Origin of the sequence: Sphingomonas eleionomae, assembly GCF_049889035.1 — a bacterium.
In the GTDB taxonomy this organism is placed as follows: Bacteria; Pseudomonadota; Alphaproteobacteria; order Sphingomonadales; family Sphingomonadaceae; genus Sphingomonas.
In genome coordinates, this window is sequence record NZ_JBLTWP010000004.1 from 165,600 (window position 1) to 222,078 (window position 56,479).

Annotated in this window: 53 protein-coding genes (2 of these 53 only partly in view); 30 read left to right on the plus strand and 23 right to left on the minus strand. The window is 66.4% G+C overall.

All coding sequences use genetic code 11. The features are described 5' to 3' along the window. The 7 genes from ACNI3Q_RS11995 to lgt all read right to left on the minus strand — a co-directional run. Positions 1 to 569, minus strand: partial view of an adenosine deaminase gene (locus ACNI3Q_RS11995; protein WP_426276980.1) — the 5' portion only. The gene continues 448 nt to the left of window position 1, outside the view; 569 of the gene's 1,017 nt are visible here — the first part of the coding sequence; its start codon is at positions 567 to 569; the stop codon falls past the left edge of the window. Between the two features lie 80 nt (positions 570 to 649). Continuing rightward, positions 650 to 3,181, minus strand: a complete 2,532-nt coding sequence (locus ACNI3Q_RS12000; RefSeq protein ID WP_426276982.1) for a glycoside hydrolase family 9 protein — start codon at positions 3,179 to 3,181, stop codon at positions 650 to 652. A 254-nt stretch (positions 3,182 to 3,435) separates the two neighbouring features. Beyond that, entirely contained in the window at positions 3,436 to 4,749 is a 1,314-nt protein-coding gene (locus tag ACNI3Q_RS12005; protein ID WP_426276984.1) for a cystathionine gamma-synthase family protein, read from the minus strand. A gap of 230 nt (positions 4,750 to 4,979) precedes the next feature. Then, on the minus strand, positions 4,980 to 5,768 hold the full coding sequence (gene pgeF, locus ACNI3Q_RS12010) for a peptidoglycan editing factor PgeF (protein WP_426276986.1): 789 nt from the start codon (positions 5,766 to 5,768) through the stop codon (positions 4,980 to 4,982). Beyond that, positions 5,765 to 6,274 carry a GNAT family N-acetyltransferase gene (locus ACNI3Q_RS12015; RefSeq protein ID WP_426276988.1) on the minus strand — a complete coding sequence of 170 codons (510 nt, stop codon included), beginning with the start codon at positions 6,272 to 6,274 and terminating at the stop codon, positions 5,765 to 5,767. Before ACNI3Q_RS12015 ends, pgeF begins: the two co-directional genes overlap by 4 nt. Then, positions 6,271 to 7,329, minus strand: coding sequence for a class I SAM-dependent methyltransferase (locus ACNI3Q_RS12020; RefSeq protein WP_426276990.1), 1,059 nt, complete (start codon positions 7,327 to 7,329; stop codon positions 6,271 to 6,273). The genes ACNI3Q_RS12015 and ACNI3Q_RS12020 overlap by 4 nt, the downstream gene beginning before the upstream one ends. A 4-nt stretch (positions 7,330 to 7,333) precedes the next feature. After that, a complete protein-coding gene (gene lgt, locus ACNI3Q_RS12025; protein WP_426276992.1) occupies positions 7,334 to 8,212 on the minus strand; it encodes a prolipoprotein diacylglyceryl transferase in 879 nt (292 codons plus the stop codon). 143 nt (positions 8,213 to 8,355) lie between these two features. On the opposite strand from lgt, the gene ACNI3Q_RS12030 reads away from it, so the two are divergent. From ACNI3Q_RS12030 to ACNI3Q_RS12045, 4 genes are all read left to right on the plus strand, one after another. Next, positions 8,356 to 10,602: a xanthine dehydrogenase family protein molybdopterin-binding subunit gene (locus ACNI3Q_RS12030; protein WP_426276994.1), complete on the plus strand. Its 2,247-nt coding sequence runs from the start codon at positions 8,356 to 8,358 to the stop codon at positions 10,600 to 10,602. Continuing rightward, on the plus strand, positions 10,599 to 11,606 hold the full coding sequence (hemH, locus tag ACNI3Q_RS12035; RefSeq protein ID WP_426276997.1) for a ferrochelatase: 1,008 nt from the start codon (positions 10,599 to 10,601) through the stop codon (positions 11,604 to 11,606). Before ACNI3Q_RS12030 ends, hemH begins: the two co-directional genes overlap by 4 nt. Before the next feature lie 31 nt (positions 11,607 to 11,637). After that, positions 11,638 to 12,360, plus strand: a complete 723-nt coding sequence (gene phbB / locus ACNI3Q_RS12040) for an acetoacetyl-CoA reductase (RefSeq protein ID WP_426276999.1) — start codon at positions 11,638 to 11,640, stop codon at positions 12,358 to 12,360. Between the two features lie 261 nt (positions 12,361 to 12,621). Then, positions 12,622 to 13,626 carry an esterase-like activity of phytase family protein gene (locus ACNI3Q_RS12045; RefSeq protein ID WP_426277001.1) on the plus strand — a complete coding sequence of 335 codons (1,005 nt, stop codon included), beginning with the start codon at positions 12,622 to 12,624 and terminating at the stop codon, positions 13,624 to 13,626. Between the two features lie 64 nt (positions 13,627 to 13,690). On the opposite strand, the gene rpmB is transcribed toward ACNI3Q_RS12045, so the two are convergent. Further along, a complete protein-coding gene (gene rpmB, locus ACNI3Q_RS12050) occupies positions 13,691 to 13,987 on the minus strand; it encodes a 50S ribosomal protein L28 (protein WP_260020276.1) in 297 nt (98 codons plus the stop codon). A gap of 113 nt (positions 13,988 to 14,100) precedes the next feature. Here rpmB and ACNI3Q_RS12055 point away from each other — a divergent pair, with 113 nt between their 5' ends. Beyond that, positions 14,101 to 14,550: a nucleoside deaminase gene (locus ACNI3Q_RS12055; RefSeq protein ID WP_426277003.1), complete on the plus strand. Its 450-nt coding sequence runs from the start codon at positions 14,101 to 14,103 to the stop codon at positions 14,548 to 14,550. Positions 14,551 to 14,644: 94 nt separating this feature from the next. On the opposite strand, the gene ACNI3Q_RS12060 is transcribed toward ACNI3Q_RS12055, so the two are convergent. Beyond that, a complete protein-coding gene (locus ACNI3Q_RS12060) occupies positions 14,645 to 15,325 on the minus strand; it encodes a YiaD family glycine zipper/OmpA-like lipoprotein (protein WP_260020274.1) in 681 nt (226 codons plus the stop codon). Between the two features lie 161 nt (positions 15,326 to 15,486). Between ACNI3Q_RS12060 and ACNI3Q_RS12065 the strand changes: the two genes are divergently transcribed. From ACNI3Q_RS12065 to ACNI3Q_RS12075, 3 genes are all read left to right on the plus strand, one after another. Further along, entirely contained in the window at positions 15,487 to 16,797 is a 1,311-nt protein-coding gene (locus ACNI3Q_RS12065) for a hemolysin family protein (protein ID WP_426277005.1), read from the plus strand. A 122-nt stretch (positions 16,798 to 16,919) separates the two neighbouring features. Next, positions 16,920 to 18,557, plus strand: a complete 1,638-nt coding sequence (locus ACNI3Q_RS12070) for a DUF1800 domain-containing protein (protein WP_426277007.1) — start codon at positions 16,920 to 16,922, stop codon at positions 18,555 to 18,557. A 3-nt stretch (positions 18,558 to 18,560) separates the two neighbouring features. Further along, positions 18,561 to 19,718 (plus strand): DUF1501 domain-containing protein, encoded by a 1,158-nt coding sequence (locus tag ACNI3Q_RS12075; protein ID WP_426277009.1) that lies wholly within the window; start codon positions 18,561 to 18,563, stop codon positions 19,716 to 19,718. Here ACNI3Q_RS12075 and ACNI3Q_RS12080 read toward each other — a convergent pair. Beyond that, complete coding sequence (locus ACNI3Q_RS12080; protein ID WP_426277010.1) at positions 19,715 to 20,170, minus strand: META domain-containing protein; 456 nt, start codon at positions 20,168 to 20,170, stop codon at positions 19,715 to 19,717. The genes ACNI3Q_RS12075 and ACNI3Q_RS12080 overlap by 4 nt on opposite strands. 146 nt (positions 20,171 to 20,316) lie before the next feature. Between ACNI3Q_RS12080 and rarD the strand changes: the two genes are divergently transcribed. From rarD to tatC, 11 genes are all read left to right on the plus strand, one after another. Next, positions 20,317 to 21,231, plus strand: coding sequence for an EamA family transporter RarD (gene rarD, locus ACNI3Q_RS12085; protein WP_426277012.1), 915 nt, complete (start codon positions 20,317 to 20,319; stop codon positions 21,229 to 21,231). 81 nt (positions 21,232 to 21,312) lie between these two features. Continuing rightward, positions 21,313 to 23,037 (plus strand): arginine--tRNA ligase, encoded by a 1,725-nt coding sequence (gene argS, locus ACNI3Q_RS12090; protein WP_426277014.1) that lies wholly within the window; start codon positions 21,313 to 21,315, stop codon positions 23,035 to 23,037. Further along, a complete protein-coding gene (locus tag ACNI3Q_RS12095) occupies positions 23,037 to 23,759 on the plus strand; it encodes an SPOR domain-containing protein (protein WP_426277016.1) in 723 nt (240 codons plus the stop codon). The genes argS and ACNI3Q_RS12095 overlap by 1 nt, the downstream gene beginning before the upstream one ends. A gap of 44 nt (positions 23,760 to 23,803) precedes the next feature. Next, the gene (locus ACNI3Q_RS12100; protein ID WP_426277018.1) at positions 23,804 to 24,811 is read left to right on the plus strand and encodes a glycoside hydrolase family 3 N-terminal domain-containing protein; all 1,008 of its coding nucleotides are present in this window, start codon (positions 23,804 to 23,806) and stop codon (positions 24,809 to 24,811) included. Between the two features lie 251 nt (positions 24,812 to 25,062). Continuing rightward, complete coding sequence (locus tag ACNI3Q_RS12105; RefSeq protein WP_260020265.1) at positions 25,063 to 25,887, plus strand: sulfite exporter TauE/SafE family protein; 825 nt, start codon at positions 25,063 to 25,065, stop codon at positions 25,885 to 25,887. A 29-nt stretch (positions 25,888 to 25,916) separates the two neighbouring features. Next, positions 25,917 to 27,041 carry a pyridoxal phosphate-dependent aminotransferase gene (locus ACNI3Q_RS12110; RefSeq protein WP_426277020.1) on the plus strand — a complete coding sequence of 375 codons (1,125 nt, stop codon included), beginning with the start codon at positions 25,917 to 25,919 and terminating at the stop codon, positions 27,039 to 27,041. A gap of 170 nt (positions 27,042 to 27,211) precedes the next feature. Continuing rightward, on the plus strand, positions 27,212 to 27,955 hold the full coding sequence (locus tag ACNI3Q_RS12115; RefSeq protein ID WP_426277022.1) for a segregation and condensation protein A: 744 nt from the start codon (positions 27,212 to 27,214) through the stop codon (positions 27,953 to 27,955). Further along, positions 27,942 to 28,532 carry an SMC-Scp complex subunit ScpB gene (gene scpB, locus ACNI3Q_RS12120; RefSeq protein WP_426277024.1) on the plus strand — a complete coding sequence of 197 codons (591 nt, stop codon included), beginning with the start codon at positions 27,942 to 27,944 and terminating at the stop codon, positions 28,530 to 28,532. The genes ACNI3Q_RS12115 and scpB overlap by 14 nt, the downstream gene beginning before the upstream one ends. Before the next feature lie 31 nt (positions 28,533 to 28,563). Further along, positions 28,564 to 28,797: a twin-arginine translocase TatA/TatE family subunit gene (locus ACNI3Q_RS12125; RefSeq protein WP_426277026.1), complete on the plus strand. Its 234-nt coding sequence runs from the start codon at positions 28,564 to 28,566 to the stop codon at positions 28,795 to 28,797. Between the two features lie 59 nt (positions 28,798 to 28,856). Next, positions 28,857 to 29,303, plus strand: coding sequence for a Sec-independent protein translocase protein TatB (tatB, locus tag ACNI3Q_RS12130; protein WP_426277028.1), 447 nt, complete (start codon positions 28,857 to 28,859; stop codon positions 29,301 to 29,303). After that, positions 29,300 to 30,064, plus strand: coding sequence for a twin-arginine translocase subunit TatC (gene tatC, locus ACNI3Q_RS12135; RefSeq protein WP_260020259.1), 765 nt, complete (start codon positions 29,300 to 29,302; stop codon positions 30,062 to 30,064). Before tatB ends, tatC begins: the two co-directional genes overlap by 4 nt. 90 nt (positions 30,065 to 30,154) lie before the next feature. Here tatC and ACNI3Q_RS12140 read toward each other — a convergent pair whose 3' ends face one another. From ACNI3Q_RS12140 to ACNI3Q_RS12150, 3 genes are all read right to left on the minus strand, one after another. After that, complete coding sequence (locus ACNI3Q_RS12140) at positions 30,155 to 30,289, minus strand: entericidin A/B family lipoprotein (protein WP_260020258.1); 135 nt, start codon at positions 30,287 to 30,289, stop codon at positions 30,155 to 30,157. Positions 30,290 to 30,545: 256 nt separating this feature from the next. Then, the gene (locus ACNI3Q_RS12145; protein WP_426277031.1) at positions 30,546 to 31,952 is read right to left on the minus strand and encodes a sensor histidine kinase; all 1,407 of its coding nucleotides are present in this window, start codon (positions 31,950 to 31,952) and stop codon (positions 30,546 to 30,548) included. Between the two features lie 188 nt (positions 31,953 to 32,140). After that, entirely contained in the window at positions 32,141 to 32,320 is a 180-nt protein-coding gene (locus ACNI3Q_RS12150) for a NepR family anti-sigma factor (RefSeq protein WP_426277033.1), read from the minus strand. A gap of 230 nt (positions 32,321 to 32,550) precedes the next feature. Here ACNI3Q_RS12150 and ACNI3Q_RS12155 point away from each other — a divergent pair, with 230 nt between their 5' ends. Continuing rightward, on the plus strand, positions 32,551 to 33,348 hold the full coding sequence (locus ACNI3Q_RS12155; protein WP_260020255.1) for a response regulator: 798 nt from the start codon (positions 32,551 to 32,553) through the stop codon (positions 33,346 to 33,348). Between the two features lie 278 nt (positions 33,349 to 33,626). Next, positions 33,627 to 34,256, plus strand: coding sequence for a sigma-70 family RNA polymerase sigma factor (locus tag ACNI3Q_RS12160; protein WP_260020254.1), 630 nt, complete (start codon positions 33,627 to 33,629; stop codon positions 34,254 to 34,256). A gap of 23 nt (positions 34,257 to 34,279) precedes the next feature. Here the strand turns inward: ACNI3Q_RS12160 and ACNI3Q_RS12165 are convergent, their stop codons facing one another. Next, the gene (locus ACNI3Q_RS12165; RefSeq protein WP_260020253.1) at positions 34,280 to 34,471 is read right to left on the minus strand and encodes a hypothetical protein; all 192 of its coding nucleotides are present in this window, start codon (positions 34,469 to 34,471) and stop codon (positions 34,280 to 34,282) included. Positions 34,472 to 34,540: 69 nt separating this feature from the next. Here ACNI3Q_RS12165 and ACNI3Q_RS12170 point away from each other — a divergent pair, with 69 nt between their 5' ends. The 7 genes from ACNI3Q_RS12170 (at position 34,541) to ACNI3Q_RS12200 (ending at position 41,483) form a co-directional block, all read left to right on the plus strand. Next, positions 34,541 to 37,237, plus strand: coding sequence for a bifunctional [glutamine synthetase] adenylyltransferase/[glutamine synthetase]-adenylyl-L-tyrosine phosphorylase (locus ACNI3Q_RS12170; RefSeq protein ID WP_426277037.1), 2,697 nt, complete (start codon positions 34,541 to 34,543; stop codon positions 37,235 to 37,237). Further along, positions 37,234 to 37,704: a peroxiredoxin gene (locus ACNI3Q_RS12175; protein ID WP_426277039.1), complete on the plus strand. Its 471-nt coding sequence runs from the start codon at positions 37,234 to 37,236 to the stop codon at positions 37,702 to 37,704. Before ACNI3Q_RS12170 ends, ACNI3Q_RS12175 begins: the two co-directional genes overlap by 4 nt. 21 nt (positions 37,705 to 37,725) lie before the next feature. Continuing rightward, positions 37,726 to 38,526 carry a ferritin-like domain-containing protein gene (locus ACNI3Q_RS12180; protein WP_426277041.1) on the plus strand — a complete coding sequence of 267 codons (801 nt, stop codon included), beginning with the start codon at positions 37,726 to 37,728 and terminating at the stop codon, positions 38,524 to 38,526. Positions 38,527 to 38,694: 168 nt separating this feature from the next. Beyond that, positions 38,695 to 39,858 carry a M23 family metallopeptidase gene (locus ACNI3Q_RS12185; RefSeq protein ID WP_426277043.1) on the plus strand — a complete coding sequence of 388 codons (1,164 nt, stop codon included), beginning with the start codon at positions 38,695 to 38,697 and terminating at the stop codon, positions 39,856 to 39,858. Between the two features lie 70 nt (positions 39,859 to 39,928). Next, the gene (gene erpA / locus ACNI3Q_RS12190; RefSeq protein WP_426277045.1) at positions 39,929 to 40,270 is read left to right on the plus strand and encodes an iron-sulfur cluster insertion protein ErpA; all 342 of its coding nucleotides are present in this window, start codon (positions 39,929 to 39,931) and stop codon (positions 40,268 to 40,270) included. Between the two features lie 14 nt (positions 40,271 to 40,284). After that, complete coding sequence (xth, locus tag ACNI3Q_RS12195) at positions 40,285 to 41,055, plus strand: exodeoxyribonuclease III (RefSeq protein WP_426277581.1); 771 nt, start codon at positions 40,285 to 40,287, stop codon at positions 41,053 to 41,055. Between the two features lie 164 nt (positions 41,056 to 41,219). After that, positions 41,220 to 41,483, plus strand: a complete 264-nt coding sequence (locus ACNI3Q_RS12200; RefSeq protein ID WP_426277047.1) for a hypothetical protein — start codon at positions 41,220 to 41,222, stop codon at positions 41,481 to 41,483. A gap of 222 nt (positions 41,484 to 41,705) precedes the next feature. Here the strand turns inward: ACNI3Q_RS12200 and ACNI3Q_RS12205 are convergent, their stop codons facing one another. After that, positions 41,706 to 42,863, minus strand: a complete 1,158-nt coding sequence (locus ACNI3Q_RS12205; RefSeq protein ID WP_426277049.1) for an N-acetyltransferase — start codon at positions 42,861 to 42,863, stop codon at positions 41,706 to 41,708. Between the two features lie 143 nt (positions 42,864 to 43,006). On the opposite strand from ACNI3Q_RS12205, the gene ACNI3Q_RS12210 reads away from it, so the two are divergent. Beyond that, entirely contained in the window at positions 43,007 to 44,110 is a 1,104-nt protein-coding gene (locus ACNI3Q_RS12210) for a fatty acid desaturase family protein (RefSeq protein ID WP_426277583.1), read from the plus strand. 27 nt (positions 44,111 to 44,137) lie between these two features. Here the strand turns inward: ACNI3Q_RS12210 and ACNI3Q_RS12215 are convergent, their stop codons facing one another. The 8 genes from ACNI3Q_RS12215 to lnt all read right to left on the minus strand — a co-directional run bounded on the left by ACNI3Q_RS12215 (position 44,138) and on the right by lnt (position 56,152). Continuing rightward, entirely contained in the window at positions 44,138 to 47,572 is a 3,435-nt protein-coding gene (locus ACNI3Q_RS12215) for an error-prone DNA polymerase (RefSeq protein WP_426277051.1), read from the minus strand. 118 nt (positions 47,573 to 47,690) lie between these two features. Further along, on the minus strand, positions 47,691 to 49,223 hold the full coding sequence (locus ACNI3Q_RS12220; protein WP_426277585.1) for a Y-family DNA polymerase: 1,533 nt from the start codon (positions 49,221 to 49,223) through the stop codon (positions 47,691 to 47,693). Beyond that, positions 49,138 to 49,932, minus strand: coding sequence for an ImuA family protein (locus tag ACNI3Q_RS12225; RefSeq protein ID WP_426277053.1), 795 nt, complete (start codon positions 49,930 to 49,932; stop codon positions 49,138 to 49,140). The genes ACNI3Q_RS12220 and ACNI3Q_RS12225 overlap by 86 nt, the downstream gene beginning before the upstream one ends. Before the next feature lie 155 nt (positions 49,933 to 50,087). Next, positions 50,088 to 50,768, minus strand: coding sequence for a tRNA (guanosine(46)-N7)-methyltransferase TrmB (gene trmB / locus ACNI3Q_RS12230; protein ID WP_426277055.1), 681 nt, complete (start codon positions 50,766 to 50,768; stop codon positions 50,088 to 50,090). A 50-nt stretch (positions 50,769 to 50,818) separates the two neighbouring features. Further along, positions 50,819 to 52,021 (minus strand): FAD-dependent oxidoreductase, encoded by a 1,203-nt coding sequence (locus ACNI3Q_RS12235; protein ID WP_426277057.1) that lies wholly within the window; start codon positions 52,019 to 52,021, stop codon positions 50,819 to 50,821. Positions 52,022 to 52,094: 73 nt separating this feature from the next. Next, complete coding sequence (locus ACNI3Q_RS12240) at positions 52,095 to 53,156, minus strand: hypothetical protein (protein ID WP_426277059.1); 1,062 nt, start codon at positions 53,154 to 53,156, stop codon at positions 52,095 to 52,097. Between the two features lie 155 nt (positions 53,157 to 53,311). Beyond that, positions 53,312 to 54,520, minus strand: coding sequence for a methionine adenosyltransferase (metK, locus tag ACNI3Q_RS12245; protein WP_426277061.1), 1,209 nt, complete (start codon positions 54,518 to 54,520; stop codon positions 53,312 to 53,314). Between the two features lie 81 nt (positions 54,521 to 54,601). Beyond that, positions 54,602 to 56,152 carry an apolipoprotein N-acyltransferase gene (lnt, locus tag ACNI3Q_RS12250; protein ID WP_426277063.1) on the minus strand — a complete coding sequence of 517 codons (1,551 nt, stop codon included), beginning with the start codon at positions 56,150 to 56,152 and terminating at the stop codon, positions 54,602 to 54,604. An 86-nt stretch (positions 56,153 to 56,238) separates the two neighbouring features. On the opposite strand from lnt, the gene ACNI3Q_RS12255 reads away from it, so the two are divergent. Then, a protein-coding gene (locus ACNI3Q_RS12255) for a VOC family protein (RefSeq protein WP_426277065.1) crosses the window boundary here: on the plus strand, positions 56,239 to 56,479 show its 5' portion. The gene runs 182 nt beyond the window's last position; 241 of the gene's 423 nt are visible here — the first part of the coding sequence; it begins with the start codon at positions 56,239 to 56,241; the stop codon falls past the right edge of the window.

Sequence of the window (56,479 nt, forward strand, 5' to 3'; positions counted from 1 at the left end):
GCATCGCGGGCGCGGGCAAAGACGCGGGCGAACTTTTCCGGCGGATGGCCAAGCTCGGACGAATCCAGCCCGACGCCGGTGATCCGGTCCAGCCACGGTTCGGCCTGGGCCAGGGTGGCAAAGGCCGCATCCTCGTCCAGGTGACGCAGGAAACAGAGGATCAGTTTCGAGGTAAGGCCATGCCGTTCCTCTGCCGCTGCCATCCCGGCCAGCAGGCCCTGCATGACCGTGTCGAACGGGATGCCGCGGTCGGTGTGCGTCTGGGGATCAAAGAAAATCTCTGCATGGACGACGCCGTCCGCCGCCGCCCGGTCGAAATAGGCGATGGCGAGATCGCGGAAATCCTCTGCAGTGCGCAGCACGTTCGCGCCCTGATAATAGATATCCAGGAAATCCTGCAGCCGGCTGAACTGATATGCCGCGCGGATATCCTCCACTGTGGCGAAGGGGATGTCGACGCGGTTGCGCCTGGCCAGCGCCATCATCAGCTCCGGCTCCAGGCTCCCCTCGATATGCAGATGAAGCTCCGCCTTTGGCAGGCCGGTGATGAAGGAATCGGGAATGCTCATGCCCCGTTTTCGCGCGGGGCCATGGCGGGAGCAAGCCTAAAGCCCCTCCCCTTCAGGATAGGGAAGGGGCTTTTCCTTCCCTACTTCGCTGCCAGTTCGTTGGCGGCGTTGGCGAGCTGGATGAAGGCCGGGCCAAGGTTCACGACATATTCGTTTTCGCCCCAGAAGAACGGCCAGTCTTCCTTGTTTTCCGGAAAATCGGGCTTCAGCATCAGGATACCGGGCACCACGCCGCCTGCGATGAAGCTGAAATCGGCACGGTTGCTGCCATAGCTCACCTCCTTTGACCGGGTGCCGACGCCGGAGACGAGCGACAGATTGTGATAGGGATGCGTGCCCATCAGGAAATCCATCGAACGGAACACCGCGCTGCCGTCGACGATCCCGGGAAACGCCTTGTGCAGCGCATAGGCGGTCAGGCCATGACTGACGACCGCGCCGGAACCGGCCCAGCCCCCCTCTGTCACCGGTACGCCGAACGGATTGGCCTTTGCCAGTCCGGCATCTGCCGCCGACCATTCGCGCGCCGCCGTTTCCAGCTTGCCGCGATAGGCCGCATCCATCATCGGCAGCGCCTTTAACGCGGTCTGCCAGTCGACCATGTTCTTCGCCGCCAGTTCGTCCCACAGCCGGGCGACATGGGGGGCGTATTTCGCCCTGTCGCCGGTGGTCAGCATCAACTCGACCGCCGCGTCGAACATTTCTGCCTCAAGCGGGCCGCCGGTGGTGTTGCCGTGGCTGAAGGTGAAGGGCGGGTGGCGCTGTTCCTCGTCCCACACCTGGATGGCGAGCCTGCGCGCCTTTGCCGCCAGTGCGTCATCGACGCCGCCCAGCACGCGCGAAGCCGCCGCCATCGCTGCGGCCGATCCGTAATTCAGGGCCGATGATTTGCTGGTGAAGACCCAGCGGTCATCCGGCTTGCCGCTGCGCCCGCCCTTTTCCTCGCCAAATTTGAGCGACGGGTCATAGATCAGGCCATCGGTCTTGGCCGCCGCATCGCCCAGATGCGTATATTGCGCCACGTCCGGTTCGACCACGCCGTGCACGGCATAGCCGACGGCATCGTACATCGACACCAGATAGCGGGTGCCGTGCGCGACCTGTTGCACCACGTCCGGCTTGCCGTCGGGCACGTGCAGTTCGACGCGGCGGAGCGCATTGTCGATCCAGGTCGTATCGCGCGCCGGTTTCCAGGTTTCCCACGCGTTCACAAGGCCGCGAATGGCAGCATATTGCGTCTGGGTGCGGATGTCGAAATCGCCGGCGTCCAGCCAGCCGCCGACATTCAGGCCGGGGATATGCTCGCCGGGTTTGAACCGGGTGTCGGTGGTCGGTCCCTGACGATACAGGTCGATATGTTCGTGATTGACGGGCGCCTGTCGCGCATCGTCGCGGTGCGGATCGCTGTGCCACACGCGATACGCCTCGTTCACGAACATATGGTCCATCTGGACGTTCATGAACACGTCGTTGGTGGGGTGCCAGGCATCGGCGAACACGTCGGCGCCGATGCGGAACGTGGCGGTGCGCGTGCCGTCATAATCGATCTGATACAGGCCCGGCGCAGTCGTCGCGGTGAAATCGGCGGTCAGATACTGATACCGTTTGTATTTGCCCCATGCCCGGGTCGGGATGGTCGCCGCTGGCCGTTCGCCGGTTTCGGTGATGCGGATCAGCCGGGCGGTACCGGCGGGCCGGGCATTGGCGTCCAGTTCGATCACCGCGACCTTTTTCTGCGCCGGGGCATAGCCAAGCTGCGAATGGCCGATATTGGGCGGACGGGTCCAGCCGGGCACGCTCGTCGCCTCGACCGTCCAGTCGATGACCGCGCCGGTCTTGCCCGAGGGCAGGGCGCCGCGCACCACGAACCAGCCATTCTGGGCCATGTTACGACCGTCATGCAGGGTCAGCGGGCCGCTGGCCGACCGGATGGTCACGCGGCGGGCGTCGTCTTCTGGCGCCAGTACGAGGGTCGATCCAGTCGCAAAGGGCACGGTTTCCGCCCCCGGCCCGACCTCGCGGCCGGACGCGGCATTGCGCTCGCCGCCCGCGACCATCGCCGACTGGGGATAGACCGGCATGGTGCCGCCCCTGCCATCGGCCAGATAGCTGCGGTGGAAATAGGCCGAGGGCAGGAATTCCAGATTGAACCCGGCCTTGTCCGCCAGCGCGGGCGGCAGCGGCTGGTCCAGCACGACCTGAAGCCGCATCGCCTTGCCCGCAGGGGTGCCGATGATCCGGTATCGGAACTGATGCTCGGGATATTCCAGGATTGCCTCGATCGCGCCGGTGGTCCTGTCGACCTTTCGCTCGACAAGCCGTCCGATGGGATCCCATTGACCCGGCGTTGCGGACAGGCGGACGTCGCCATTGGTGGCGGTCCGGACGCCCTGCTGGATCAGTTCGACGCCCGAATGTTTGGCATCGGCAAACAGGCCGTCATACCAGTTTGAAAAGACCAGCCAGTTGACGCCGCGCGCCTCCAGATAGTCCTGATCGGACAGGTTCAACCGGGTTTCGTCCCGAGGCTTTTCGGTCTGATCCTGCGCCAGTGCCGGGATCGACACCCCCAGCATTGCGGCAGCCGCCACGGTCAACAGCTTGCGTGCCATCATCCTCTCCCTGTCCGAACTGCAGGGTCACGCCCTGCGTTTTGATAGCGCTATCAAAAGGGCGAGGGGAGGGGAAGGGCATTCAATCCCCTGATTGCGGAACAAGTCGCTATGGTCTGTCGCCAGCAAACCGGGTGTCGCCCACCCTCGTTCATCCTCAGCCTGTCGAAGGATGCTGCCCTGCGTTGTGATCGCCGGGATACGTCCTTCGACAAGCTCAGGACGAGCGAGGGCGGGGTGTCATGACTACCCTCCTAAACCATCGCCAATGCCTGATCGAAATCGGCGATCAGGTCGTCGGCATTTTCGACGCCGATCGAGATGCGAACCAGATTGTCGGTGATGTCCAGCGCGCGCTTGCGTTCGTCGGGCACCGACAAATGGGTCATCGCGGCAGGCGCGCTGGCCAGCGTTTCCGTGCCGCCCAGGCTGACCGCCAGCTTGGCGATGCGCAGGCTGTCGAGAAAGGCGAACGCCTCCCGCTCCCCGCCCTTCAGATAGAGCGAGAAGGTGGAGCCGGCACCGGTGCAGTGGCGGCGGTAAATGTCCGCCTGTGCATCGTCCTTCAGAAAACCCAGATAGCCGACCCGCTCCACCTTGGCATGATCGCGCAGGAACGCGCAGACCTTTGCCGCATTCTCGCCCGCCCGCGTCATGCGCAGTTCAAGCGTTTCCAGCGATCGCAGCAGCATCCATGCGGTATTCGGATCGCAGATCGTGCCGATCGTGTTCCGGATCGCGCGGATCATGTCCATGTGCCGTTTCGACCCCAGCACGCCGCCCGCCACCAGATCGCTGTGCCCGCCGGCATATTTGGTCAGCGAATAGACGACGAGGTCTGCGCCATGCCGCAGCGGTTGTTGCCACAGCGGTCCGAGGAACGTGTTGTCGATGGCGATGGGCGGGCGATCCTCACCCGTGCCGAACACCGCATCGCGGGCCGCAGACACCGCCTCGATATCCACAAGCACATTGGTGGGATTGGCGGGGCTTTCGAGGTAGATCAGCGGCACCCGGCCCTTTGCCTTGGCCTGTTCCAGCACGCCCTCGATCGTCGCGCGCGATGCGCCGGCGGGGAAATCCAGCCAGTGCACGCCGAACTTGCCCAGCAGGCGCGCGATCATCGTTTCGGTCGCCGCATAGAGCGGGCCGGAATGGACGATCACGTCGCCCGGCTGGACAAAGGTGAGGAACAGGGTGGCGATGGCGCTCATCCCCGAGGAGAAGGCGAGCGCGTCCTCCGCCTCTTCCCAGACGCCCAGCCGGTCCTCAAGGATTTCCTGATTGGGGCCGTTGAACCGGGAATAGACAAGGCCGTCTGCGCCGCCCGGACGTTTGCCCGTCACCCCTTCGAAATGCCGCTTGCCCGCCGCGGCGTTGGGAAAGACGAAGGTGGAGGTGGCAAAGATCGGCGGTTTCAGCGCCCCTTCGGACAGGGCGGGGTCGAAACCGTGCCCCATCATCAGCGTGGCGGGGCTGAGCTTTCGTCCGCCGATCGTTTCGATATTCGCTTTTGGCCTGCGGCGCGGGGTAACGCCGGTCAGATCGGCCTCGGTTTCGTTGGACATGAATACTCCTGATACGGATGACCGCCCGTCTGGTGCGGGCGCGATTGCATCAGGGTAGCGGATCAAACGGCCCCAAGGAACCGCCCGTCAGCACCGCCCGTGTTTGGCAGAGCTGCAGACTTGCTTCCTTCGCTCATCCTGAGCCTGTCGAAGGATGCAGCCCTGCGCCTCGCTGTTCGCGATACGTCCTTCGACAGGCTCAGGACGAGCGAGCTTGGGGTCCGTGCATGCTATAATGGTGGTCGGCGAAGGCCGATCAGGCTGATCTGGCGGCCATAGTCGGGTTCGCGGCGATGGGTGGCGCGGCGGAACGAGTAAAAGCGGTCGGTTTGCGGATAGGTATCCTCGCCCAGCATCGCGACGCGGCCGATGCCCGCGCTGGCCAGCCGATGCGCGACATACCCCTCCAGATCGAACTGGACATGCCCCTCCCGCCCATCGGCGAAAAAGCGTTCGTTGGCCGCGTCGTCGGCGCAAAACCGCTCGGCAAAGGCCAGGTCGACCTCATAGCTGGCGCGGGCGATGCACGGCCCGATGGCCGCGACGATGCGGTCGCGGCGGGCGCCCAATCGCTCCATCGCATCAAGCGTCCGGTCGGTGACGCCGCCAATCGCCCCTTTCCACCCGGCATGGGCCGCACCGACCACGCCCGCCTGTGCATCGGCGAACAGTACCGGGGCGCAATCAGCGGTCAGGATGCCGAGCAGCAGGCCCGGCGTGCGCGTGACCATCGCATCGGCGTGGGGGCGGGCATCATCGGCAATGGCGGCATTGACGATCACCGCCTCTGCCGAATGAACCTGATACAGGGTGACGAGCGTCGCGCCCGGCAGCACCGCATCCACCGCGCGGCGGCGATTTTCGGTCAGTTCCGGCGACAGTTCCGCCTGTCCGCGCCGCCCCATGTCCAGGCCGGCCATGACGCCGGTCGAAACGCCGCCCCGGCGACCCAGAAAGCCGTGCGCGACCCCGTCCAGCAGGGTGGAGCGGAGCACCTCGACGGGTTCGTCGGCGCTCATAGCGCCAGCCGCAGGACGATGTCGGCATCCTCGTGATTGCCGACCTTGAACACATAGGGGCCGACTTCCTCGAACCCGTAGCGGGCATAGAAGCGGCGGGCGCGGTAATTGTCGGTGAACACGGACAGATACAGGTCCTGTGCCGCCGTGCCGCGGGCGGTGTCGATCGCCCATTGCATCAGATCGGCGGCAAGCCCCGTGCCCTGCCAGGGTTTCAGTACATAAAGCTGGCGCAGTTCGATGGACGGGCCGCGCGCCTCGAACGGCAGGCTGGGCGGGCCAAGTTTGGCATAGGCGATAGCCCGCCCATCCGCCTGTCCCATGCGCACGCGATAGGCCGGGTCGGTCAGCTCGCCCAGCCAGCGTTCGGTGCTGTGCCCGGCCAGGAACAGCGCCAGATCGTCGGGATGATACAGATGACCAAAGGTTTCGGTGAACGAATCGCGGGCCAGTGCCGCCAGCGTTGTGGCATCGTCCCGCGTTGCGTCGCGCAGCTGAACGGTCATGCCAGCCCCGCCGGTTCGGGCCAGCCGGGTGCGGTGACGGCAATCACCTTGAACAGCGCGCCCATCTGATCCGGGGCGACGAGGCGCAGCCGGTCCGCCTCCACCTGTTCGATCCGGTCGGGCGCGGCATTGCCGAGCGCGGCGGCGCGCGGGCCGATGCCGAGCGCGGTCAGCCATGCGCCCTGTTCAACCGGGCCATAGGCCAGCGCATCCTCTGCCCGTGCCGCCTCGACCAGCGTGGCGAAATCGACATGGGCGGTCAGATCGCGGCTGCCCGGTTCCTCGAACGGATTGGCATATTGATGGCCCGACACCGCCTGAAGCGTGTCGGCAAGCGTGGGGCCGCCGTCATAACCATAGTCGATGACCAGCGCGATGCCGCCCTGTGCCACCAGCCGCTGGCTGAGCGCGCGCATCACCGCGACGCTGGCGGGCGAGGTTTCCAGGATCGACCCCGGCGGTGCATCGCGCAGGTCCGGCGGGATGATCTGATCGAACCCGGTCTTGCCCGGAATGGGCAGGAACAGCGTATCCTGACTGGCCACCAGCCGCTCGCGCCAGCCCTCTGCCGTCCGGATCAGCTGGCGGATGGGCAGGGCGTCGAAAAATTCGTTGGCGACGATCATCAGGGGCAGGTCGTCGGGCACCCCGACCAGATCGACGTGCCATTCCGCATGGGGCACGCGTTCCGCCTGGGCCGCGCGCAGGACAGGGCTGGTTTCGACAAAATGGACGGGCGGGGCAAGGCCGACGGTCGCCATCGCGCGCAGCGCATCGGCGGCCAGCGTGCCGCGACCCGGCCCCAGTTCGACATAGCGCACCTCTGGCCGACCCGCCCGGTCCCACGCATCGGTCAGCGCAAGCCCGACCAGTTCGCCGAACATCTGGCTCACCTCTGGCGCGGTGATGAAGTCGCCGCGTTCGCCCAGCGGATCGCGCGTGGCGTAATAATGGGCGTTGGCCGCGCCCATATACTGCGCGACCGGGATCGGCCCGGCCAGTGCGATGGCGCGGGCCAGCCGTTCGGGCAGATGATCCTGTTCGGCGATGTCCATGGGATCAGGCGACGCTCTGTGCACCCGCAACCGGCTCCACCCGCTGGCGCCGCCCCTTGGCCGTCAGGATCAGGTAGATGCCGCCGACGATCATGGGCAGCGTCAGCACCTGGCCCATGTGCAGCACATTTTCGAAGAAGGTGCCGGCAAACTGGCTGTCCGGTTCGCGGAAAAATTCGACGATGAACCGTGACAGGCCATAGCCGAGCAGGAAGATGCCGACCAGCTTGCCCGGTTCGTACCGCGCCCTGGTGCGCCAGAAGGCAAAGGCGAGGACCGCGAACAGCACCAGCCCCTCCAGCCCCGCCTCGTAAAGCTGGCTGGGATGACGGGGCGGGTCGATGCCGCCTGCAATCGTGCGCGGAAAGATGATCGCCCATGGGACATCGGTTGGTTTGCCCCACAATTCGCCGTTCACGAAATTGGCGATCCGGCCGAAGAACAGGCCGAAGGGGACGCAGCACGCGACATAATCATGCACGCGCAGCCAGTTCAACCCTTCCTTGCGGCTCATCCAGATCAGCGCAAGGCTGGTGCCGATTACCCCGCCATGGAACGACATTCCGCCGTCCCACAGCCGGAGCACGCGCACCGGATTGACCAGCATGTCGGGGGCATAGAACAGGATATAGCCGATACGGCCGCCCAGGATGATGCCCAGCGCGGCATAAAAGACCAGATCATCGGCATGGCGCCGCGCCATCGGCGACCCCGGCTGCGCGATCAGCCGCAGCAGATACCACCAGCCGACGATGATCCCGGCGATATAGGCAAGGGAGTACCAGCGGAGCTGAAAGAAACCGAGGTCAAGCGCGACCGGATGCAGCCCCAGTGTTTCGAACCGGAGATAGTCGGTGCTCTGGGCGAGCAGGGAAAGGATCACGGCAGGCTCCTGTTGGTTGCGCGTTCCATAAAGGGGGCAGGCGCAAAACCCAAGCGCGAGTGCCCGCCGCGCGCGATCTTTCCGATTTCGCATGGGCTCCCGGGCGCTGGCGCTTCCGCCCGGCGGCGGTTAGAGCGGGGCGGATGGCACGCAAGGCGCAGCAACGGGGACCCGCGATCGACCGGCGGACGCTGATGATCGGCGGGGGCGCGGGCATCGGGCTGTTGCTGGCATGGAGCGTGTGGCCGCGCCGCTATCCCGATGCGATGGCCGCTGCCGAAAACGAGGTCCAGCTGGCCGGATGGGTCAAGGTCGGCCGCGATCATCAGGTGACGATCGGGATGCCGCAGGGCGAATTCGGCCAGGGCATCTGGACCGGCCTGTCGATGGTGCTGGCCGACGAGATCGGCGCCGACTGGCGCTATGTCGGGGTCGAGCCGGTGGCGGACGGGCCGAAATCGGCCAATGCCATGGCCGCCGATGCCGTGTTCGGCGACGGGCTGGCCGGCGTGCCCGGCGCGGTGCGGGATGAATGGCTGCGCCGCATCGGCCTGACCCTGACCGCGGGATCCACATCGGTGCGGCGGTTCGAGGCGGAGTTTCGCGCCGCCGGTGCCGCCGCCCGATGCCTGTTGCAGATGGCGGCGGCGGACCGCTGGGGGGTCGACTGGCGGCAGTGCACCGCCATCGGGGGTACCGTCCGCCATGGCGACAAGACGCTGCGGTTCGGCGAGATTGCCGAGGCTGCGGCGGGGTTTGACCCGCCCGATCCCGCCCCGCTGCGCGACGATACGGACGGGCGGCTGATCGGCCAGCCGCTGCCGCGCCTGGAAATGCCGGCAAAGATGGACGGATCGGCGAATTTCGCCGGCGATATCCGCCTGCCGGGCATGGTCCATGCCTCGGTCCGGGGTGGGCCGGTGGGGGACACCGAACTGATCGGTGCCCGGCAAAAGGCCGCGCGGGCGATGCCCGGCGTCATCGACCTGTTCACCTATGCCGACTGGGTCGCTGTTGTCGGGACAAGCTGGTGGGCGGCGGAACGGGCGCTGGACGTGCTGGCCCCCCGGTTTCGCACCGACAGCGGCATCGTCAATTCCGACAGCATCGACGCCGCGCTGGATGCCGCGCTGGAGGGGTCGGGCGAGCGTATCGTGTCGCGCGGCGACCTGTCGGCCAGTTTTCGCGGCGCGCGGATCATCACCGGCAGCTATCGTGCCGGCCTAGTCGTCCATACGCCGCTGGAACCGGCCAGTGCGACCGCAGCGTGGCAGGACGGCCGGCTGACGCTGTGGATCGCGACGCAGGCGCCGTCGCTGGCGCGCGAGGCGGCAGCCGCTGCCATCGGGATCGATCCGATGGCGGTCATCCTGCACCCGATGCAGGGCGGGGGCGGGTGCGGCGCCAAGCTGGAGACGCGCGTCGCGGCGCAGGCGGCGATCCTGGCCCGGCGGCTGGAAAAGCCGGTGCAGCTCACCTGGTCGCGGGCCGAACAGAGCGTGCAGGACCGGTTCCGTCCGCCCGCCGCCGCGCGCATGGCGGCTCGGCTAGATGCCAATGGCTCGATCACCGGCTGGGCCGCGCGGATTGCCGCACCGTCGACGGGGCGGGAAATGGCGGGCCGGCTGATGCGGCCCTATCTGGCCCGCGCGGCCGGATCGGTCATGCCGACGGGCATTGGCGACCGCGCGGCAGTGGCGGGGGCGGAAACCCCCTATGGCATCGCCAATCTGGCCGTGGATCATCACCCGGCGGACATCGGCGTGCCCACCGGATACTGGCGGTCGGGCGCACACAGCTATACCGCGTTCTTCACCGAATGTTTCGTCGACGAGCTGGCGCGGCTGGCCCAGACGGAGCCGCTTTCCTATCGCATCGCGATGCTTGGCGGATCGCCGCGCCTTGCCCGCTGCCTGACCACCATCGCCTCGCTCGGCGAATGGCAGGGGGCGGAACCCGGCAGCGGGCAGGGCATTGCCGCACACAGCTTTGCCGGGTCGCACATCGCCGTGCTGGCCGAGGCGCGGATGGAGGGCGCGCGCGTCCGCGTCGACCGGCTGGTCGCCGCCGTGGATTGCGGGCGGGTGATCCATCCCGACCTGGTGCAGCAGCAGATCGAGGGCGGAATGCTGGCCGGAATGGCCGCCGCCATCGCCGGTGGCACCGGATTTACGGAAAACCTTGCGGATGTGCGCGGATTTGCCCAGATGCGTCTGCCGATGCTGTCCGAATGTCCGGATATCACTGTGGAGATCCTTCGCAGCGATGCCGAACCGGGCGGCATTTCCGAATTGGGGGTGCCGGCAGTCGCCCCCGCCATCGCCAATGCGCTCGCAACACTGGGAGGGGACCGGTTGCGGACGCATCCGTTCAGGACAGCAGACGAATGACGCTCCCTCCCGATCATCCGCCCGTCGTGCCGCCCAGGATCGGCGTCCTGGTCGTCAATCTGGGCACGCCGGATGCACCCGACACCGCATCGGTCAGGCGCTATCTGCGCCAGTTCCTGTCCGACCCGCGCGTGATCGAAATTCCGCAACTGCTGTGGCAGCCGATCCTGCGCGGCATCATCCTGAACGTGCGGCCGCGCAAGTCCGCCCATGCCTATCAGCAGGTATGGACCGATGACGGGTCGCCGCTGGCCGCGATTACCCGCGCCCAGGCGAATGCGCTGAAAGGCCGGTTCGGGCCGGGCGTGACGGTCGATTACGCGATGCGATACGGCAAGCCCGCGATTGGCGACCGGCTGCGCGCGATGAAGGATGCCGGGTGTGACCGCATCCTGATCGCGCCGCTCTACCCGCAATATTGCGCGGCGACGACGGCGACGGCGAATGACGAGGCGTTTCGCGAGCTCGGCCGGATGCGGTGGCAGCCGGCGCTGCGCACCCTGCCGCCCTATCACGACGATCCCGTCTATATCGCCGCACTGAAGGACAGCCTGACCGAGGGGCTGGCCGGGCTGGATTTCGAACCCGATGCCATCGTCGCTAGCTTTCACGGGATGCCCAAGCGGACGCTGATGCTGGGCGACCCCTATCACTGTCAGTGCCAGAAGACCGCGCGCCTGTTGTCGGAGGCGATGGGCAGGCCGCTGACCGTTGCGTTCCAGTCGCGATTCGGGCCGGCAGAATGGCTTGGCCCGCCAACGGACAAGACGCTGGAAGAATTGCCGGGCAAGGGCGCGAAGAAGGTCGTCGTTTTTGCCCCCGGCTTTTCCGCCGACTGTCTGGAAACGCTGGAGGAAGTCGCGATGCAGGGGCGCGAATCGTTCATCGAGGCAGGCGGCACCCATTTTGCCTATCTGCCGTGCCTGAACGACAGCGCGATCGGCATGGCGATGCTGGAACGGCTGATCGGTCGCGAGCTTGAAGGCTGGGTGCGACCGGCTTAACCCTGTCGGGCGACAACAAGGAGAGGATCACATGGCACGAGTGGCAATCGTTACTGGCGGCACCCGCGGGATCGGCGAGGCGATCAGCCTGGCGCTGAAGGAGCAGGGGATCACCGTTGCCGCGAATTATGCCGGCAATGACGAACGCGCACGCGCCTTTACCGAGCGGACCGGCATCCAGGCGTTCAAATGGGATGTCGCCGATCACGAAGCCACGACGGCCGGGGTCAAGGTGGTCGAGGATGCGCTTGGCCCCGTCGATATCGTCGTCAACAATGCCGGCATCACGCGGGACGGCACGCTGCTGAAGATGACGTATCAGGCGTGGAAGGAAGTGATCGACACCAATCTTGGCGGCTGTTTCAACATGGCCAAGGCGACCTTTCCCGGGATGCGCGATCGCAAATGGGGCCGGATCGTCAATATCGGGTCGATCAACGGCCAGGCCGGGCAATATGGCCAGGTGAACTATGCCGCCGCCAAATCGGGCATCCACGGCTTTACCAAGGCGCTGGCGCAGGAAGGGGCGAAGTTCGGCGTGACGGTGAATGCCATCGCCCCGGGCTATATCGACACCGACATGGTCGCAGCCGTCCCCGCCGAGGTTCTGGAAAAGATCGTGGCCAAAATCCCGGTCGGCCGTCTGGGCCAGGCGACGGAAATCGCGCGCGGCGTTGCGTTCCTGTGTTCCGACGAGGCAGGGTTCGTCACCGGATCGACCCTGTCGATCAACGGCGGTCAGCATATGTATTGAGGCTTTGCCGGGATGGGCGGCCGACCGGCTGAATGCCGGTCGGCCGCGATCCTCGCTACGCTACCGGAGGACAAATCGGATTTGGCGGCCGCGATACGCAACAAGCGGCCATCCGGTATGCAACGCCATCGCGGATTGCCGCTGATCGGTTCCTGAACACCCAATTCATCTGGCGTTCATCCCGGGGAGCATCGTCCGGCGGGGGCGCAGCGGCATCGACTTTGTCAGTGTGCAGTGCCGCATGAATGGGTATGGGGGAGCGTGCGCATCCCCGTTCCCATCGTCCTTGCCGCCATGCTGTTCGTGACGCCCGGCTATGCCGGACTGGACAAGCTGCCCCTGTACGGGCCGGACCCGCAGGTGACGTTCACCGAGGTGGCGCTGTACCCGGATCAGCCGGAGCGGCGCGATCTTGGCCCGCTCACCTATCTGGGCGGCATGGCGATGGCCAGTTTCGATCCCGCCTTTGGCGGTTTTTCCGCCATGACGACCGACGGGCGCAACTTTCTGCTGCTGAGCGACGGCGGCAACTGGATGCGGTTTTCGATGCCGGTGTTCGGCCGTCCGGGCAAGCCGGCCTTTGGCGACCTGACCGACGGGCCGGGCGGTGGCTGGTTGAAGGAAGACCGCGATACCGAGGCGATGACCGCCGATCCGGCAACCGGCCGGATCTGGGTCGCGTATGAACGCAAGAATGCCATCTGGCGCTATGTCCCCGGACCGGGGCCGGTCCGTTCCGATGCGCATGTCCGGCCAAAGGCAATGCGCCGATGGGAGCTGAACCGCGGGGCTGAGGCGATGGTCCGCTTTGCGGATGGCCGGTTCCTGGTGCTGGGCGAAGATCCGATCTGGGGCGTGCCGGACCATTTTCCGGCGTTCCTGTTTGCCCGCGATCCGACCCAGCCCGGCGTAAAGGCCGTTCCGCTGCGCTATCGGACAGAGGACCGGTACCGCGTCACCGACGCGGCGGAGCTGCCGGACGGCAACCTGATCGTGGTGCTGCGGCGGTTCGACATGCCCTATCGCTGGCGCGTCAGGCTGGGCATCATCGACCGCGCGACCATCGTGCCGGACGGGACTGCTCCGGTTCGCACCATTGCCGAGTTCGGCGAGGGTACGCGCGTCGAGAATTACGAGGCGCTGGCGGTCACGCGGGAGGGGAAGGACGTGATCCTGTGGATCGCATCCGACGACAATCAGTCGATCCTGCAGCAGAGCCTGTTGATGAAGTTTCGCCTGCACATGCGAAAGGCCGGCGCGGAATGACCCGCCCGGCCTGTTGCATGGATCGTGGCCGGACACGCTGAACGCATCCGGCGGATCGAAAGGATCAGGCGCTCGCCTTGCCAGCCAGCTTGCGGGCCACATCGCGCTTCAGGCGGCGGGCACGCAGCGACAGCGAATCGTCGCCGGTCTTCAGCAGCCAGTTGTCCAGGCCGCCATTATGTTCGACCGAACGCAGACCATGGGTCGACACGCGCAGACGCACCGAACGCTCCAGCGCGTCGGAGATCAGCGTGACGTTCTGCAGGTTCGGCAGGAACGTGCGCTTGGTCTTGTTGTTGGCGTGGGAAACATTGTGGCCCACCTGCCGGCCCTTGCCGGTCAGCTCGCAAATGCGCGACATGATGTTCAATCCTGATTTCGGGGTTGCCCGGAAAGTCGGTGCCGCTACTGGAAAAGCGCCGGGGCGTCAACCGCTGGCTTGCACCCGGCCATGACGCGCCGCATAGCAGCGCCATGTTTCCCCTGCCATCCCCGATGCTTGCCGCAATCGAGGCGGCGCGCGCCGCAGCGGCGGTCGGGGAGGTGCCGGTTGGGGCCGTGATCGTCCGGGACGGACAGGTGATCGCGACCGCCGCCAATGCCCCGCGCCGGATGCACGATCCCACGGCGCACGCCGAAATCCTGGCGATTCGCGAGGCTGCGCGCGTGCTGGGCCGGGATCGGCTGGAGGATTGCGACCTGTGGGTGACGCTGGAACCGTGCGCGATGTGCGCTGGCGCCATCGCCCATGCCCGCATCGCCCGGCTGTATTTCGGGGCATCGGATGAAAAGGGCGGCGCCGTGGATCATGGCCCGCGATTTTTTGCGCAGCCGACCTGTCACCACCGGCCGGATGTCTATGGCGGGATTGGCGCGGATGCGGCGGGCGCGCTGCTGCGCGATTTTTTCGGGCAGCGCCGCTAGGCCGCACCGATTCGGCGCATCGCTGCGGCACGAAACGGAAAAGGGCGAGGCATCGCTGCCCCGCCCTTTCGCGTAACGCCAGTCCGGTAAGGGATCAGCGGGCCAGTTCGTTCTGGCTGATCGGCACGACCTTGATTTCGACGCGGCGGTTTTCCGCGCGGCCGGCCTCGGTCGTGTTGTCGGCCACGGGCTGCGTTTCGCCGAAGCCGCGGGTGCCCATGCGGGCGCGGGCCACGCCGCGGGTCGACAGATAATCGGCAACCGCGTCGGCGCGCCGCTGCGACAGGGTCAGGTTATAGCTGTCGCTGCCGGTCGAATCGGTGTGGCCATACACATCGACATAGGTCTGGTTGTAATCGGCCAGCACCTGCGCGACCTGATCCAGCGTGGTGCGGAACTGCGGCTGGATGCTGGCGCTGTCGGTGGCAAAGGTGATGCCCGACGGCATGTTGAGCAGCAGGTCGTCGCCCTGGCGCGTCACCTCGATATCGGTGCCGGCCGTGCGCTGGCGCAGCTCGCGCTCCTGCCGGTCCATGTAATTGCCGATGCCTGCACCGGCGATGCCGCCAATGCCCGCGCCGATGATCTTGGCCGTGCGATCGTTGCGGCCGCCGACGATGTCGCCCAGCAGATAGCCGCCCAGCGCGCCGCCCAGGCCGCCGATCGCGGTCTTGGAAATCCGCTTTTCGCCGGTCACCGGATCGGTGACGCAGGCGCTGGTCACCGCCATCGCGGCAACGGCACCGGCCATCATGATCTTTTGTGCAGTCTTCATCTGTGTTCCTCCGTTTTACGTCTTTGCCCCATCTGGACGCCGGGGGCGTTCATTCCACCCTACAACCGCAAAAATTGCCAGTTGTTCCGCAAGCGCATCGGACTGTTTCGCTGAACCCATTGTGAAGCGGGGGGCGTTCCGGCTAAGGCGTCATCACGCAGATGGAACCGCTTCCCCCATTTCCCTGGCTCGACGTCGTCATCATCCTGGCGCTGGTGGCGCTGAACGGCGTGTTCGCCATGTCGGAACTGGCGATCGTGTCGGCACGTCGCGCCCGGCTGGACGGACTGGCCAAGGGGGGTAGCAGGGGCGCGGTCGCCGCGATCGAGCTGTCCGAAAATCCCGGCAAGTTCCTGTCGACCGTTCAGATCGGCATCACCCTGATCGGCATTGTTGCCGGTGCCTATTCGGGCGCCAGCCTGGGCGGGCCGGTGGCGAAGCGGATCGAGATGCTGGGCCTCGATGCCGAACTGGCGCAGACGCTGGGGTTCAGCGTGGTGATCGGCATCACCACATACGCATCGCTGATCGTGGGCGAACTGGTGCCCAAGCAGTTTGCGCTGCGTTCACCCGAACGGATCGCGATCTGGGTCGCGCTGCCCATGCGCTGGCTGGCGGTGGCAACGGCGCCAATCGTGTGGCTGCTGGATGCGTCCAGCGTGCTGGTCTTTCGCCTGATTGGCCTGGATCGCGAATCGGAAAACCGGGTGACGGCAGAGGAGCTGCACCTGATCGTGTCGGAAGCGACCAAGTCCGGCGTGATCGAGGAGCATGAACGCTCCATCATCTCCGGCGTCGTGCGCCTGGCCGACCGGCCGGTGCGCGAGGTGATGACCCCGCGCACCGAAGTGGACTGGCTGGACGCCGGGCTGGACGAGGCGGCGCTGCGCGAGCGGCTGCGCGAAACGCCGCACACCCGGTTGCCGGTGGCGGACGGATCGATCGACAGCGTGCTGGGCGTCGTGCAGGCGCGCGACATCGTGGCAGCGATGGTCGCGGGCGAGCCGCTGAACCTGCGTGCGCTGATGCGGCAGGCGGCGGTGCTGCCGGATCAGCTGGATGCGATGGACGCGCTGGAGATGCTGCGCCGTGCGGATGTGCCGGTGGGGTTCGTCCATGACGAATATGGGCATTTCGAAGGGATCGTGACCCCGGCCAACCTGCTGGCCGCGATCGCGGGCGAATTTGCGTCGGATGCAGAGCCGGGCGAGGGCGCGATGATCGTCGAGCGCGAGGACGGATCGCTGCTGGTCGCGGGACAGGCGCCGGCCGACCTGTTGGCCGACCGCATCGGCATCGACCTGCCCGAAGATCGCGATTTCGCCACCGTGGCGGGACTGGCGCTGGCAGTGCTGAAGCACCTGCCGGACGAGGGCGAAGTGTTCCGCGAACAGGGCTGGCGGTTCGAGATCGTCGATCTGGACGGACGCAAGATCGACAAGCTGCTGGTCAGTCGGGTCGCGCGCGACTGAACCCCTGCACGGCGACCAGACGGTTTGTCGCAGCGGTGAAGCGTTGAGCCATCCCTCTGGCTGGGACAGTTTTGCGACAGACAGGCGTTATCCCCGGACCGAGAGGATAAGGGATAGCGCCGATGGCCAGTCTTCAGATTGCCGAAAACCGATTTGGGCTGGGCGCCCGGCCCGACCGGTCGGACGGCGGCGATGCCCGGCATTGGCTGATCCGTCAGCTTGACCGGTTCGAGCCGCGTCCTGCCGTGCTGGCATCAGTGCCGGGCAGCGAGGCGGTTGCGCGCTCCGTGATCGACTATCGCCAACAGCTGATGGGAGAGGGCGTGCAGCCGGGCAGGGCCCGCAATCAGAATGGCGATCAGCCGCCTCAGCCGCCCGGCGGACAGGGATCTCCCCAGGACCAGCGCCGCGCACGCCGCCGGATGATGCGGCAGGGCGCGAATGCCCCCATGGCCGGCCCGATGTCGGAAATGGACGGGCGTGATCCTGCGATGCCGGACATGGCCGGGCAGGCGATGGCTGGGCTGGGCATGGACAGCATGGCCGCGATACCGCCGGGACAGCAGAACCCGATGGGCGGTCTGGAACAGCGGGTGCAGCAGTTTGTTCGGGAGCGGGGGCGTGAACTTTATGCTGTCGCTGTTGCCGCGCGCGTTCAGGCTGCCGTGGCCACGGATACGCCCTTCGTCGAGCGGCTGGTTCATTTCTGGTCCAATCATTTCGCGGTTTCCACCGACAAGCCGGCGGTCTTTGGCCTGGCCGGGCCGATGGAGTTCGAGGCGATCCGTCCGCACGTGATGGGCACGTTCCGCGACATGTTGCGCGCATCGACGCGGCATCCGGCGATGCTGATGTTTCTGGATCAGGCGCAGTCGGTCGGCCCGGACAGCGTGCTGGGCCAGCGGGCGCGGCGGCGGCAGCTGGGCCTCAATGAAAATCTGGCGCGCGAGATTCTGGAGCTGCACACGCTGGGCGTGAAGGGCGGGTATAGCCAGAACGACGTGACCGAATTCGCTCGCGCGCTGACCGGATGGACGGCGGCGGGATTCGGCCGGGGCCAGATCGCCCGGCGGCTGGCGGGACAGGCCGATGCCAGTGACGGCGCGTTCCAGTTCGTGCCGCAGATGCATCAGCCGGGCGCGCGCACCATTCTGGGCCGGACCTATCCCGATGGCGGGGAGGAGCAGGCGCTGGCGGTGCTGGACGTGCTGGCCGTCCATCTGATGACCGCGCGGCATATCGCCACCAAGCTGACCCGGCATTTCGCAGGCGACACGCCGCCACCCGCCATGGTCGCGCGGCTGGAAAAGGCGTTTCTGGCATCCGATGGCGATTTGCCGACGCTGTACCGCGCGATCATCGATTCGCCGGAGGCATGGGTGCCCGAACCGGTGAAGTTCCGCACGCCATGGGAATGGAACATCGCCGCCCTGCGCGCGCTGGATGTCGAGGAGGCCCCACGGTTTGCGACGGTCGGCCTGCTGGGCCAGCTGGGCCAGCCGGTGTGGCGACCCGGATCGCCCGCCGGGTTCGATGACATCGCCGCCAGCTGGGCCGCGCCGGATGCCGTGATGCGCCGGGTCGAGGCGGCGGAGCGGCTGGCGATGCGGATGGGCCGGGCGGCCGATGCCCGCGCGCTGGCCCCGAAACTGTTCCCCGACACGCTGGGCACGGCCACCAGCCAGGCGATTGCCCGCGCCGAGGATGGCACCCAGGCGCTGGCGCTGCTGCTCGCCTCCCCCGAAATGATGCGGAGATAGACGATGACGCTTTCCCGTCGCGCCCTGCTGGCCGCCGCCGGACCGGCCACCCTGCTGACCTTTGCCGCGCCCGGCATGGTGATGGCCGCGCCCGCCACCGACCGGCGGTTCGTGTTCATCATCCAGCGCGGTGCCGCCGATTCGCTGGGCATCCTGGCCCCCACCGGCGACCCGGCATTCGCTGCGGCGCGCGGCGTGCTGGCCGAGGATTTCGCCAGCGCCCCGACCCTGGGCGGGCTGTTCGCGCTGCATCCGGCGCTGGCCGAGACATCCGCCCTGTATGGCAAGGGCGAGGCGTTGTTCGCCCATGCCGTCGCCTCTCCCTATCGCGAGCGGTCGCATTTCGATGGTCAGAACGTGCTGGAGACGGGCGGGGCCGCTGCCTATGCGGTGAAGGATGGCTGGCTGAACCGGCTGCTCACCCTGTTGCCGCGCACCGATGCAAAGGCGATTGCCATCGCCGCCACCGTCCCCGTCGCGCTGCGCGGGCCGGTGGAGGTCGCATCCTATGCCCCGTCGAACCTGCCCGACGCGTCGGACGACCTGCTGGCGCGGGTCGGCGCGCTGTATGAAAGCGATGCGCAACTGCACGCCCTGTGGCAGCAGGCGAATGCCACGCGGATGCTGGCCGGCGATCTGGCCGCAGAGGCGGGGCGCAATGCCGCCGCGACCGGGGCGCTGGCCGCCCGGATGCTGGCCGCGCCAGCGGGCGAACGGGTCGCGATGATCGAAACCGGCGGATGGGATACCCATGCCGGCCAGCGCGGCCGCCTGACCGGGCAGCTGCGCGGGCTGGATGCGATGATCGGCGCGCTGCGTACCGGCCTAGGCGAACACTGGGCCAGCACGCTGGTGCTGGTTGCGACCGAGTTTGGCCGGACGGTCAAGGTCAATGGCACGCAGGGGACCGATCACGGCACGGGCGCGATGGCGATGCTGATCGGCGGCGCGGTGAAGGGCGGGCGGATCGTTGCCGACTGGCCCGGCCTTGCTCCTGCCAAGCTGCTGGAGCAGCGGGACCTGCGCCCCACGCTGGGGCTGGACGCGCTGATCGCCAGCGCGGTGGCCCAGCATTTCGCGCTGGACCGGGAACGGGTGGCCGCGACGCTGTTCCCGTCCTTGCCGCGCAGCGCCGATGTGCAGGGGCTGATCCGCGCCTAGGGGAGCCGCCGCCAGCGATAGATGCCGCCATCGGCCATCAGGGCAAGATACAGGTCGCCGTCGCGCACGACATAGGACCGGACATTGCCAAGGTCGCGGGCGAGCAGCATGTCCCAGCTGCCGGGTGGGCACATTGCCCGTGTGGTTGCGCCGCGCATGATCGTCAGCGATGACCCGTTGGTGCGCCACTGGCCCGTGCCCCGATTGCAATCGAGCTGCATCGCCAGCGAGCCATCGGCTTGAAAGGTCAGGGCATATCGCTCCGGCGCGGCGGGCCGGATCGTGCCGATGCGATCGTTCGGCGACTGGAATTCGACCAGTTGCCAACGCGTGTTGCCGAGCGGGGGCTGGCTCATCTCGTTCTCCTTGCCCAGCGGGCCGGGCGCATTCGGCATTGGCTGGCACGCGGCCAGCATCAGTGCGGCAACCGCGATCGAATGGGTCGGACGCATGGCGGCTCTCCTGCCAGGACGGGAATCGCCCCGCCGGTTCGGACAGGATCACAGATAGACGGCCGGGACCCGGCGGCAAGCACTGCCATGCGCGCCCAAACCACAGCTGTTTTGACGCGGCGCAGCATCGCCCCTAGATCGCGGGGGTGGAACCCGCCGTCGCCCCTGCCGAACCATTGTGCCGCAAGGGGCTGACCCAGGCGTTCGGCGCCTATGCCCTGTGGGGGCTGTTGCCGCTTTACTTCGCGTTTCTGGCCCATGTGACCGCGTGGGAAGTGGTCGCCATGCGCATCCTGGGGTCGGTCGTGCTGCTGGGCGCGATCATCCTGATGCTTGGCCGGTGGGAAAAGCTGCGGTCCGTGCTGACCAATGGGCGGACGATCGCCATGCTGATGGCCAGCGCGGCGCTGATTTCGGTCAACTGGCTGGTCTATATCTGGGCGGTTCAGCATCATCAGGTGCTGGCCGCCAGCCTGGGCTATTTCCTCAATCCGCTGGTCAACGTCCTGTTGGGCGTGACCTTGCTTGGCGAGCGGCTGAACCGGGTGCAGGGCGCGGCGATCGCGCTGGCTGCCGCGGGGGTGGCGGTGCTGGCCAGCGGTGCGGGCGCTGCGCTGTGGATCAGCCTGGCGCTTGCCTTTTCCTTCGGATTTTATGGCCTGGTGCGAAAGCTTGCCCCCGTTGAATCGCTGGAGGGGCTGGGCATCGAAACCGCGATCCTGACGCCCTTTGCCGCGGGCTGGATGCTCTGGCAGGCAGGCCATGGCGGCGTTGCGCTGGGCAGCGATGCGACGACGACCACGTTGTTGCTCACGGCGGGCGCGATCACTGCGGTGCCGCTGCTGCTGTTTGCCGCCGCTGCCCGCCGACTGCCGCTGACCGTGCTTGGCCTGATCCAGTATCTGGCCCCGACGATGCAGTTCGTGCTGGCGATCAGCGTGTTCGGAGAGGTGATGACGACGGCGCACCTGATCTGCTTTTCGCTGATCTGGGCGGGCCTGGTCCTGTTCGCCGGCAACAGCTGGATCGGCAGCCGACGACGCGCGGTCGTTGCGGGCTGACGCCCGCGCCCGCTGCCCCCCTTTGCCCTTGATCCGCGCTTGGTCTAAGCGCCGCGCTGATCCAACCGCTTGGAAACTGCAATGTCGCTTTATGTCCGTTTCGCCGCCCATCTGAACGCCGCGCTGGATGCGCTAGAGGCCGATGGCGTGCTGCCCGCCGGGCTGGAGCGCCGGTCGATCACGGTCGAGCCGCCCCGCGACGCCAGCCATGGCGATCTGGCGACCAACGCCGCGATGGTGCTGGCCAAGCCCGCCGGCACCAATCCGCGTGTGCTGGCCGAAGCGATTGCCGGCAAGCTGAATGCGCTGGATACGGTTGCGGCGGTTTCGGTCGCCGGGCCGGGTTTCATCAACCTGACCCTGATCGACGATGTGTGGCGCGGCGAGATGACCGACATTGCCGGGCAGGGCGACGGTTATGGCCGGTCGACCAGCGGACAGGGCGTCACCGTCAACATCGAATATGTCTCTGCCAACCCCACCGGGCCGATGCACATGGGCCATTGCCGGGGCGCGGTGGTCGGCGATGCGCTGGCGTCGCTCTTGGAATTTGCCGGGCACCAGGTGATCCGCGAATATTATGTCAACGATGCGGGCGGGCAGGTCGACGTGCTCGCCCGGTCGGCGCATCTGCGCTATCGCGAGGCGCTGGGCGAGACGATCGAGATCCCCGAGGGGCTGTATCCGGGCGATTATCTGAAGCCCGTGGGCGCTGAACTGGCGGCGGAATATGGCGACCGGTTCGTCGGCGCGGAAGAGGGCGAATGGCTGGCGCTGTTCCGCACCCGCGCCGTCGCGGCGATGCTGGTGATGATCCGGGCCGATCTGGCGCTGCTCGGCATCCATCACGACCTGTTTTCGTCCGAGGCGGAATTGCAGGCGGCGGGCAAGCCCGAAGAGGCCGAGGCATGGCTGCGCGAGCGCGACCTTGTCTATGACGGTGTGCTGGAAGCGCCGAAGGGCGAGACGCCCGAGGATTGGGAGCCCGTCGAGCTGCCCCTGTTCCGCGCGACCAGGTTTGGCGACGATCAGGACCGGCCGATCAAGAAATCGAACGGCAGCTGGACCTATTTCGGGGCCGACATGGCCTATCACTTCCAGAAGGCGCAATCGGCCGATCAGCTGATCGACATCTGGGGCGCGGACCATGCCGGCACGGTCAAGCGCATCCAGGCCGCCGTCGCCGCGCTGACCGAGGGCAAGACGCGGTTCGACGTGAAGCTGGTGCAGATGGTGCGCCTGCTGCGCGGCGGCGAACCAGTGAAGATGTCGAAGCGGGCGGGCAATTTCGTGACCCTGGCCGATGTCGTGCGCGAAGTGGGCAAGGATGTCGTCCGCTTTACCATGCTGACCCGCAAGGCGGACGCGCAGATGGACTTTGATTTCGCCAAGGTGGTCGAGGCGTCGAAGGACAATCCGGTGTTCTACGTCAACTATGCCCATGCCCGGGTTCATTCGATGAAACGGCGCGCGGCAGAGGCGGGAATCGCCGACGGACCGGCCGATCTGTCCCTGCTTGGGACGGACGAGCTGTCGCTGGTCAAGCTGGCGGCGCAGTTCCCGCGGGTGGTAGAGGGGGCTGCCGCGGCACGCGAACCGCACCGGATCGCGTTTTATCTGTATGATCTGGCAGCGGAATTTCATTCGCTGTACAATGCGGGCAATGATGATCCCGCCCGCCGCTTCGTCATTGCCGACCGTCCCGACCTGACACGGGCGCGGCTGGCGCTGGGCGATGCCATCGGGCAAGTAATTCGAAACGGTCTGTCGATTATGGGTGTCGCGGCCGTGACGGAGATGGGGTGATGACCGACAGACGCATTGACGGGTTCGAGGACGGCGAAAAGCTGCCCTGGCTGGAAAGTGCGCAGGATTTCGACGAGGCGCGATCCGGCTGGTCGCGCATCGGCCTGTTGGTCGTTGCCGGCATCGTGCTGCTGGCCGCGCTCGGCTTTGCCTATTCGATGATGTCGCGCCCGTCCGGCGGCGACGGGGACGGATCGCTGATTGCGGCTCCGCAGGGCGATTACAAGGTCAAGCCGACCGATCCGGGCGGCATGAAGATGGCGGGCGAGGGCGACAGCGTCTATGCCGCGACCGAAGGGGCCGTCACCAATGCCTCGGTCGATCTGTCCCGGACGATGGAAACTCCGGTTGCGGGCAAGGTGGTGCCCAGTGCGCCCGCGCCCAAGGCAGCCGGCGCGCCCAAGGTGGCCGCGCCCGTTCCGGAAAAGGCAAAGCCCCTGCTGCCGAGCACGGCCGCCCCGGCCGCAGCGAGCAGCGGTGGCGGCGGATCGGTCGTCCAGCTTGGCGCCTATCCGACCAGCGTGGCCGCCGATCAGGCATGGTCCGCGCTCAGCCGCCGCTTTCCCTGGCTGGCCCCGCTGGGCAAGTCGGTGCAGTCGGCCGAGGTGAATGGCCGGTCGGTCAGCCGCCTGCGCGTCAATGCGGGCAGCGCGATGCAGGCGCGCGAGCTGTGCCAGCGGCTGAAGGTCGCGGGCGAAAGCTGTTTCGTCGCGGCGGATTGAGCGGGGCGGTTTCCCAAGCCATCCGCTTGAGCTAGGCGAAGGGCATGAAGCCCGTCATCTATGGCCTGTCCGGCCCAGCGATCACCCCCGACGAACGCGCATTTTTCAGTGAGGCCGATCCCGTCGGGTACATCCTGTTCCGCCGGAACGTGGTGGACCGTGCGCAGCTGCGCGCGCTGACCGATTCGCTGCGCGACCTGTCGGGGCGGGACGACCTGCCGATCCTGATCGATCAGGAGGGCGGCCGGGTGGCGCGGATGGGGCCGCCGGAATGGCCCGCCTTTCCCGCCGGTCCCCGGTTCGATGCGCTGTACGACATCGCCCCCGCCACCGCCATCGAGGCCGCGCGGATCAACGCGCAGGCGATCGGCGCGATGCTGGCCGAGGTCGGCATCACCGTCGATTGCCTGCCGCTGCTGGATGTCTGTCATCCCGACACCACGCCCGCCATTGCCGAGCGCGCCTATGGCCATGATCCGATGCGCGTGGCGGCGATGGGCCGCGCGGTGCTGGACGGGCTGGCGCGCGCCGGGGTGGTCGGGGTGGTGAAGCATATGCCGGGCCATGGCCGCGCCCGGGTGGACAGTCATTACGACATGCCGACGGTGGACGCGGACGAAGCGGCGCTGGAACAGGATCTGCAGCCGTTCCGCGCACTGGCCGATGCGCCGATGGGCATGACGTCGCACATTCTGTTCAAGACATGGGATGCAGAACGGCCAGCCACGCTGTCGCCGGTCGTCATCGGGGATGTGATCCGCAGGCGGATCGGCTTTGACGGCCTGTTGATGACGGACGATATCGACATGAAGGCCCTGTCCGGCACGGCGGGACAGAAGGCGGCGGGCGCCATTGCGGCCGGATGCGACGTGGTTCTGGATTGCTGGGCGCGGATGGCGGAGATGGAGGATATCGCCGCCAGCATCGGCGATGCCCCGCAGGTGACGCTGGACCGACTGGACCGGGCGATGCGCCAGCGCCGGTCCGGGACACAGCCCGACGATTTTGCAACACTGATCGGGAAACGTGACGCGTTGCTTTCAATTGCATGAACAACCCTTGCCGCGTTGCAAGACGCTGCTAGGGTTCGGACGCGGCGTGATTCGCAGCGCGCCGCCCGCCGGATCCCCGGCGCGAAAGAGGAACCCACGATAAACCTCGCCACCGCGTGACAGCCCGTACAGGGCGCCTCGGACAGGCAGGATCGGAGAGACCTGGTTTTCACCCTTTTGAAAGGGCGTCCCATGTCACGCGGGTTATTTGTTCGGATTGGTTCGGCGCGCCTCGCACACGGGGTGCGTGCATGACTGCTGACCTGCTGATCACCATTCTGGCCATGCTGGCCGCTGGCCTGCTCGCCGGGTTTGCCGCGGGCATTTTCGGCATCGGCGGCGGCTTCGTCGTCGTGCCGGCGCTGTTCCTGGTGCTGCCGCTGTTGGGCACGGCACCGAACGAGATCGCGCATGTCGCCATCGGCACGTCGCTGGCCACCATCGTCGTCACCTCCATCCGGTCGGTCCAGGCGCACGCCAAGCGCGGCGCGGTGGATTTCGACATGCTGAAAAGCTGGGCGCCGTGGATCGTGCTTGGCGTTGGCGCGGGGGTCGTGCTGGCGGCCCGGGTGCCGGGCGGCGGCCTGGCCATCATCTTTGGCGGCGGCATGATGATCATGGCCGTCCATTTCCTGTTCCCGATGTTTGCCGGGCGTCAGGTGGCGCAGGCGCTGCCCGGCGGCGCGGCAAAGGTGGGGATTGCCGGCGGCCTTGGCGCCTTTTCCTCGCTGCTCGGCATCGGCGGCGGCACCATTGCGATCATCGTGATGACGTTGTGCGGCAAGTCGATCCACCGTGCGATCGCGACCGCATCCGGCATCGGGTTCATCATCGCGTTGCCCGGCGTGATCGGGTTTTCGATCATCGGCTGGAACATGCCCGGCCTGCCCTTTGGCTCGCTGGGTTATGTCAACCTGCCCGCGGCGGCGGCGATCACCGCCACGTCGATCTTTTCCGCGCCATGGGGGGCCGCGGCCGCCCATCGCCTTAGCCCCGAGATGCTGCGCCGCATCTTTGGCCTGTATCTGGTGTTTGTCGGCGCAATCATGATCCGCAACGGAATGCACGTGCTGTGAACAGCATGGCTGATCGAGGAGTTCAGACGATGACGATGACCTTGTCCCGGCGGTCGCTGATCCGCGCCGCCTCCGCTGCCCCGCTGATCGCGGCGGCCGGCAATTCCACCTCTGTCTTTGCCGCCAGCGCCGCCGAACCGCCGCTATTCGGGCCGGGCGATGGCGTGGCGCTGCTGTCGCGCAACGAAAACCCCTATGGTCCCGCGCCCAGCGCGCTGAAGGCGATGTACGACTGGTCGTCCAAGGGATGCTATTATGCCGAGGGGGGTGCCCAACGGCTGACCGCGATGATCGCGGAAAAGTTTGCCGTCACCCCGGACATGGTGTTGCTGGGCAGCGGATCGACCGAGGTGCTGTCGGCCACCGCGCTGGCATGGAAGGACAAGGGGTCGATTCTGGCCCCCGAACTGTTCTGGGACACGACGGTCGGCTATGCCGAGCGCAAGGGCGCAAAGGTGATCCGCGTGCCCCTGACCGCGATGCTGGACACCGATCTGGATGCCATGGCCGCCGCGATGACGCCGGACGTCAAGATGGTCCATATCTGCAACCCCAACAATCCGACGGGCGTGCTGATCGACAATGCCAAGCTGCGCGCGTTCATCGCCAAGGTATCGCCCCAGGCGACGGTCCTGGTGGACGAGGCGTATAACGAACTGCTCGATTTCCCGGAGCAGAACAGCGTCGTCGACCTGGTGAAAAAGGGCGAGAACGTCATCGTCGTTCGCACCTTTTCCAAGATCTATGGCCTGGCCGGGCTGCGCATCGGCTATGCCATCGCATCGCCCAAGGTGGTTCAGGAAGTGCGCGGTTATGAAATGAGCATGGGCGGCAATACCGCCGGACTGGCCGCCGCCATCGCATCGTTCAACGACACGGCCTTCACCACCTATTCCAAGGCAAAGGTGACCGAGGGCCGCCAGATGATCGAGGCCGCGGTGAAGAAGGCCGGGCTGACCGCCCTGCCGTCGCAGACCAATTTCGTGTTCGTGAAGGTGCCCGACGCCAATAAGCTGCGCACCGCGATGGCCGACCGCCAGATCATGATCCGCGGCGCCTATGGCAAATGGACCGAATGGTCGCGGGTCAGTTGCGGCAAGATCGAAGATGTGGAACGCTATGCCTCTGCCCTGCCGCAGATCATGCAGGCGTAAGGGCGATACGTCCCCATTTGAGCGGGGGGCGTTGGAGGGGACGGGTCGGGCGTGGGGGCGCCCGGCCCGTTTCCGTTTCCGGTTGCGGCGAACGGTGTGCCCCGGCCCCATGCGGCGGAATTGCAAAAGCCGGGGATGACAAATCGCCCATCCCCTGCTGATATGACGGGATGGGCGAGGGGGAAGCCGATACGCTGACCGTGGACGTGGACGGGTGGGAAGGGCCGCTCGACCTGTTGCTGGCGCTTGCCCGGACGCAGAAGGTCGATCTGCGCCAGATTTCGATCCTGGCGCTGGTCGATCAGTATCTGGCCTTTATCGCCGAGGCGCGCGCGCTGAAGCTGGAGGTTGCGGCCGATTACCTGGTGATGGCGGCCTGGCTCGCCTATCTGAAATCCGGCCTGTTGCTGCCGCGCGATCCCGATGTGGAGCCCAGTCCCGAAGAACTTGCGCTGCGCCTGACGTTACGGCTGGAGCGGCTGAACGCGATGCGGGAGGCGGGCGCCCGGCTGATGGCGCGCGACCGTCTGGGCCGCGACGTGTTCGCACGCGGCGCGCCGGAGGGGCTGCGCACCGTGCGCCATGCGGTGTGGCAGGCGGAAATCTATGACCTGATCGCTGCCTATGGCCGGGTCAGCGCGCGCAGCCGCCCGGTGCTGCATGTGGTTGCCCGCCGCCCGGTGATGACGCTGGAAACTGCGCTGGAGCGGGTGTCCGCGCTGGTCGGGGCGCGGATCGACTGGGCAACGCTGGACAGTTTCCTGCCCGAAGCGGTCGATGCGGGGTATCGCCGGTCGGCGCTTGCATCCAGCTTTGTCGCCGCGCTTGAGCTGGCGCGGCAGGGGCGGGTGGCGCTGCGCCAGCAATCGCCGTTCGCCCCGCTGTACGTCAGGGCTGCCGATGCAGCCGGATGAGCCCGTGGCCGACGAGGCGAAGCGCGCGGTGGAGGCGGTGCTGTTTGCGTCATCCGCGCCGATGACGATTGCGGAGATCGCGGCCCATGTCGGGCCGGACACCGATGTGCGCGGCGCGATCGACCGGCTGACTGGCGATTATGCCGGGCGGGGCGTCGTGCTGGTCCGGCGCGGCGACCGGTGGCATTTCGAGACGGCGGGCGACCTGGCCCATTTCCTGCGCCGCGACCGGGAAGAGCCGCGCAAGCTGAGCCGGGCGGGTATCGAGACGCTGGCCATCATCGCCTATCACGAGCCGGTGACCCGCGCGGAGATCGAGGCGATTCGCGGCGTTCAGATCAGCAAGGGAACGATCGACGTGCTGATGCAGGCCGGATGGATCCGCCCCGCCGGCCGGCGAGAGGTGCCGGGCCGGCCGCTGACCTATGCCACGACGCCGGCGTTTCTGACGCATTTCGGCCTGTCCAGCCGCCGCGACTTGCCCGGTATCGACGATTTGCGGGCCGCAGGACTGCTCGATCCGGTCGATCTCGCCTTTGAGCAGCTTGAGGTGGAAAAGCCCGACGAAGACGCCTAGATGCAAGGGGCGGATTCGAGGAGATTTTCCGATGGGTGGTATGAGCCTGATGCACTGGCTGGTCGTTGCCGTGCTGGTCATCCTGTTGTTTGGCGGCAGCCGCTTTTCCAACATGATGGGCGACGTTGCCAAGGGCATCAAGAATTTCAAGAAGGGCATGGCCGAGGACGACAGCAAGCCGGACGCAGAGCCGACCCGGATCGAGGGACAACGGGTTGACCCGACCCTGGACCGCGACGCCGACCGCGCCCGCGACGCACGCTGATTTCTCGCTGACCGGGACGACGAACGCCATGCGCTGGACGATCGGCGGATTGCGCTGCCATGTTTGACGTCGCACCGACGGAATTGATGCTGGTGGCGATCGTTGCGCTGCTGGTGATCGGCCCCAAGGATCTGCCAAAGGCGATGCGGTTCGTCGGCCAGTGGGTCGGCAAGGCGCGTGCGGTGACGCGGCAGTTCCGTGCCGGTTTCGACAACATGGTGCGCGAGGCCGAGCTGGCCGAGATGGAAAAGAAATGGGCAGAGGAAAATGCCCGGATCATGCGGGAATTTCCGTCCGTCGACGCATTGCCCGCCCCCCATCGGCCGGAAGCCGACGGGACGGCCACGGCAGCGGCCGCGCCGGTTGTCGACCCCTATGCCGATGCGCCTGCATTGCAGACGCCCCGGCCCGATATCGTCGATAGCACGCCGGACGCAGGCGACCCGGCATCAACCGATCAACCGGCCCCCGCCGTTCCGCCCGTACCGGATGCCCCCCGCCCGTGAACGAGATTGACGATAGCCAGGCACCGCTGCTCGACCATCTGATCGAGCTTCGCCGACGCCTGCTGTTCAGCGTGATCGCGCTGGTGATCTTCTTTTTCATCGGCTTCACCTTTGCCAAGCCGATTTTTGGCGTCCTGGTTCAGCCGCTGGCCGATGCGGGGCAGAACAAGCTGATCTATACCCAGATTTTCGAGGCGTTCCTGGTGAAGGTGAAGGTGGCATTCTTTGCCGCGCTGATGCTGTCCTTTCCGGTGATCGCCAACCAGTTGTGGCAATTCGTCGCTCCCGGCCTGTACCGGCGGGAGAAGAAGGCGCTGCTGCCCTTTTTGCTGGCGACGCCGGTGCTGTTCACCATGGGGGCCTGCCTCGCCTATTTCATCGCCATTCCGGTCGCGCTCACCTTTCTGCTGGGCATGGAGGGCGATCTGGGCGGCGGGGTGACGCAGGAGGCGCTGCCATCCGTCGGCAACTACCTTGATTTCGTGATGCAGTTCCTGTTCGCCTTTGGCCTGGCGTTCCTGCTGCCGGTGCTGCTGATGCTGCTGGAGGCGGCGGGCCTGATCACGCGGGCGCAGCTGAAAAGCGCGCGGCGTTATGCGATCGTCGGAGCGTTTGCGATCTCGGCCGTGCTGACCCCCCCGGATGTGGGATCGCAGCTGTTGCTGGCCGTGCCGCTGGTCATTCTGTACGAGCTGGCGATCATCGGCATCTGGTTCACCGAGAAGCGCCGCAAGCGCGAGGATACTGCGGTAGAGGGCTGAAGCCGCCCCAGTTCACGCAACAAGCCGACAAAAAAATGGGGCCGTGGTTTCCCACGACCCCAGCTTGGGACCGACTGCACTCAGAAACGATTATTTCGCGCCGCTCGCGGTGTCCGCAACGGTGTCACCGACCGACTCGACGTCGCGGCCGACGCCTTCGACGGTGTTGCACGCGCTGACCAACAGGGTTCCGGCCATCAGGGCCATTGCGACGACTTTACGCATGATCATGCTCCATTCTTAACTCGCCCGATCAGAATGCTTTGAGCCGGATATGGTTCCATGCCGGTCCGGCGGGGCGAGAAACGCAGATTTTCCTGTAAAAACGCCCAGAAATGAATGAACCCGGATGCGCCGCCGGGGGGGGAGGGTCGGGCACATCCGGGTTCTGTTCTTGGACAGCGAGAGCGGGGGGCGTTGATCGCTATCCGAAGGTTATAACGGTGCGGGTCGTTTCGGGTTCCATCCCCCGAAACATTTTTTATCCGTTCATCCGGCGACGGGCGGCGATGGCGATTTCATAGGCGCCGACCAGCGGATCGTGGTGCAGCGTCGCGCGAAGCTGCCGCGACAGGCCAGTCATCACGCGGCCATAGCGACTGTCATACAGCTCGCGGAACTCGGCGTTGTCGACCAAACCATTGGAACTGACGCGCAGAATGGCCAGGCCCTCCTGTTCCTCATCCGGATTGATCGAGATGGTGATGGCGGGCGCGCGGGTGGCCTGCATTGCCAGTTCGATCAGCTCGGTAATCAGGAATGCGACGGCGACGGCAACATCCTGCGATACCAGCAGCGGGGCGATGTCGATGCCGATGGTCATCCGCGATGCGGTTTCCGGTGCCGTGGCGCGCAGGTTCGACGCCAGTTCGCCGATCACCGAGCGCAGTTCCAGCCCCTGATTATCCTCAAGTTCCGCAAAATGATGGCGATGGACCACTGCCAGGGCATCCACTCGCCGCTGGATCAGGGCATAGGCCTCCAGCGCCGCGGGGACGGGGGCGGCGCGCGAATGGAAATTGATCAGGCTGGCGATCACCTGAAGATTGTTCTTTACCCGGTGATGCACTTCGCGGGTCAGTTTCGTCTGGCGCGACAGGCCGTCGGCCAGATCCGTCTGGTGCTGCTGAACGGTGCGCGAGATATCGGCAAAGGTGCTGCCAAGATCGGCCAGTTCCTGCGACGAAATCGTGCCGAACTGCGCCGCATCGATGACGTCGCCCGGCCGATAGGCGCGCACCCCGGCATGAACCAGGCGCAGCGGACGGATCAGCAGCCGGTCGACGACGAACCAGCCGATGATTGCCGCCGCGGCCCACATCAAGAGCGGCAGCAACAGGGCGATCAGCAGGGCAGAGGTGACGGCCGGCCCGCGCATCTGCAATTCAAGCCGCAAGCCGTCCAGGCCCAGCTGCGCGCGGACGCGGTCGACCCGGTCCAGCCATCCGCTGCGGGGCAGCGGCTCCAGCTGAAGGGTCTTGTCCTCATGGATCAGCGTGGTCCCGAACGCGGAGAGAAATCCCTGCGGCCGGGCCGAGGCGGCGACCATTGGGCGCGGATAGAGCGCGACGGCCCGGACGCCATTCATGCCGCTGGCCAACAGCATCAACCCATTGTCGGTCAGCCTGACCTCCGGTCCGCTGACCATGGGATCGGGCGCCCCAATGCCCGCGATCGCCGTTCCGCAGAGAAGTCGGCCGTCCCTTGTCAGGATGGCAAAAAAGGCACCCTGCGCCGATTGCGCGGCAAAGACGCCCCGAATTCTGGCACAACTGGCCGCATCGTCCGGGTTTTCCGCCAGCGCCTGGGCCGCAACAGACAGGGCAGTGATATCGCCGACCAGTTCGATGGAAAGGGCGCGTGCGGCATCAGTGACAGCGGCCTGCATGCGTTCCGCCTGGTCGCGGTCCACCTGTCGTGCGGTCTGCAGCGTCGCGGACAGGGCAATTATCGCCAGCGGAAACAGGGCCCCGGCAAGGATCAGGAATACACGGGTGCCCGTCGGCCAGCGGGATCGGCCCGGGGTGATTGATCCCGGGTCAGGTTCTTGCCGACCCGGCGAGTTCATGGCCGGGTTCAGGACAATTTGTTGAGCAGATCGAGCAATTCGCGCGGAATGCTCTCGTCAACCGCATCATGATAAACGGCACGCAATGCGTCGCCGACATCCCGTGCGGCCGCAGGTTTCCGGCTGCCCGGTTTGGTTGTCTGTGCGTCCGTCACTGCCTTGCCCGTCCGTTTATCCGTCGATCCCACACCGTCCCCCTGGCCACCTTGCAGCGTCGAATATCCCTGTTGGCATCAACCCGTCTGCTGCAGCATTTTCAAGATGTATCTTCGCGCATGAAACCAAAGAGCGGGTCGTTTGTTCCATGCCTGGATGCGATTGCGCTTGCGTACCGATTTTCATGCGCGATCAATCAGACTAACATCGCGCTGCGGAACCGATCAGGGGGGCCGTTCGCTGGAATGGAGAATGAAAAAATATGTCGCTCGGACAGCAGCTTGCGCCGCACTTGCCCTTTCTTCGCCGTTACGCCCGCGCGCTGACCGGCAGTCAGACCCACGGGGATCACTATGTCCGCGCTGCGCTGGAAACAATTGTCGAGGCGCCGGAGGAATTTCCCGACGTCGCGCCGCGTCTTGGCCTGTACCGGGTGTTTCAGTCGATCTGGATGTCCGCAAATGCGGATGACCTTGCCAAGGCATCGGGCTTTGCCGAAGAGCATGAGGCGGTCGCCCGTGCCCGGCTGGCGCGGCTGGCGCCGTTGTCGCGGCAGGCATTGCTGCTGACCGCGATGGAAGGCTTTACCAACGAAGATACCGCCTATCTGCTTGATACTGACATTGACGAGGTCGAGCTGCTTGTCACCGATGCGCTGAACGAAATCGAGCGCCAGACCCGCGCCCGCGTGCTGATCATCGAGGATGAGCCGATCATCGCCATGGACCTGGAAACCATCGTCCGCGATCTGGGCCATGAAGTGACCGGCGTCGCGGTGACCCGTGACGAGGCGGTGGCGCTGGCGATGGAGGATCGGCCCGGACTGGTGCTGGCGGACATCCAGCTGGCGGACGACAGTTCCGGCATCGATGCGGTGAAGGACATCCTGTCCGAGTTCAACGTGCCGGTGATCTTCATCACCGCCTTCCCCGAGCGGTTGCTGACAGGTGAGCGGCCGGAGCCGACGTTCCTGATCACCAAGCCGTTCCAGCGTTCGACCGTCAAGGCGGCGATTTCGCAGGCGCTGTTCTTTGATCAGAGCACCGTTCCGGCGAACTGACCGCAAAAAACTCGGGGTCGATACGGACCCAATATGGTTTTGGGGGGTTCTGGTCTTATGGTTGACGATCAAGACGCCCCCCATATTTCCGCCCAGGACGCCCGGGCAGGATCAACGCCACACATGACGCGATATATCCTCGGAGTATCGCTGGTCTTGGTAATCACACTGTTCGCCCTGCTTCTGCTGGCTTGACGCTGGCGAAACAGCCTATGACGGTGGTGATGCAGGGGAGTGACCGCATGTGCGGTGATGGGGCATCGGCGCGTGGAGTTTCCGTGACAGACGATTCCGATTTCGAGCAGGACGAGCCGCGCGCGCCGGTTGAGCCGCTGGATGATAATGCGTTCAAGAAGGAATTGGCGACCGTCATTCCGCATTTGCGCGCATTTGGCCGGTCCCTGTCGGGCAACCGCGACCTTGCCGACGACCTGGTGCAGGAAACGCTGATGAAGGCGTGGGCCGCGCGCCAGCGGTTTCAGGCGGGCACCAACATGCGCGCATGGACGTTCATCATCCTGCGCAACCTGTATCTCAGCCAGATGCGCCGCGCCCGGTTCAAGGGCGAATGGGACGATCTGGTCGCCGACCGCCTGCTGGCCGCGCCGGCGGGTCAGGACCGGTATCTGGAGCTGGACGATATCCAGCGCGCACTGTTGCACCTGCCCGAAGCGCAGCGTGAGGCGCTGATCCTGGTCGGCGCGGGCGGCTTTGCCTATGAGGAGGCGGCTGAAATCTGCGGCGTTGCGGTCGGCACGATCAAGAGCCGTGTCGCACGCGGGCGTGTTGCGCTGGAGCAGTTGCTGAACGATGGACAGCTGCCCCGCCGGTCGGAATCGCCCAACACGGCGCTGGGTGCGCTCGATTCAATTCTGGATGATGTGGAGACGCTCAGCCGCGACCGCTGACGCGGGTCAAGCGCGGCAGCGACCTAATCGTGGCGACGGGGTGCCCGAGGATCGCGTTCGTCCGCGCGAATGTCGATTTCCATCAGCAGCGCCACCATGTCGTCCGGCAAACTGCGCATATCGCCATAAGCCGAACGCAGCGCCGGCGACAGCCGATCCGCTATGCGCGGTCGATCGATCGGGATCGTCTTTGGCTGGGGGGCGGCTCGGGTCATATTCGATAAACGCTGCACAGGCTGTTTCGTTGCTCAACGCTTCGGAATATGTCCGGTTTTGGGATGGATATGAACATCGACCAGGGTCGCTTTGCCGACGCATTGCATCGGTTGGACCGATATTCGCCGTTCCTGCGCAGGCTGGCCGAACGGTTTCCCGACATCGTGGCCGATCCCATGCCCTGGATCGACGATCCGCTGGGCATGATCGAGCCGATTCTGGCATCGGATGACCCCGCGCCGCGCCGCCTGCGAATCGCCCGCGCGCAGATCGCACTGGCCGTTGCCATCGGCGACCTGTCGGGCGCCATGCCGCTGGAGTCCGTGGTCGCCGCGCTGACCGGTTTTGCCGACCGCGCGCTGCACGAGGCGATCCGGATCGCCATTGCGGAACGGACGCCGGATGCAGACCCCGTCGGCTTTTGCGCCATTGCATTGGGCAAGCAGGGCAGCGGCGAACTGAACTATTCCTCCGATATCGACCCCATCCTGCTGTACGATCCCGATAGCTTGCCCGTGCGGCCGGGCGAGACGGCGGACGAGGCAGCGGTGCGGATCGCCCGGCGGGTCATCGACCTGCTTCAGACGCGCGACGGCGATGGCTATGTCCTTCGCGTCGACCTTCGCCTTCGTCCTTCGCCGGAGGTGACGCCGATCGCGCTGCCCGTGGGTGCGGCGATCAGCTATTATGAATCGCAGGCGCTGCCGTGGGAACGCGCAGCGTTTATCCGCGCCCGCGCGGCGGCTGGCGATATCGGCCTTGGCGAACGGTTTCTGGACGCCATCCGGCCCTTTGTCTGGCGGCGATCGCTGGATTTCGGGGCGGTTGCCGAGCTGCGCCTGATGTCGCGCCGTATCCGCGACCATTATGCGCAGGGCCAGCGGCTTGGCCCCGGGTTCGACCTGAAGCGCGGGCGGGGCGGCATCCGCGAAGTCGAATTCTATGCCCAGATCCATCAGCTGATCCATGGTGGCCGCGATCCGGCCCTGCGCAGCGGTGCGACGCTGCCTGCGCTGGCCGCGCTGGCTGAGGCGGGATGGATCGATGCCTCGGTGGCGATCACCATGGCGGACGGATACCGCCTGTTGCGGACGATCGAGCACCGGTTGCAGATGATCGACGACCGCCAGACGCATCAGCTGCCGGTGCAGGCGGATCCCCTGAATGCCGTGGCCGGCCTGCACGGCCTTGCCGACGGGGATGCGCTGATCGCGCTGCTGGCGCCGGTGTGCGGGCCGATTGGCACCGCTTACGACGCGCTGGATGACGGGCGGGAAGAGCGGTTTCCGGTCAATGCCGACGATCTGGACCGATGGCTGACCGCCAATGGCTTTGCCGAGCCGGATCAGGCGGTCCGGCGGCTGGCGGCGTGGCGATCGGGGGGGTATCCCGCGCTGCGCAGCCCGGCGGCGCAGACCGCGCTGGAGGCGGCACTGCCCGGCATCATGGCGGCGCTGGCCGCGGCGGCCGATCCACAGGCTGCGCTGGTGCGGCTGGACACGCTGCTGTCCCGCCTGCCCAGTGCGATCAACCTGTTCCGGTTGCTGGAGGCGCAGCCGGCGCTGGCCCGGCTGCTCGGCGCGATCCTGGCCCATGCGCCGACGCTGGCTGATGCGCTGGGGCGGCGGGCCGATCTGCTGGACGGGTTGATCGATGCGTCGGCGCTGGACCCCATTGGCAGCATTGAGACGCTGGCCGAGGACATGCGGCGGGGCGATGCCCGCGATTATCAGGCGCTGCTGGATCAGGTGCGGCAGGTGGTGAACGAGCGCCGCTTTGCCCTGGGGGTTCAGATCGTGGCGGCAGCGGCCGATCCGCTGGATGTGTCGCGCGGCTATTCCCGGGTTGCCGAGGCGGCGGTCGAGGTGCTGGCACAGGCGACGATCGAGGCATTCGCAGAGCGCCACGGCCGGGTGCCGGACAGCGAACTGGTGATCCTGGCGCTGGGGCGGCTGGGCGGCGGGGCGCTGACCCACGCATCGGACCTTGACCTGATCTTTCTGTTCACGGGCGATTATCTGGCCGAGAGCGACGGCGAAAAGCCGCTGGGGGCGGTGCTGTATTACAACCGGCTGGCGCAGCGGATCATCGGCGCCCTGTCGGTGGCGACCGCATCCGGCCCGCTGTACGAGGTTGATACCCGGCTGCGGCCATCCGGGACGCAGGGACCGATTGCCGTGTCGCTTGCCGGATTTGACCGGTATCAGCGCGAAAGCGCGTGGACATGGGAACATATGGCGCTGACCCGGGCGCGGCCGGTGTTCGGTTCCGATGCAGCCCGGGCCGCGGTGCAGGCCTCAATCGACGCAGTGCTGGCCGGCGACCGCCCGCAGCGCGACATAGCGCAGGAGGCGGGCGCGATGCGGACAGAGATGGCGGCGCACAAGCCACCGCAAGGGCCACTGGACGCCAAGCTGTTGCCCGGCGGCCTTGTTGACCTGGAATTTGCGGTACACAGCCTGCAACTGATCCACCGAACGGCGTTTGCGGCGGACCTGGGCATGGCGATCGACGCGCTGATCCGCCAAGGGCTGTTGCCCCCCGCGATGGAACAGGCGCACGACCTGCTCAGCCGCCTGCTTGTGACGCTGCGCCTGGTCGCGCCGGATGCGCAGGAGCCCCCGGTGGCGACCCGCGGCCTGATTGCCCGTGCCGTGGGATGCGAGGATTGGCCGACGATGCTTGCACGGTTCGAAGCGGTGCGGCAGGAGGTCGTGGCCTGTTGGGCGGCCATCGCCGGGACGGGCGCAGCGGAGCAAGAATGATGACGATAGCGATTGGCGATCGCCTGCCTGATGTTGCCCTGACCCTGTCCGACGATAGCGTCGTCCGGTTGCCCGACTATGCCGGAAAGCCGCTCGTCCTCTATTTCTACCCCAAGGACGATACGCCCGGCTGTACCAACGAGGCCAAGGATTTTTCCGCGCTTGCCGCCGATTTCGCAGCCGCCGGCGTCACCGTGCTGGGCGTGTCCAAGGATACGCCGGCCAAGCATCGCAAGTTCATCGCCAAATACGACCTCAACCTGCTGCTGGGCAGCGATGATGAGGACAACAGCGTGCTGTCCGCATTCGGTGCCTGGGTCGAAAAATCCATGTACGGCAAAAGCTATATGGGCATTGATCGCTCCACCTTCCTGTTTGCGGCCGATGGCACGCTGGTGCGCGACTGGCGCAAGGTGAAGGTAAAGGGCCATGCCGACGAGGTGCTGGCCGCCGCACGCGCGCTATAGGCGGATCGTCCGGTCCCCGGCATGACCCGTCAGAGCATTGCATCGGCGGCGCGCAGCGTCCTGATCGCCAGCGATCCGGTGGACAAGGTGATGGCCGCGCGGGCCACGGCCCGTGCCTGGCGTCGCGGTCAGCTTGACCACCGGTTCGACGTGGCGATGCCCGACCGGCCGGGACGGCCCGCCACCCCGGAACTGCTGCCCCCCAACCGGATGCCGAAACGCGGCAAGGCAGGGTCGCTCCGCGGGCGGATCGCGCTGATCCATGCGTTGGCGCATATCGAATTTGTCGCAATTGACCTGGCGTTCGACCTGATCGGCCGGTTCGGCGATCAGTTTCCGCGCGATTTCGTGGATGACTGGATCGCGGTCGGCGCGGATGAGGCGATGCATTTCGCTCTGCTCGACCGGAGGCTGAGGGCGCTGGGCAGCCATTATGGCGAAATGCCCGCGCATGACGGGCTGTGGGAGGCGGCGATCGCGACGGCCGATGATGCGCTGGCCCGGCTGGCGGTCGTGCCGATGGTGCTGGAGGCGCGCGGCCTGGACGTGACACCCGCGACGATCGAGCGGATGCAGGCCGCCGGGGACACGGGGACCGCGCGCATCCTGACCCGCATCCTGACGGACGAAATCCGCCATGTCGGCGCTGGGACGCGCTGGTTCGAATCGGGTTGTGCGGTGCAAAATCTGGATTCGCGAAGCCATTGGAAAAGCTTGGTCAACAGGCATTTCCGCGGGGCGGTTAAGCCGCCGTTCAACGACTCGGCGCGGTGTCAGGCCGGTTTGACGCTCGATTACTACCTGGCCCTTGCGGAAAGCTGACGCAGCCGGTCTGTACGATGCATCCGGAGCGGAGGGGTGCCACCCGGAACCATGCTAAGCATGACCGCCATCAGGCGGCTGCACAGAACGGGTCGCAGAACGCACATGATGCAAACGACGTTGAATTCATCGAACGCCACCCTGAGTGAGCGGTTCCGGAATTTCTTCGTGACCCGCGATTTTCTGTTTCATGACGGCCGGGGCCTTCGCCGGTTCAGCCTGAGCGGCCGGGTGCAAGCCTGGATCGCCGGCGCTGCCGCCGTCCTGTTCCTGTTGTGCCTGTATGGCGCGGTGGCCGCCACCACCCAGGCGCTGATCGCCAGCGGCGCGCTGGGCGACCAGACCCCCGCCGCCAAGGTTGCCCGCATGGAGCGCAAGGTCGCGCAGATGCAGTCGGATGTCGTCCGACTGCGCCGCGCAGCAGCGGTGCAGGCTGCCCGCGTCGAAAAGCGGCAGGCGCTGCTGGCCGCCGCGCTGACCGGCGACACGCCCGATGCCGAGACGCTGCGTGCGGCGTTTATGAACCATGACGATGGCGCGTTCCACAATGAGCAGCTGGCCAGCGCGGTGCTCGCGCCGCTGCAGCGGGTGGAACAGGGTCAGGCCGCGCTGGCGGCGCAGACCCGTCGCACGCTGGACGCGCGCTACCGCCTGACCGCGAGCAGCCTGCGTCGCATGGGCCTGGACCCCGCCCGCCTGACGCCGGTTCGCGGCGCGATGGGCGGTCCGTTCGAGCCGATCGAAGAAGCGGTCGGCGCTGGCGATGCAACCGCACCTGCCCCCGGTTCCGAAGCCGATGCGCAGTTCCGTTCGCTGTTCATGAGCTGGAAGAAGCTGGATTCGCTGGAACAAGCGGTGATCGCGGTGCCCGCCGCTCAGCCGGTGGACAATCTGACGCTGACCAGCACCTTTGGCGTCCGTTCCGATCCGTTCCGCGGCACCGCCGCCATGCACGCCGGGATCGACATTCCCGGCCCGATCGGCACGCCGATCTATGCCACCGCCGATGGCGTGGTTGGCCGGTCCGGCCGCTATGGCGGCTATGGTAATCTGGTCGAGATCAACCATGGCAAGGGCATCGAGACACGGTACGGCCATCTGTCCAAGATCCTGGTCGAGCCGAACACCCGCGTGCGCCGCGGCCAGATCATCGGCCTGATGGGCTCGACCGGGCGGTCCACCGGCAGCCACCTGCATTACGAAGTCCGCATCGATGGCCGCGCGGTCAATCCGGTCCCGTATCTGCAGGCACCTGCTACACTGCTGGCCGCACAGGACCGCGTATCCGACGATAGCGTTTCGGTCGGCGGTCCCACCGGCGCCAGCAAGTAACAGCGGATTCGGCCGGGCGCGGCGCGCCTGGTCCATTGCCCCGTCGCCTTGCAGCGCCTATTTCCCGTTCATGGCTGAACAACCCACCCCCGAGTTCGAACTGACCCCTGCTGCCGCAGCGCGCGTGGCGTGGATTGCCGAGCGGCAGGCGAAGCCGGCGGTGCTTCGCCTGTCGGTGGAGGGCGGCGGCTGTTCCGGGTTTCAGTACCGGTTTGGCCTCGCTGAAACCGTCGAGCCGGACGACCGGGTTGCGGAAACGGATGGCGTGCGGCTGGTCATCGATCCGGTCAGCCTGGACCTGGTGCGGGGCGCGCGGGTCGATTTCGTCGAATCGCTGGGCGGCGCGGCGTTTCAGGTGAGCAATCCCAATGCGGCGGCCGGTTGCGGTTGCGGCACCAGCTTTTCGATCTGACGGCCGCCGTCCCGGTGAAGATCGTCAGTTACAACATCAATGGCATCAAGGCGCGGATGCCCCGGCTGGTCGATTACCTGACCGAGGATCAGCCGGACATCGTCTGCCTTCAGGAAGTAAAGTCGGCCGATCCCGAAACGCTGGCCGAACCCATTCATGCCGCAGGGTATCGCGGTGTCTGGCATGGGCAAAAGGGGTTCAACGGCGTCGCCATCCTGACGCGGGGCGATGCGCCGACCCTGATCCGCACAGGCCTGGATGGCGAGCCGGAGGACGAGCAGAGCCGGTATATCGAGGCGGAGGTCGGCGACCTGATCGTCGCATCCATCTATCTGCCCAACGGCAATCCGCAGCCGGGCCCGAAATTCGATTACAAGCTGCGCTGGATCGACCGGCTCCACGCTCGTGCCGCCGAGCTGCTGGCGATGGAGCGGCCGGTGATTTTGGCCGGGGATTACAACATCATCCCCAATGACGACGACGTGTTTTCGGTGTCAGCCATGGCGCAGGACGCATTGATGCAGCCCGAATCCCGTGCGGGCTATCGCGCGTTGCTGGCGCAGGGGTGGACGGATTCGCTGCGGACCCGGTTTCCGGCGGGTGGCGCCTGGACCTATTGGGACTATCAGGCCGGCGCCTGGCAGCGGGACAACGGCTTTCGCATCGACCATCTGTTGCTGAGCCCGCAGGCAGCGGACCGCTTTGTCGATGCCGGGGTGGACAAGGCGCATCGCGGGCGGGAACAGGCCAGCGACCATGCCCCGACCTGGGTGCGCCTGCGCTGAACCAGTGTCCGCCGACTATTGGCAAAATTCCCCGCAGCTTGGCAAAAAGAACCAAGCCCGATTTAGCTAAGTCATTGAATATACATGGTAGCAGTGTTTGGCACGGCTAATGCACTGTAGTTGGCACAGGCAACTGCCCCCGCCTGTGACAAGGGAGGAATACCATGTTTCGTGCCGTCAAGCTGCTGTCCGCCACCGCTTCCGCCATCATTGTCGCCGCCACGTTCGGCGCCGTTGCCCAGGCCCGCCTGCCCGAGCCCAAGCCCGCCCCGGCCGCTGCCAAGCAGGAAGTGGTGCATACGCCCAAGGCCAAAAAGGGTCCGCGTTACTGCATCGACACCGAAACGACCGGTTCGCGCATCGTCCGCCGCGTCTGTCAGACCCGCGACGAGTGGCTGCCCCTCGGCGTCGATCCGCTGAAGCTGTAATTGCCATCGGCCTGTCCCGCGCCGTCCCCAGCGGCGTCGGGCCGGGTCCGACACGGGTCGCCGGTTGCCGGGGGATCGGCACGGCGACTTGCCCCGCCGCCCGAACTGGCTCCACGCCAGTCGGGCGGCAGACCTGGGCCCGATTGCCGGCCGCGCTGCTGCCCCAACACAGCAGGCCGCAATCGGGCCCTTTTCATTGGGCCCGTGCGGTATGTCAGTGGATCAGAAACTGCGCGCGTACAGTTGATAGACGCGGTTCACCTTTGCCTCGATCGCGTCGGCGATTGCCTTCATCCCCTGATTATCATCGAGGATCCAGCCTATCTCGCCGCGCCGTGCGCCGAATTTCGCCACCGCGTCGCGGCGGATATATTCGATCATCATAAAGGCAAGCTGGCTGGCCATGCGCGAGGATTGCAGCCGCTTGACCACGCCCATCAGCGGGACGCGCATCGTCCGGGCCTTTGGCCTGCGCAGCCACCAGAGCAGGCGGATGAAGTTGAACGGGAACAGCTTGCCGTCGAACGGGGCAATCGCCTCGTTCAAATCGGGCAGGGTGATCATGAACGCCACCGGTTCGCCATCGATTTCGGCGATGCGGATCAGGTCCTCGAACACCAGGGGTTTCAGCTTCTTGCCGACATCGTCGATTTCCGGCTGGGTCAGCGGCACGAATCCCCAATTGTCCGACCATGCGTCGTTCAGGATCGCCAGGATAATCGCCGCCTCTTCGGCAAAGCGGGATTTGTCGACCCGGCGGATGCGGATCTTGCTGCTCTTTTCCCCTGCCGCGACGATGCGGTTGACCAGTGCGGGAAACCCGTTGGTGATATCAAGGTCATAGGTCAAAAGCTGCTTGACCGGGGCATAGCCCGCCGCCTCGATCCATAGCTGATATTCGGCGCGGTTGTGCCCCATCATCACTGTGGGCGGATGGTCGTGACCCTGAATCAGCAGGCCCGGCTCTTCCCAGATCGACAGGCTGACCGGACCGACGGCGCGGGTCATGCCCATTGCGGCCAGTTCCGCCTCTGCCCGCGCGATCAGGGCATGGGCGACCGCTGCGTCCTCCGCCTCGAACATTCCCCAAAAGCCGGTGCCGGGGCCAAAGCCCTGATCGGTCGGCATTTCCAGCGCCAGCCGGTCGATATGCGCGCTCATCCGGCCGACGGCGCGGCCATCGCGTTCGGCCAGGAACAATCGCGCCTCGGCATGGCTGAACCAGCCATTTTTTGCCGGATCGATGCGCTCGGCCATTTCCTGACGCAGCGGCGGAACCCAGTTCGGGTCGTCGCGGTTCAGGCGATAGGCGAGGTCAATGAACGCCTGACGATCGGCTTTGCTCTCCACGGGGCGAACGGACAGTTTCGGATCGGCCACGGCTGCCCCTCTTGAACTTGGCGCGGTCAACGCCCTTGTTAACGGCTGCATCGTCAAGCGAGCACGCTCGTTCGATGTCAAGGGCTGATGGCGCTGGCGACGCCACCATGCTGCCATGTTTGTTCGCCATGAGTGTTGGTGTCATGAACGCTTATGCCAGTCTCGACCGGCGGGATGCCGAACGTGTTGCAGTGCCTGCGGGCGCTGGAATGACGCGCGGCCGTGTGGCCGATGATCGCCAGATGTTGCGGACGGCGGCCGAATTGAGCCGCGATCTGCATCGTGCCCGCCCGGCCATTTACTGGACCGACCTGATCGCGTCGGCGCTGCTCGGCTATGCTGCGCTGGCGCTGGCGATCGGCCTGTCGTCCGGCCTTGCGGCGCTGGCGGCGGCAACGGTCGCCGTGTTCGCGCTGTATCGCGCGGAAAGCTTCATTCACGAACTGACCCATGTGAAGCATGACCAGCTGCCCGGCTTTCGCACCGGCTGGAACCTGCTGATCGGCATTCCGCTGTTCGTGCCCAGTTTCCTGTACGAAGGGGTGCACCAGCTGCACCATGCTCGTCAGCGTTATGGCACGGCGCAGGATCCCGAATATCTGCCGCTGGCGCTGATGAAGCCGTGGAGCGTGCCGCTGTTCGTGCTGGTTTCCGCGCTGGCCCCGCTTGCGCTGATGGTCCGCTTTGCGGTGCTCACTCCGCTTGCCGCGCTGTTTCCGGCGGTGCGCAACGCGCTGATCCATCGCTGGTCGGCGCTGTCGATCAATCCCGATTTCCGTCGGCGGATGCCGGAAGGACCGGCGGCGCGCCAGTGGCGCTGGCAGGCGGCGGGCGCAAGCCTGTGGGCCAATGCACTGATCGCGGGCATGATTTTCGGTGTCATCCCGGTGCGCGCGTTCGTCATCTTCATGGCGGTGCTCAGCATGGCGGCGGTGGTCAATCAGGTGCGGACGCTGGTTGCGCATCTGTGGGAAAATGATGGCGAGGAACTCAGCCTGACCGCGCAGTATCTCGATTCGGTCAATGTGCCGCCGCCCGGCCTGTTGCCGTTCCTGTGGGCGCCGGTGGGCCTGCGCTATCATGCGCTGCATCACCTGTTGCCAGGCGTGCCCTATCATTCGCTGGGTGAGGCGCATCGCCGGCTGGCCCGCACGCTGGAACCGGATTCGGCCTATCACCGCGCCAACTATGCGGGGCTGGCCCCGCTGGTCGGCGCACTGGTGGCCAAGACGGTCCGTCGCGGCTGAACCCCGGAGGGCCGGCCAGCGCCGGTCTTAATGAAAATCCCGCGATCCCGGCAGGATGCGCATATCGCGCGGATGCCGGTTCTGGCCCACGGGCCGCGCCACTTCGTCGACCGGGCATAAGGGCGGGCGGGGCGCATCGTCCGACAACAGGCCGAGCAGGCCGGTGCGATCCTGAACCCGGTTGGCCATCAGATGGACGACCCCCTCCGGGCTGCGCTGAACCTGGCCGGACACGACCATCAGCCGCGATGCCATGACTTCGCGGCGGAACCGTTCGAACAATCGTGCCCAGAGCAGGATGTTTGTGACGCCTGTCTCATCCTCGATGGTGATGAAAATGGCGTTGCCCTTGCCCGGTCGCTGGCGGACCAGCACCACGCCGCCGGTGCGCACGAATGCCCCCGCCTTTGCCGCACTGGTTTCCGCACAGGACAGCACGCCCTCCGCCCGCAGGGTCGGGCGGATGAACGTCATCGGATGATCCTTCAGCGACAGGCGGAAGCTTTGATAATCCGTTGCCACTTCCTCGCCCAATGGCATGGCGGGCAGGGCGATGGCGGGCTCCTCCCCCAGTTCGCGGGCGCGGGCGGCGGCGAACAGCGGCAATTCGCCCGATGGCGTCCGCCGCGCCTGCCACAGCGCCGCACGACGGTTCATCGCCAGCGAGCCAAAGGCATCGGCATCGGCCAGCAGGCGCAGCGCACGGGCGGGCAGGCCGGCCCGCCGCGCCAGATCCTCAGTCGAGGCAAAGCGGCCCTCGTCCCGCGCCGCCGCCATCGCATCGGCCCATTCCTGGCGGAAACCGTCAATCTGACGCAGCCCCAGCCGCAGCGCCAGGGCATCGCCGTCCGGCTCCATGTGCGAATCCCAGACGCTGTGATTGATGTCGATCGGCCGCACCACGACGCCATGGTCGCGCGCGTCGCGGACGATCTGCGCCGGCGCGTAAAAGCCCATGGGCTGCGAATTCAGCAGCGCGCAGGCAAAGATGCCGGGGTGATGGCATTTGATCCAGCTCGACACATAGACCAGCCGGGCAAAGGACAGCGCATGGCTTTCGGGAAAGCCATAGCTGCCGAACCCCTCGATCTGGCGATAGCAGCGTTCGGCAAAATCGGCCGTGTATCCGCGCGATGTCATGCCGCCGATCATCTTGTCGCGGAACACATCGATGCCGCCGCGATTGCGGAACGTCGCCATGGCGCGGCGCAGCTGGTTCGCCTCTGACGGGGTAAAGCCCGCCGCGACGATGGCCAGCTTCATCGCCTGTTCCTGGAAAATCGGCACGCCATAGGTGCGGCCGAGCAGGTTCTTCAGCTCATCGGGATCATGCGGCGGGCCGGGGGAGGGATATTCCGGTTTCTCGATCCCCGCCCGCCGCCGCAGATAGGGATGGACCATGTCCCCCTCGATCGGGCCGGGCCGCACGATCGCCACCTGCACGGTCAGGTCATAGAGCGAACGCGGCTTCAGGCGCGGCAGCATGTTCATCTGTGCCCGGCTTTCCACCTGAAACACCCCGATGCTGTCGCCCCGTTCCAGCATGGCATAGACGGCGGGATCGTCCGCCCGGATATCCACCTCCAGCGTATGATGGCCCAGGCCATGATCCGCCATCATGGCAAAGGCGCGGCGGATGCAGCTGAGCATCCCCAGCGCCAGCACATCCACCTTCATGATGCCCAGCGCGTCGATATCGTCCTTGTCCCATTCGGCAAAGGTGCGATCCGCCATGGCGGCATTGTGCAGCGGCACCGTTTCGTCCAGCCGGTCCTGCGTCAGGATGAAGCCGCCGACATGCTGGGACAGGTGGCGGGGAAAGGGCGCGGCCAGCAACTGGCCCGACAGGTCGATCAGGCGGCGGATTTCCGGCGCATCCGGATCGAACCCGGCATCGGCAAAGCGTTTTTCGGGCATTTCGCGGCTGAAACTGCCCCAGACGGTGGAAACGATGCGGGCGGTCACATCCTCGCTAAGGCCCAGCGCCTTGCCCACTTCGCGCACCGCGCTGCGCGGGCGGTAATGGATGACGGTCGCGGCGATGGCGGCACGGTGGCGGCCATAGCGGCGATAGACATATTGCATCACCTCCTCGCGCCGTTCGTGTTCGAAATCGACATCGATGTCGGGCGGTTCGTTCCGTTCCTCCGACACGAACCGGGAAAAGAGGAGGTCATGTTCGGACGGGTCGACCGAGGTGACGCCCAGCAGGAAACAGACGATGGAATTGGCCGCGCTGCCCCGTCCCTGGCACAGGATCGGCGGATCCTGAGCCCGCGCGAACACCACCAGATCATGGACGGTCAGGAAATAGCACGCATAATTCTGTTGCCGGATCAGCGCGAATTCCTCGTCCAGCCGCCGGCGCACATCCGGCGTCAGATTGGGGCCATAGCGCGCATGGGCCGCCTGCATGACGATATGTTCCAGCCACGCCTGCGGCTCCCACCCGTCCGGTACCGGTTCGTGCGGATATTCATATTTGAGCTGTTCCAGATCAAAGCCGATGCCGTCCAGGAACCGGATCGTCTCGTCCAGCGCGCCGGGATGATCGCGGAACAGCTGGGCCATTTCCTGCGGCGGTTTCAGGTGGCGTTCGGCATTCACCTCCACCCGGGTGCCCGCCGCCGCAATGGTCACGCCGTCCCGGATACAGGTCAGAATGTCGTGCAGCGGGCGTTCGTGCGGGGCGGCATACAGGACATCGCCGGTAGCCAGGACCGGCACGCCAGCCTCTGCCGCAATCGCTGCCAGCCCAGCCATCCGCCGCGCATCGCGCCCCCGCCGCTGCATCGCCCCGCCCAGCCACACCCGGCCGGGCGCAATCCGGACCAGCCGGGCAAGCAGCGCGGCCAGCCCGTCCGGTTGCACCAGTGCCAGCGGCGGCACCGGATCGGCGCTGTCATGATCGACGGGATTGCGGCGCGGGCGCTGCGGCGTGGCGGTGCTTGTCGGCAGGACGATCAACTGCAGCCCGTCCTGAAACGCCAGCAGATCGGGCAGGCGCAGGATGCAATCGCCCTTTTCCGCGCGCAGATTGCCGGTAGTCAGCAGCCGGGTCAGCCGGCCCCATGCCGCGCGATCGACAGGATAGGCGACGATATCCGGCGTGCCGTCGACGAACACCAGCCGCGCGCCGACGACGAACCGGGGCAGGGGGCGGCAATCGCCAGCCTCTGCCTGCGCCTCCCGCACCCGTTTCAGCGCGCTCCAGGCGCGGACCACGCCTGCCACCGTGTTGCGATCGGCAATGCCGATGCCCGCAAGGCCAAGATCGACCGCACGCAGGATCAGATCGGCGGGGTTCGATGCCCCGCGCAGGAACGAGAAATGCGTGGCGGTAACCAGTTCCGCAAAGGGCGCTGGCGGCGCATCATCGCCCTGTCCGCGCGGCCGCTCAGCCGGGACAAGCTGGACGACGCTGCCCGATTTTCCGCCGTCATGCTCAACCTGTTTCAGCATCCACTCCGCCTTTTCAGCCGGGCGGTGCGGAGGAGAGATCGACCCTGAACCCCGTTCAGGGTGACGGTTGGCCTTTCCTCGCTCACGCGAACAGGCGCTTCTGTTGGGCCTGTCTCGCTCACGCGAACAGGCCGTGGACATACCAGCGGGGATCGGCGCGTTCATCGCCATACAGGCCGTGGCGGAACAGCCAGAAGCGGCGGCCGCGCACATCCTCTACCCGGTAATAATCCCGCGTCAGACCGGGGTCGCCCGGCGCGCGCCGCCACCATTCGGCGCTGATCCGTTCCGGCCCCTCGGCCCGTGCCACTTCGTGCAGGGTGCGGCGCCAGCGGAATCGCTGGGGCGGCCCGTCGGGCAGGCCGGCGATCACCTCGACCGGCTGGGGCGGATCGAACAGGTGAACGGGACGCAGCGGCGGCTCGCCTGCTTCCGGTTCGGGCCAGGGGGCGGGGGCCTGAACATCCATGGCGGGCAGGGCGAGCGACGCCTGTTCGGGCATGTGGCTGTCGCGCGTGACGAACCGGCGCACCCGCTGGCGGCCGACCCGGGTGCTGAGCCGGTCGATCAGCGCGGCCACCGCCTCTTCCCGCGTCTCGCCCCCCTCCAGTGCCAGTTGCGCGGCAGCCAGTGGCTCGTCCTGCGGCACGGCCAGCCGGATCATGTCGAACCCGAAACCGGGGTCGATGGGATCGGCCAGCGCCCCCACCCGTTCTTCGAACAATCGCTGAATCCGCGCCGGATCGCGCAGGGGAAGGCCGCTTTCGACGGAAAGGTCGATGACATGGCCATCGCTGCGATACAGGCGCGCGACAAAGCGGCGTCCGCCCCGGCGGCGTTCCTCAAGCGCGGCCGACGCCTCGACCGCCAGTTCGCCGATCACCGCCATTGCAGTGTCGGCCGTCGCAATCGGTTCGGCAAAGCGGCGCTCAAGCATCAGCGCAGGCAGCGCGCGGCGCGGGGTGATGCGGCTGTCGCTGCGCCCCAGCACCCGGTTCAGCCGGTCGATAGCCTCTGCCCCGAACCGCGCGGCGAGCGGCGCCGGCGGCTGATCGGCCAGATCGCCGATGGTCTTCAGGCCCGCCCGGCGCAGGCCATGTTCGCTTTCGCTGTCCAGTTCCAGCGCACTGACCGGCAACCGGCGCAGCGCCGCTGCCTCATCGCGCGCGGGCGCGGACTGAAACCTGGCGAGCGCCCTTGCCCCCTCCGGCGTTGCCGCCATCGCCAGCCGGATACCGCTGGCCCAGCGCCGCATCGCTGCCGATACATCCGCGATCAGCCCCGCCTCGCCATCATGGCGGTGCAGGCATCCGGTCATGTCGAGCACCAGAGCGTCGGGCGGCTCCGCCTCGACCAGCGGCGTGAACCGGTCACACGCATCGGCGATCCGTTCCAGCCATTGCCGGTCGGCCGCCGGATCGGCGACCACCGCGATCAGCGCCGGCACACGCGCCTGTGCATCGGCCAGCGTCATGCCGGGAGCAAGGCCATGGGACAGCGCATCGGCATCGCACGCGGTCAGCCGCATGGCGCCGCGCTGCCGGTCGATCAGGACCAGCGGGCCGTCACCCCGCCTGGCGAAGGGGCGGTCGCGCAGCAGCCGGTCGGTCGGCAGGAACGGGAACCACAGCGCCAGGAAGCGCCGCTGCATCCCCGTTCCGCCAATCGCATAATCGTCCCTGTTCACGGTTCCACTCCACGCGCCAGTTGCCGCCATCCGGTCGGCCGCGCTGGCGCATCAATTCGATATCCCAGGCCGGATGGCCGGGGGCATTGGCGGCCAGCGGGACGGACGGGGCCGCCGATACCCGCCACCGTGTCTGCGCCGCATTGGGCGACGCCGCGCCGTCCAGCCGCAACAGGATCGCGGTGACCCCGTGGGATTCGGCCGCCAGCGCCAATCGCCGACTGGCCGTCAGGTCGAGTGCGCGTGGATCGCCCGCCAGTTCGATCGCCACCGCGCCCAGCGCCGGACAGCGAAGGCCATCCACCGCCGCCCGCAGCACCGCCGCCGCATCGGGCAGCACGCCGACGATCAACCGCGCTGGGTCCATGCCGATCGCTGCCAGCCCGGACGGGCACAGTGCCCCCGCCATCCGCCAGGCCGGTTCCTCGACCAGCCACAACATCTCCCCCCCGATCAGCTGAGCGCAGAGCGCCGCAAATCCCGATCCGCTGCCCGCATCCGCCGATGTCGCCAGCACCTCGTGCAACCGGCCGCGCATCAATCCACCGCCCAGCGCGCGGTCGATCGCCGGATGCCCGGTCGGCGAGCGGTCGGCCGGCCGCGCATCGACCAGCGGCCCACGCCGTTCGATCCTGGCGATCCTGCGCCGGACAAGGCGAAGCGATTCGGACATATGTTCTACTTATGTTCCAAATAGGGTCCGCGTCAACGCCGCCTGAAATCGCTGTCTGGGGAAGGGCGCGCGCAGCACGAAGCCGCGCCCGGTCAGTGAACGGGCGGAACCGGCACGATCCACGCGCCGTTCCTTACAGTGTCAGCGATCCGGCGTCAGACGCGCCGGTAGCGAAAGTACCACACCTCGTGCCCCTGCCGCCGGGCCTTTCGCTCATAGCGGGTTTCCGGCCAGTCATCGGGCCGCGTCAGGAAATCGGCGGCGCTGGTGGCCAGCCATTTGAAATCGGGCCGTTGGTTCATCACCATCATCGACCAGCGGCAATAGGTGGGATCGTCGGTGCCCAGCCGGAATTCCGCGCCCGGTTTCAGCTTGGCGGCGATCAGGTCGAGCGGGCCATGATTGACCATGCGCCGCTTGGCATGGCGCGCCTTTCGCCATGGATCGGGGTGGAGCAGATAGACGCGCGTCAGGCTGGCATCGGGCAGCCGCTCGATCACTTCCAGTGCATCGCCCATGTGCAGCCGGACATTGGTCAGCCCCCCATCGCGGATATGGCCCAGCGCGCCAACGACACCGTTCAGGAACGGTTCGCACCCGATAAAGCCATGGTCGGGCCGCATCGCCGCCTGTCCGGCCAGATGCTCGCCCGCGCCGAACCCGATTTCCACCTCCAGCGGGCGGTCATCGCCGAACAGCGTTTCTGCCGTCACCGGGCCGCTTTCCGGAACGCTGACCTGTGGCAGCAATTCCTCGACCAGCGCGGACTGGCCCTGACGCAGCTTGTGCCCCTGGCGTCGGCCATACAGGCGGCGAATGGTCGTCGGATCGTTCATGGCCGTGCGCTTTGGCGACAACCGGCCGCCGGGGCAAGCCGCGCGCGGCGTCAGGCCGCCGGCTTGCCCGCAAACAAGGCCGCTGCATCGTCGATCCCGGCATAGGCGGCCGCCATGTCCGGTGCCTCGCTTTCATCGCCAAACCCGAAATAATCGTCATCGCCCAGCGGCTGCACGACGATGCCGTCGCGCCGCGCCAGCACCGACAGCTTGCGGTAGTAAATGCCATAGGTGACGCCCGGCTGGGGCAGCAGCCACGCGATCTGCCCGCGCACCGGCACCAGCCGCTCGTCCCCGAACAGCGCCTTTGCCGCATAGCCGGTGCAGTTCATCACCACCGGTTCGGCAATCCGGCGAAGGTCGCGGACAGAGGCGAATGTGTCGTGCACAAAGCGTCCCCCGGCGGCCAGAAACTCCGCCTCCAGTTGCCGGCAATAGGCCGCGACATTATAGGTCATGGTCGATGTCCGCCGGGCATAGGCGGTGGGGAAGGGGTGCTGTGCCGGGTCCAGCGGCTGGCTTTTGGGCACCATGTCGGCGACCATCGGGTCCAGTTCCGCGAAATGCGCTCGTCCCGGATGCGCCGCCTCCAGCGCCGCCAGCCGCGCCGCGCGCGGTTCGGCGGGCGTATCGGACAACAGATAACGGTCGGTCCATTCCACCGGATCGCCCGCCATGCCCAGATAGCTCTGGTGCATGGCAAAGCTGGCCCGCGCCATCCGTTCCCATTTCGCCGGGAAATCGGGGCCAGCGGCATCGACATGGGCGATGCGCGAGGATGGCGTCCATGCGCCCGTCGCCCAGGAGGAACGCGTGTCGGGAAAGCGGTCCTTGGTATAGATCGTCACATCCGCGCCCATGCGCTGCGCGGTAATCGCGCTGGTCAGGCCGATACAGCCCGCGCCGATCACCGCGATGCGTTTCCCCTGGGCCAGCGCCAGCGGGACCGCGATCTGCGCCGATCCCCAGGACAGCGACCAGCCGCTGCCGCCATGGCCGTAATGGTGGACGACCCGCTTGCCGCCCACCCGCTCCAATTCGATGCGCGGCCCGGTGGCCAGGAAGGGGCGCAGGCACACGGTGACGCGGAACATCCGGTCGCGCCGGGCCATGACGGGGACGATCGGCGGGGGTGGCGCAAAGGCCATTCCCTGCGCCCTCGCCGCGCGTGGTGCAGTGCCAAGTCCGATGGCGGCAACCCCGCCGCCCATGATCAGGCTGCGCCTGTCGAGCACCATGGTTCCCCCTGTCATTATCGTGGCGTCGCTATCGCCGACGCACCCAGCTTATCGGCTTTGCTGCAAAGCGAAAGGGGTCGATACCGCGCTATTCGGTCAAAACACCGGTATCGATGGTGATTTCCTTTTTCTTGCCGACCGTGCTGACCGAGCTGACGGGCTTTTCCTCGCTCAGCACCGCCAGTGCCCGGTCGGGGGAGGGCAGCGCATCCTGCATCGGCAGCACATAGGTCCTTTCCAGATCGACGAAGCGAACGACCCATCCATCCGGCGCGTCATCCTTTAGCTTCATCTGCGGGCTGACGCTCAGGCCGCGTCCGCTGTCGGATGACGCCAGGAAATAGCCGTTGGTCGCCGCGTTCGCGCGGTACACGCCATCATCGCCCAGCTTGGGATCGCGGCACCAGGTGACGGGCTCTGCCGGTTCCGCCTTGTCCTTGCCCTTGATGTCCGCCGCCGCCATCGACAGCACCGCACCCAGAATGGCCGAAGTGCCATCGTCCTTGACCGACCTGGTCGATGCGGCGGTGGCGATTGCCGATGGGCAGTCCTGTACCGGTGTCAGCACCGCCGGCGGCGTGTCCTTCTTCCCCGGCTTGGGCCAGCGCAGCGACTGGATCGCCTGAATCGTGCGCTCGCGGGCTTGTTCCGGCGTCGCCGTCTCGCTGGAATAACGGACCTTGATGATCCATCCGTCGATGCCGGTCATGGCGACCGCTGTGGAACGATAATTCTTCTCGGTCCGATAGGCGGCGACCAGTCCCGCCTTGTTGCCCGGCCCGCTGCCCTGAAAGGTCAGCGGATCACTGGTCAGCACCGGTGTGCCATAGACTTCCGGCCGATGTTCGATCGACCAGCGTGCCCGGTCGAACCAAATCGGGATGGACGCGCCCGCCAGCCGATAGACATAGATGGAATAAAGATCCGATCCATCCTCCGGCTCATACTGGAACGATATGTCGCTTTCGGTTTGCGTGAGGTCCCGCGCGCTTTGCATTCGCGCACCCAGGACGGTCCCCGGTATCTCGATCCGGCTGGGTTTGTGGCGATAGGGATTGCCGGGCTTCACCTTCAGCTCGCGCGCCTGTTGTGCGGCAAGGGGAAGCGGCGCTGTCAGCAGCAGCAGTGAAAACGCCAATCGAATCATCATGCTACGCCCCTCCCGACCATGTCGCGGGAAGGGTGGCGACATGGTCCGTACACGGCAACCGGATTCTTCCGGCGATCCGGTGCGCGCCAATGAAAAAAGCGGCGCATCCCGGGGGAAGCGCCGCCCTTTCCTTGGTTCGTTGCCCCCTGAGGGGTTCAGGCCAGCGCGGCCTTCAGGTCGTCGACCAGGTCCAGCCGCTCCCACGGGAAGAAGTCGCCTTCGGGCTTACGGCCGAAATGACCATAGGCGGCGGTCTTCTTATAGATCGGCTTGTTCAGGCCAAGATGCGTGCGGATGCCGCGCGGGGTCAGGCCGCCCAGCTTCTCGATCGACTGAATCGCCGCTTCGATCGCATCATCGCCGACCGTGCCGGTGCCATGCGTGTCAACATAGAGCGAAAGCGGCTTGGACACGCCGATGGCATAGGCGATCTGGATCGTGCACCGCTGGGCGAGGCCCGCGGCAACGACGTTCTTGGCCAGATAGCGGGTGATGTACGCGGCCGAACGGTCGACCTTGGTCGGATCCTTGCCGCTGAACGCGCCGCCGCCATGGGGGCTGGCGCCGCCATAGGTGTCGACGATGATCTTGCGCCCAGTCAGGCCGGCGTCACCATCCGGGCCGCCGATTTCGAAGCTGCCGGTCGGGTTGATGTGATAGACGGTCTCGTCGCTCAGCAGTTCGGCGGGGATCACGTCGGCGACCACCGACTTCACATAGGCGTGCAGTTCGGCTTCCTTGTCGCCCGTATCGTAACCCGGCGCGTGCTGGGTGGACACGACGATCGCGGTGCAGGCGACGGGCTTGCTGCCCTCGTACCGCAGCGTCACCTGGCTCTTGGCGTCCGGCTCAAGGAACGGGGCTTTTTTTGAATGACGGTCGGCGGCCATCTGCTCCAGGATCTTGTGGCTGTAATACAGCGTGGCCGGCATCAGGTCGGGCGTATCGTCGGCGGCATAGCCGAACATGATGCCCTGATCGCCGGCGCCCTCGTCCTTGTTGCCGCTGGCATCGACACCCTGTGCGATGTGCGCCGACTGGCCGTGCAGGTTGTTTTCGAACCGGAGCGTCTGCCAGTGAAAGCCGTCCTGCTCATACCCGATATCGCGGACAGTATTGCGGACGGTCGCCTCGATCTCTTCCTGTGCGCCCGGCGCCCATTCGCCGTTTTCATAGACGCCCTTGCAGCGGATTTCGCCCGCCAGCACGACCAGCTGGGTCGTGGTCAGCGTTTCGCAGGCGATGCGCGCTTCGGGATCCTTGGACAGGAACAGGTCGACAATGGCGTCGGAAATCTGGTCGGACACCTTGTCGGGATGGCCTTCGGACACCGATTCGGACGTGAAAAGATAGCTGGAACGCATGGTAATCCTCTGATCGGGATGAATGTCGCGGAAAAGCCGGGCCGTTGCCATGCCCATATAAAGCTTTCCTTATATGCGCCTCTAGCGAGCGAAGCGGCGCGCGGCAAGGGCGGCGGCTGCCAGAAGCACCGCGCAGACAAGGGCCAGCCAGTTGCCCAGCCGGGAGAACAGGGTCGGCGGCAGCGCATCCGGCAAGGACACGTCGATCACGCCCCGTTGCCCGTGCGGCACCGTGCCGATCAGGCGGCCGTGCGCGTCTATCACCGCCGAAATTCCGTTGGGGGTGGACCGCAGCACCGGCAACCCTTCCTCGATCGCGCGCAGCCGCGCCTGGGCCAGATGCTGGGGCGGACCCCATGCGCCGAACCAGCCATCGAGCGAGGGATTGACGATCATGCGCGGCCGCTGGCGCGGATTGACCGTCTGACCCGAAAAGATGATCTCGTAACAGATCTGCACGCCGACCAGGCCAAAGCCTGGCACGGGGATGTTCGCCGGGCCGGATCCGGGGCGGAAATCGATGTCGCCCATCACCAGCCGCGACAGGCCCAGCGGCTGCAGGATCGAGCGCATCGGCAGATATTCGCCATAGGGAACCAGATGCGCCTTGTCGTACCGCGGGCCGATCTGGCCATCAGGGCGGATCAGGAACACCGAATTGGTTGCCGCATCGATGATCGGATCATCGCCGAACAACAGGGCGTTGCCGCCGACCAGCGCATGGTCCTGTGGCCGAAGGCGGGCGGCGATCCGGCGGCGGGCGACGCTGGCCGGCATTTCGAAATACCAGCCGGGCGGATAATCATCCTCAAGATAATATTCCACCGACCCCTCCGGCCACACCACCAGCGTCGGTTCGGGATGCTGTGCCGGGGTCATGTCGAGCAGGGTGCGGAAGATGCGCTCCTCATAGCCCGGGTCGCGCACCGATTCCTGGCCGATATTGGGCTGAAGCACGCGGACGCGGGGCGGCGGCGTCGCGTTCACTGGCCGGGTCAGGTCAATCGGAAACAGCAGCAGCGCGGCCACGGCAACGGGACCGATCACGGCAAGGGCAAAGCGCCATCGACGCTGCGCAAGCAGCAGCAGCGAGCCGGCCACCAGCATGGTCAGCCCGGAAAGCGCATAGGTGCCGGTCCACGCGCTCAACTGCGCCACGCCGCCCACTGGCAGCCACGCCACCGACAGCGGGTTCCAGCTATAGCCGGTGAACAGGCTGGCGCGCAGCCATTCGGTGACGATCCACGCCGCCGCGGCCATCAGTACGAACGCCGCGCCCGGCCGCCCACCCGTCCGCCCGAACCGCCAGGCAAGCCCCCCAGCCAGCATCGGATAGACCGCCAGATACAGCGCCAGCGCCACGACCGCGAAGTAACCAAGGACTGGCGGCATCTTGTCCTGATAGTCGAAGGCGTGCTGAATCCAGTTGTTGCCGATGGTGAAATGCCCGACGCCGAACAACCAGGATTGCCACAGCGCGGCCTTCAGCGTCGGCGCATCGTGCAGCGTCCATAGCCATACCGCCAGCGCGACCAGCAGCACCGGCCACAGGTCCAGCGGGGCGAAACCGACGGGAGAGGCAAGGCCCGCCGCAAGGGCGATCCAAGGCGCAAGGCGAGGGGGCAGCGTCATGCGCGCGCTGTAGCCCATCGACGCGCGGCAGGGGAGGGGCTTGCTTGGCCCTCGCCCAGCCTGCCCGGCTTTGCTAGGAGTGGGGCATGACCGGCCTTCGCCCCTTTCATCTCGCCATTCCCGTCCATGATCTGGCCGCCGCGCGCAGCTTTTACGGCGATCTGCTCGGCTGTCCGGAGGGACGCTCCGACGCGCACTGGGTGGATTTCGACCTGTTCGGCCATCAACTGGTTGTCCATGTCAGCGAAACGGCCCGCCCGGCAGAGGCGAGCAATCCGGTGGACGGCCATGATGTCCCGGTGCCGCATTTCGGGGTGGTCCTCACCA

Coding starts and splice junctions, on each gene's coding strand:
- ACNI3Q_RS12000 (WP_426276982.1), bottom strand. CDS start 3,181: ATGGCACGCAAGCTGTTGACCGTGGCGGCTGCCGCAATGCTGGGGGTG.
- ACNI3Q_RS12005 (WP_426276984.1), bottom strand. CDS start 4,749: ATGTCCAACGAAACCGAGGCCGATCTGACCGGCGTTACCCCGCGCCGC.
- pgeF (WP_426276986.1), bottom strand. CDS start 5,768: ATGAGCGCCGACGAACCCGTCGAGGTGCTCCGCTCCACCCTGCTGGAC.
- ACNI3Q_RS12015 (WP_426276988.1), bottom strand. CDS start 6,274: ATGACCGTTCAGCTGCGCGACGCAACGCGGGACGATGCCACAACGCTG.
- ACNI3Q_RS12020 (WP_426276990.1), bottom strand. CDS start 7,329: ATGGACATCGCCGAACAGGATCATCTGCCCGAACGGCTGGCCCGCGCC.
- ACNI3Q_RS12030 (WP_426276994.1), top strand. CDS start 8,356: ATGGCACGCAAGGCGCAGCAACGGGGACCCGCGATCGACCGGCGGACG.
- hemH (WP_426276997.1), top strand. CDS start 10,599: ATGACGCTCCCTCCCGATCATCCGCCCGTCGTGCCGCCCAGGATCGGC.
- phbB (WP_426276999.1), top strand. CDS start 11,638: ATGGCACGAGTGGCAATCGTTACTGGCGGCACCCGCGGGATCGGCGAG.
- rpmB (WP_260020276.1), bottom strand. CDS start 13,987: ATGTCGCGCATTTGCGAGCTGACCGGCAAGGGCCGGCAGGTGGGCCAC.
- ACNI3Q_RS12055 (WP_426277003.1), top strand. CDS start 14,101: ATGTTTCCCCTGCCATCCCCGATGCTTGCCGCAATCGAGGCGGCGCGC.
- ACNI3Q_RS12060 (WP_260020274.1), bottom strand. CDS start 15,325: ATGAAGACTGCACAAAAGATCATGATGGCCGGTGCCGTTGCCGCGATG.
- ACNI3Q_RS12065 (WP_426277005.1), top strand. CDS start 15,487: ATGGAACCGCTTCCCCCATTTCCCTGGCTCGACGTCGTCATCATCCTG.
- ACNI3Q_RS12070 (WP_426277007.1), top strand. CDS start 16,920: ATGGCCAGTCTTCAGATTGCCGAAAACCGATTTGGGCTGGGCGCCCGG.
- ACNI3Q_RS12075 (WP_426277009.1), top strand. CDS start 18,561: ATGACGCTTTCCCGTCGCGCCCTGCTGGCCGCCGCCGGACCGGCCACC.
- ACNI3Q_RS12080 (WP_426277010.1), bottom strand. CDS start 20,170: ATGCGTCCGACCCATTCGATCGCGGTTGCCGCACTGATGCTGGCCGCG.
- argS (WP_426277014.1), top strand. CDS start 21,313: ATGTCGCTTTATGTCCGTTTCGCCGCCCATCTGAACGCCGCGCTGGAT.
- ACNI3Q_RS12095 (WP_426277016.1), top strand. CDS start 23,037: ATGACCGACAGACGCATTGACGGGTTCGAGGACGGCGAAAAGCTGCCC.
- ACNI3Q_RS12100 (WP_426277018.1), top strand. CDS start 23,804: ATGAAGCCCGTCATCTATGGCCTGTCCGGCCCAGCGATCACCCCCGAC.
- ACNI3Q_RS12105 (WP_260020265.1), top strand. CDS start 25,063: ATGACTGCTGACCTGCTGATCACCATTCTGGCCATGCTGGCCGCTGGC.
- ACNI3Q_RS12110 (WP_426277020.1), top strand. CDS start 25,917: ATGACGATGACCTTGTCCCGGCGGTCGCTGATCCGCGCCGCCTCCGCT.
- ACNI3Q_RS12115 (WP_426277022.1), top strand. CDS start 27,212: ATGGGCGAGGGGGAAGCCGATACGCTGACCGTGGACGTGGACGGGTGG.
- scpB (WP_426277024.1), top strand. CDS start 27,942: ATGCAGCCGGATGAGCCCGTGGCCGACGAGGCGAAGCGCGCGGTGGAG.
- ACNI3Q_RS12125 (WP_426277026.1), top strand. CDS start 28,564: ATGGGTGGTATGAGCCTGATGCACTGGCTGGTCGTTGCCGTGCTGGTC.
- tatB (WP_426277028.1), top strand. CDS start 28,857: ATGTTTGACGTCGCACCGACGGAATTGATGCTGGTGGCGATCGTTGCG.
- ACNI3Q_RS12140 (WP_260020258.1), bottom strand. CDS start 30,289: ATGCGTAAAGTCGTCGCAATGGCCCTGATGGCCGGAACCCTGTTGGTC.
- ACNI3Q_RS12145 (WP_426277031.1), bottom strand. CDS start 31,952: ATGCAGGCCGCTGTCACTGATGCCGCACGCGCCCTTTCCATCGAACTG.
- ACNI3Q_RS12155 (WP_260020255.1), top strand. CDS start 32,551: ATGTCGCTCGGACAGCAGCTTGCGCCGCACTTGCCCTTTCTTCGCCGT.
- ACNI3Q_RS12165 (WP_260020253.1), bottom strand. CDS start 34,471: ATGACCCGAGCCGCCCCCCAGCCAAAGACGATCCCGATCGATCGACCG.
- ACNI3Q_RS12170 (WP_426277037.1), top strand. CDS start 34,541: ATGAACATCGACCAGGGTCGCTTTGCCGACGCATTGCATCGGTTGGAC.
- ACNI3Q_RS12175 (WP_426277039.1), top strand. CDS start 37,234: ATGATGACGATAGCGATTGGCGATCGCCTGCCTGATGTTGCCCTGACC.
- ACNI3Q_RS12180 (WP_426277041.1), top strand. CDS start 37,726: ATGACCCGTCAGAGCATTGCATCGGCGGCGCGCAGCGTCCTGATCGCC.
- erpA (WP_426277045.1), top strand. CDS start 39,929: ATGGCTGAACAACCCACCCCCGAGTTCGAACTGACCCCTGCTGCCGCA.
- ACNI3Q_RS12200 (WP_426277047.1), top strand. CDS start 41,220: ATGTTTCGTGCCGTCAAGCTGCTGTCCGCCACCGCTTCCGCCATCATT.
- ACNI3Q_RS12210 (WP_426277583.1), top strand. CDS start 43,007: ATGAACGCTTATGCCAGTCTCGACCGGCGGGATGCCGAACGTGTTGCA.
- ACNI3Q_RS12215 (WP_426277051.1), bottom strand. CDS start 47,572: ATGCTGAAACAGGTTGAGCATGACGGCGGAAAATCGGGCAGCGTCGTC.
- ACNI3Q_RS12220 (WP_426277585.1), bottom strand. CDS start 49,223: ATGCAGCGGCGCTTCCTGGCGCTGTGGTTCCCGTTCCTGCCGACCGAC.
- ACNI3Q_RS12225 (WP_426277053.1), bottom strand. CDS start 49,932: ATGTCCGAATCGCTTCGCCTTGTCCGGCGCAGGATCGCCAGGATCGAA.
- trmB (WP_426277055.1), bottom strand. CDS start 50,768: ATGAACGATCCGACGACCATTCGCCGCCTGTATGGCCGACGCCAGGGG.
- ACNI3Q_RS12235 (WP_426277057.1), bottom strand. CDS start 52,021: ATGACAGGGGGAACCATGGTGCTCGACAGGCGCAGCCTGATCATGGGC.
- ACNI3Q_RS12240 (WP_426277059.1), bottom strand. CDS start 53,156: ATGATGATTCGATTGGCGTTTTCACTGCTGCTGCTGACAGCGCCGCTT.
- metK (WP_426277061.1), bottom strand. CDS start 54,520: ATGCGTTCCAGCTATCTTTTCACGTCCGAATCGGTGTCCGAAGGCCAT.
- lnt (WP_426277063.1), bottom strand. CDS start 56,152: ATGACGCTGCCCCCTCGCCTTGCGCCTTGGATCGCCCTTGCGGCGGGC.